The organism is Streptomyces paromomycinus (assembly GCF_003865155.1).
Classification (GTDB): Bacteria; Actinomycetota; Actinomycetes; order Streptomycetales; family Streptomycetaceae; genus Streptomyces; species Streptomyces chrestomyceticus.
In genome coordinates this window covers 573,084-630,754 of record NZ_BHZD01000001.1, presented here as the reverse complement: position 1 = coordinate 630,754, position 57,671 = coordinate 573,084, and the positions used below count along the sequence as shown (strand labels likewise).

40 protein-coding genes and 3 pseudogenes (2 of these 43 cut by a window edge) are annotated in these 57,671 nt (G+C 70.5%); 17 read left to right on the top strand and 26 right to left on the bottom strand.

Annotation, left to right across the window (positions count from 1 at the left end):
- The 4 genes from OEIGOIKO_RS02410 to OEIGOIKO_RS02395 form a co-directional block, all read left to right on the top strand.
- Nucleotides 1-155: the final stretch of a hypothetical protein gene (locus tag OEIGOIKO_RS02410; protein WP_125051373.1), read on the top strand. Its footprint begins 286 nt before the window's first position; only the last 155 of its 441 coding nucleotides appear in the window; its start codon lies beyond the left edge, outside the window; the stop codon is at nucleotides 153-155.
- Nucleotide 156: 1 nt separating this feature from the next.
- Nucleotides 157-1,029, top strand: coding sequence for a hypothetical protein (locus OEIGOIKO_RS02405; protein ID WP_125051371.1), 873 nt, complete (start codon nucleotides 157-159; stop codon nucleotides 1,027-1,029).
- 67 nt (nucleotides 1,030-1,096) lie between these two features.
- Nucleotides 1,097-3,100: an FtsK/SpoIIIE domain-containing protein gene (locus OEIGOIKO_RS02400; RefSeq protein ID WP_125051369.1), complete on the top strand. Its 2,004-nt coding sequence runs from the start codon at nucleotides 1,097-1,099 to the stop codon at nucleotides 3,098-3,100.
- Nucleotides 3,101-3,615: 515 nt separating this feature from the next.
- A complete protein-coding gene (locus OEIGOIKO_RS02395) occupies nucleotides 3,616-4,125 on the top strand; it encodes a hypothetical protein (protein WP_125051367.1) in 510 nt (169 codons plus the stop codon).
- A gap of 46 nt (nucleotides 4,126-4,171) precedes the next feature.
- Here the strand turns inward: OEIGOIKO_RS02395 and OEIGOIKO_RS02390 are convergent, their stop codons facing one another.
- Nucleotides 4,172-4,399 carry a hypothetical protein gene (locus OEIGOIKO_RS02390; RefSeq protein WP_125051365.1) on the bottom strand — a complete coding sequence of 76 codons (228 nt, stop codon included), beginning with the start codon at nucleotides 4,397-4,399 and terminating at the stop codon, nucleotides 4,172-4,174.
- 223 nt (nucleotides 4,400-4,622) lie between these two features.
- Between OEIGOIKO_RS02390 and OEIGOIKO_RS02385 the strand changes: the two genes are divergently transcribed.
- The 3 genes from OEIGOIKO_RS02385 to OEIGOIKO_RS02375 all read left to right on the top strand — a co-directional run bounded on the left by OEIGOIKO_RS02385 (nucleotide 4,623) and on the right by OEIGOIKO_RS02375 (nucleotide 6,364).
- Nucleotides 4,623-4,871 (top strand): hypothetical protein, encoded by a 249-nt coding sequence (locus OEIGOIKO_RS02385; RefSeq protein WP_125051363.1) that lies wholly within the window; start codon nucleotides 4,623-4,625, stop codon nucleotides 4,869-4,871.
- A 102-nt stretch (nucleotides 4,872-4,973) separates the two neighbouring features.
- The gene (locus OEIGOIKO_RS02380) at nucleotides 4,974-5,648 is read left to right on the top strand and encodes a hypothetical protein (RefSeq protein ID WP_125051361.1); all 675 of its coding nucleotides are present in this window, start codon (nucleotides 4,974-4,976) and stop codon (nucleotides 5,646-5,648) included.
- Nucleotides 5,648-6,364, top strand: a complete 717-nt coding sequence (locus OEIGOIKO_RS02375) for a hypothetical protein (protein ID WP_125051359.1) — start codon at nucleotides 5,648-5,650, stop codon at nucleotides 6,362-6,364. The genes OEIGOIKO_RS02380 and OEIGOIKO_RS02375 overlap by 1 nt, the downstream gene beginning before the upstream one ends.
- Nucleotides 6,365-6,513: 149 nt before the next feature.
- Here the strand turns inward: OEIGOIKO_RS02375 and OEIGOIKO_RS02370 are convergent, their stop codons facing one another.
- From OEIGOIKO_RS02370 to OEIGOIKO_RS02355, 4 genes are all read right to left on the bottom strand, one after another.
- Complete coding sequence (locus tag OEIGOIKO_RS02370; RefSeq protein WP_125051357.1) at nucleotides 6,514-6,939, bottom strand: hypothetical protein; 426 nt, start codon at nucleotides 6,937-6,939, stop codon at nucleotides 6,514-6,516.
- A gap of 279 nt (nucleotides 6,940-7,218) precedes the next feature.
- A complete protein-coding gene (locus OEIGOIKO_RS02365) occupies nucleotides 7,219-8,214 on the bottom strand; it encodes a CpaE-like family protein (protein WP_125051355.1) in 996 nt (331 codons plus the stop codon).
- Between the two features lie 81 nt (nucleotides 8,215-8,295).
- Complete coding sequence (locus OEIGOIKO_RS02360) at nucleotides 8,296-9,042, bottom strand: ArdC-like ssDNA-binding domain-containing protein (RefSeq protein ID WP_218039970.1); 747 nt, start codon at nucleotides 9,040-9,042, stop codon at nucleotides 8,296-8,298.
- Between the two features lie 863 nt (nucleotides 9,043-9,905).
- A complete protein-coding gene (locus OEIGOIKO_RS02355) occupies nucleotides 9,906-10,580 on the bottom strand; it encodes an HAD family hydrolase (protein WP_125051353.1) in 675 nt (224 codons plus the stop codon).
- Between the two features lie 114 nt (nucleotides 10,581-10,694).
- Between OEIGOIKO_RS02355 and OEIGOIKO_RS02350 the strand changes: the two genes are divergently transcribed.
- From OEIGOIKO_RS02350 to OEIGOIKO_RS02340, 3 genes are all read left to right on the top strand, one after another.
- Entirely contained in the window at nucleotides 10,695-11,894 is a 1,200-nt protein-coding gene (locus OEIGOIKO_RS02350) for a helix-turn-helix domain-containing protein (RefSeq protein ID WP_125051351.1), read from the top strand.
- Between the two features lie 71 nt (nucleotides 11,895-11,965).
- Nucleotides 11,966-12,406 carry a recombinase family protein gene (locus OEIGOIKO_RS02345; protein ID WP_246177151.1) on the top strand — a complete coding sequence of 147 codons (441 nt, stop codon included), beginning with the start codon at nucleotides 11,966-11,968 and terminating at the stop codon, nucleotides 12,404-12,406.
- Between the two features lie 270 nt (nucleotides 12,407-12,676).
- Entirely contained in the window at nucleotides 12,677-13,120 is a 444-nt protein-coding gene (locus OEIGOIKO_RS02340; RefSeq protein WP_125051349.1) for a hypothetical protein, read from the top strand.
- Nucleotides 13,121-13,396: 276 nt separating this feature from the next.
- Here OEIGOIKO_RS02340 and OEIGOIKO_RS02335 read toward each other — a convergent pair whose 3' ends face one another.
- From OEIGOIKO_RS02335 to OEIGOIKO_RS02320, 4 genes are all read right to left on the bottom strand, one after another.
- A complete protein-coding gene (locus tag OEIGOIKO_RS02335) occupies nucleotides 13,397-14,848 on the bottom strand; it encodes an FAD-dependent oxidoreductase (protein ID WP_246177150.1) in 1,452 nt (483 codons plus the stop codon).
- Entirely contained in the window at nucleotides 14,845-16,065 is a 1,221-nt protein-coding gene (locus tag OEIGOIKO_RS02330; RefSeq protein WP_125051345.1) for an MAB_1171c family putative transporter, read from the bottom strand. Before OEIGOIKO_RS02330 ends, OEIGOIKO_RS02335 begins: the two co-directional genes overlap by 4 nt.
- On the bottom strand, nucleotides 16,062-16,613 hold the full coding sequence (locus OEIGOIKO_RS02325; RefSeq protein ID WP_125051343.1) for a hypothetical protein: 552 nt from the start codon (nucleotides 16,611-16,613) through the stop codon (nucleotides 16,062-16,064). Before OEIGOIKO_RS02325 ends, OEIGOIKO_RS02330 begins: the two co-directional genes overlap by 4 nt.
- A 64-nt stretch (nucleotides 16,614-16,677) precedes the next feature.
- Nucleotides 16,678-17,139, bottom strand: coding sequence for a helix-turn-helix transcriptional regulator (locus OEIGOIKO_RS02320; protein WP_174857113.1), 462 nt, complete (start codon nucleotides 17,137-17,139; stop codon nucleotides 16,678-16,680).
- A 268-nt stretch (nucleotides 17,140-17,407) separates the two neighbouring features.
- Here OEIGOIKO_RS02320 and OEIGOIKO_RS02315 point away from each other — a divergent pair, with 268 nt between their 5' ends.
- The 3 genes from OEIGOIKO_RS02315 (at nucleotide 17,408) to OEIGOIKO_RS02305 (ending at nucleotide 20,615) form a co-directional block, all read left to right on the top strand.
- Nucleotides 17,408-17,833, top strand: coding sequence for a hypothetical protein (locus tag OEIGOIKO_RS02315; protein WP_125051341.1), 426 nt, complete (start codon nucleotides 17,408-17,410; stop codon nucleotides 17,831-17,833).
- 976 nt (nucleotides 17,834-18,809) lie between these two features.
- Nucleotides 18,810-20,162 carry an AfsR/SARP family transcriptional regulator gene (locus OEIGOIKO_RS41360; RefSeq protein ID WP_170251502.1) on the top strand — a complete coding sequence of 451 codons (1,353 nt, stop codon included), beginning with the start codon at nucleotides 18,810-18,812 and terminating at the stop codon, nucleotides 20,160-20,162.
- A 51-nt stretch (nucleotides 20,163-20,213) separates the two neighbouring features.
- Complete coding sequence (locus OEIGOIKO_RS02305) at nucleotides 20,214-20,615, top strand: hypothetical protein (RefSeq protein WP_125051337.1); 402 nt, start codon at nucleotides 20,214-20,216, stop codon at nucleotides 20,613-20,615.
- A 47-nt stretch (nucleotides 20,616-20,662) separates the two neighbouring features.
- Here OEIGOIKO_RS02305 and OEIGOIKO_RS02300 read toward each other — a convergent pair whose 3' ends face one another.
- From OEIGOIKO_RS02300 to OEIGOIKO_RS02265, 8 genes are all read right to left on the bottom strand, one after another.
- Nucleotides 20,663-21,628: a C40 family peptidase gene (locus OEIGOIKO_RS02300; RefSeq protein ID WP_125051335.1), complete on the bottom strand. Its 966-nt coding sequence runs from the start codon at nucleotides 21,626-21,628 to the stop codon at nucleotides 20,663-20,665.
- Between the two features lie 8 nt (nucleotides 21,629-21,636).
- Nucleotides 21,637-22,644 (bottom strand): replication-relaxation family protein, encoded by a 1,008-nt coding sequence (locus OEIGOIKO_RS02295; RefSeq protein ID WP_125051332.1) that lies wholly within the window; start codon nucleotides 22,642-22,644, stop codon nucleotides 21,637-21,639.
- Nucleotides 22,645-22,673: 29 nt separating this feature from the next.
- On the bottom strand, nucleotides 22,674-25,181 hold the full coding sequence (locus OEIGOIKO_RS41355) for a type IV secretory system conjugative DNA transfer family protein (protein WP_170251500.1): 2,508 nt from the start codon (nucleotides 25,179-25,181) through the stop codon (nucleotides 22,674-22,676).
- A 123-nt stretch (nucleotides 25,182-25,304) separates the two neighbouring features.
- Nucleotides 25,305-27,221 (bottom strand): VirB4 family type IV secretion system protein, encoded by a 1,917-nt coding sequence (locus tag OEIGOIKO_RS02285; RefSeq protein WP_218039969.1) that lies wholly within the window; start codon nucleotides 27,219-27,221, stop codon nucleotides 25,305-25,307.
- Nucleotides 27,215-28,396: a PrgI family protein gene (locus tag OEIGOIKO_RS02280; RefSeq protein WP_125051330.1), complete on the bottom strand. Its 1,182-nt coding sequence runs from the start codon at nucleotides 28,394-28,396 to the stop codon at nucleotides 27,215-27,217. The genes OEIGOIKO_RS02285 and OEIGOIKO_RS02280 overlap by 7 nt, the downstream gene beginning before the upstream one ends.
- A complete protein-coding gene (locus OEIGOIKO_RS02275) occupies nucleotides 28,393-29,907 on the bottom strand; it encodes a hypothetical protein (RefSeq protein ID WP_125051328.1) in 1,515 nt (504 codons plus the stop codon). The genes OEIGOIKO_RS02280 and OEIGOIKO_RS02275 overlap by 4 nt, the downstream gene beginning before the upstream one ends.
- Nucleotides 29,907-30,209 carry a pilin gene (locus OEIGOIKO_RS02270; RefSeq protein ID WP_125051326.1) on the bottom strand — a complete coding sequence of 101 codons (303 nt, stop codon included), beginning with the start codon at nucleotides 30,207-30,209 and terminating at the stop codon, nucleotides 29,907-29,909. The genes OEIGOIKO_RS02275 and OEIGOIKO_RS02270 overlap by 1 nt, the downstream gene beginning before the upstream one ends.
- Nucleotides 30,210-30,359: 150 nt before the next feature.
- On the bottom strand, nucleotides 30,360-31,259 hold the full coding sequence (locus OEIGOIKO_RS02265) for a hypothetical protein (RefSeq protein ID WP_125051324.1): 900 nt from the start codon (nucleotides 31,257-31,259) through the stop codon (nucleotides 30,360-30,362).
- Between the two features lie 700 nt (nucleotides 31,260-31,959).
- On the opposite strand from OEIGOIKO_RS02265, the pseudogene OEIGOIKO_RS02260 reads away from it, so the two are divergent.
- Nucleotides 31,960-32,762, top strand: a pseudogene (locus OEIGOIKO_RS02260) (winged helix-turn-helix domain-containing protein); the annotation flags it as partial.
- 241 nt (nucleotides 32,763-33,003) lie between these two features.
- On the opposite strand, the gene OEIGOIKO_RS02250 reads toward OEIGOIKO_RS02260, so the two are convergent.
- Nucleotides 33,004-33,336, bottom strand: a complete 333-nt coding sequence (locus tag OEIGOIKO_RS02250; protein ID WP_125051319.1) for a hypothetical protein — start codon at nucleotides 33,334-33,336, stop codon at nucleotides 33,004-33,006.
- A 41-nt stretch (nucleotides 33,337-33,377) separates the two neighbouring features.
- On the opposite strand from OEIGOIKO_RS02250, the gene ltrA reads away from it, so the two are divergent.
- The 3 genes and pseudogenes from ltrA to OEIGOIKO_RS43825 form a co-directional block, all read left to right on the top strand.
- On the top strand, nucleotides 33,378-34,808 hold the full coding sequence (gene ltrA / locus OEIGOIKO_RS02245) for a group II intron reverse transcriptase/maturase (RefSeq protein ID WP_125051317.1): 1,431 nt from the start codon (nucleotides 33,378-33,380) through the stop codon (nucleotides 34,806-34,808).
- Between the two features lie 133 nt (nucleotides 34,809-34,941).
- Nucleotides 34,942-35,220, top strand: a pseudogene (locus OEIGOIKO_RS02240) (transposase); the annotation flags it as partial.
- Between the two features lie 792 nt (nucleotides 35,221-36,012).
- Nucleotides 36,013-36,351 (top strand): annotated as a pseudogene (locus tag OEIGOIKO_RS43825) (STAS domain-containing protein); the annotation flags it as partial.
- A 78-nt stretch (nucleotides 36,352-36,429) separates the two neighbouring features.
- Here OEIGOIKO_RS43825 and OEIGOIKO_RS02225 read toward each other — a convergent pair.
- The 8 genes from OEIGOIKO_RS02225 to OEIGOIKO_RS02190 all read right to left on the bottom strand — a co-directional run.
- Nucleotides 36,430-36,828, bottom strand: coding sequence for a hypothetical protein (locus OEIGOIKO_RS02225; RefSeq protein WP_246177147.1), 399 nt, complete (start codon nucleotides 36,826-36,828; stop codon nucleotides 36,430-36,432).
- 118 nt (nucleotides 36,829-36,946) lie between these two features.
- A complete protein-coding gene (gene valS / locus OEIGOIKO_RS02220) occupies nucleotides 36,947-39,490 on the bottom strand; it encodes a valine--tRNA ligase (protein ID WP_246177146.1) in 2,544 nt (847 codons plus the stop codon).
- A 187-nt stretch (nucleotides 39,491-39,677) separates the two neighbouring features.
- The gene (locus OEIGOIKO_RS02215) at nucleotides 39,678-40,187 is read right to left on the bottom strand and encodes a flavin reductase family protein (protein ID WP_125051315.1); all 510 of its coding nucleotides are present in this window, start codon (nucleotides 40,185-40,187) and stop codon (nucleotides 39,678-39,680) included.
- A gap of 123 nt (nucleotides 40,188-40,310) precedes the next feature.
- Nucleotides 40,311-41,984, bottom strand: coding sequence for an NAD(P)/FAD-dependent oxidoreductase (locus OEIGOIKO_RS02210; protein WP_125051313.1), 1,674 nt, complete (start codon nucleotides 41,982-41,984; stop codon nucleotides 40,311-40,313).
- The gene (locus OEIGOIKO_RS02205; protein WP_125051311.1) at nucleotides 41,984-42,754 is read right to left on the bottom strand and encodes a class I SAM-dependent methyltransferase; all 771 of its coding nucleotides are present in this window, start codon (nucleotides 42,752-42,754) and stop codon (nucleotides 41,984-41,986) included. Before OEIGOIKO_RS02205 ends, OEIGOIKO_RS02210 begins: the two co-directional genes overlap by 1 nt.
- A 56-nt stretch (nucleotides 42,755-42,810) precedes the next feature.
- On the bottom strand, nucleotides 42,811-51,042 hold the full coding sequence (locus tag OEIGOIKO_RS02200) for a type I polyketide synthase (RefSeq protein WP_125051309.1): 8,232 nt from the start codon (nucleotides 51,040-51,042) through the stop codon (nucleotides 42,811-42,813).
- A complete protein-coding gene (locus OEIGOIKO_RS02195) occupies nucleotides 51,039-54,284 on the bottom strand; it encodes a non-ribosomal peptide synthetase (RefSeq protein ID WP_125051307.1) in 3,246 nt (1,081 codons plus the stop codon). Before OEIGOIKO_RS02195 ends, OEIGOIKO_RS02200 begins: the two co-directional genes overlap by 4 nt.
- 15 nt (nucleotides 54,285-54,299) lie before the next feature.
- On the bottom strand, nucleotides 54,300-57,671 hold the end of the coding sequence (locus OEIGOIKO_RS02190; RefSeq protein ID WP_125051305.1) for a non-ribosomal peptide synthetase. Its footprint extends 5,376 nt past the window's final position; the window shows 3,372 of its 8,748 coding nt (coding positions 5,377-8,748); its start codon lies beyond the right edge, outside the window — the gene reads right to left on this strand; the stop codon is at nucleotides 54,300-54,302.

Genomic DNA, 57,671 nt, shown 5'->3' with positions numbered 1-57,671 from the left:
AGAAGCACATCGGCACGCGCACCCTGGGCTGCGCGGTGGCCCTGCCGGTTGCCGGGGCCACGATCCCCGGCCCCGCCGGCGCGGTCGTGATGGGCCTCTGCGGGGCCCTGGCGAGCGTGGTCGGCGGCGGCGGACAGTGGATGTTCGGGGGCTGACATGATCCTGCTGCTGATCTTGATCATGGCGTTCTCCTTCGGCGCCGCGCAGGGGGCGCAGGCCGCGCGACGCGAGATGGGCGACCACTACCGCCAAAAGAAGGTTCAGAACGCCGACCGGAACGCGGCAGCGATCGGGGAAGCGGGCGGCGTGTCCCTGGGGGCCCTCGCTTCGACGACGGCGCATTCGCTGGGCCTGGCCGCCCGCGGCTTCAACAAGGGCTGGCGGCGCGGCTGGCCGAAGGGCCGGGAGTGGGTGCTCGACCGTACAAACCGGCGCAGTGTTCGGCCGTACGCAGACCGCGACGCCGGTCTCGTACGGCCGAAGAAGCCGTACGAGGTGACGACCGCATCCGCTCCGGACCCACTGCCGAAGAAAACCTCCGCGAAGACCGGTCCGGTCAGGTCTGGTTCCCGTGCGGATGACGACAACCTGCCCGTGAGGGCAACCGAGTCTGACAACAAGGGAGTACGCACCATGCCGATCACTACGACCACCGCGGAGGCCACCAACCACACCGCGCTGCTGACCGCGCTCGATGCCATCATCCACGAGGCCGCGGCGAACCACGACGACGCCTCGGCCGACCTGGCCCGCTCCAACCAGGAGGTCACCAACGTCGAAGCGCTGGCCGCCGGGCTGGCCAGCGAGGAGATCGCCCTGGACCCCGAGTCCGTGGGCCAGGTGCAGGCCCTGGTCGAACCGTTCCAGCAGCGGGCGATGGCAGCCGAGCAGCGGCTGGCCTCCTGCGAGGCGCTCAAGGCGCAGGCCGAACAGGCCAAGCAGATCGTCGTCGCCAAGCACCAGATGATGAAGGAAGCCCACGACTCGAACCCCGACGCCGCGCAGAAGGCGTATTACCAGGGCGATTGATGTCTTGCGGGCCGGCCGTTCCTGGCGGGCGGCCGCCGCTGGATGACGCTGCACGGAAGCCGATCGGATGCTGCTCACCGTCACGAAGGCACGGACCGACCGACACCAGGGCAAGGTGCTGGTGTCGCGCCGCAGCGTGTCCGCCACCGGGCTGTGCCGGGCGGGCCGTTCAACACGGGCGTTGGTGCGCCTCGGCATCAAGTACCGGAAGCGCCTGGCGCCTCTGTACGCGACGGCCGGCCTGACCGGCCTGGGCGGGGTCCTGGCAGTCAGCCGGGGTGGGGCGCCGACGGCCGCCGTGCTGTCCGCTGCCGGGGCCGCAGCACTCGCCTGGCGGCTCCGGCGCCGCGCCGCCCGTAAGCGGGCGGCCACGCCCCGCGTCCTGCTTTGGTACCTCGCCACGACTGGCGGCGCGGCGGCGCTGCTGATGACGATGGCACTGATAGGCCCGCTCACCCCGCCCGTGCCGGGGCTGACCCTGCTGTGGTTCCTCGCGGTCGCCGGTCCGTACTGGTGGCGTCGCCGGATCCGTCCCATCGCACCGCTCCAGGAGACCGAGCGGGCGCAGGTGTGGGCCGAGCGCATCGCCGCACCGGGGAAGGCGCTGCCCGGCTCGGTGCTGGCCGAGGTGCAGGATCTCGTCAACGGATACGGCTGGAAGGCCACGATCGAGCTGCCGGCCGGGGACCTGACCGCCGAGCAGGCCATCGGTGCCGCGGCGCGGGTGGCCAGCGCCTACCGGGTGCCGCTGGCATCCGTCGTCATCGAGCGGATGCCCGACGGTGCCGAGGACCACGCCGCGCTGACCGTCTACACCGTTAATCCGCTCCAGCGAGTCCATCCTTGGCCCGGCCCCCAGGTCCTGAACGAGACGACCGGAGTCGCGCAGATCGGGGTGTACGCCGATGGCACCCCAGTGCGGTACCGGTTCTGGCGCGCCGGCTCCGGCCCCGTCCATGACTTGATCTCCGGCGACACCGACAGCGGTAAGTCACGCCTGCTGGACGCGTTGCTGGCTACGGAGAAGCACGCGGCGCTGATCCACTCCTGGGTCATCGACCCGCAGGGTGGTCAGTCCCTGCCTGACTGGCAGGACGACGTCGGCTGGTTCGCCGACTCCGTCGAGGAAGGCCTTCTCCTGCTGATGGCCGCGGTGCGGGTCATGTACCAGCGCTCCGCTGTCCTCTCCCGGACCGAGTGGACCGACGAGTACGGCACCACGCGGCGCGGCTTCAAAGGCTTCACCCCAGGCTTGCTCGGCATGCCCTTGCTGTCGATCACCATCGACGAGGCGCACGCCGTGTTGCGTAACCCGATCGCGGTCCTGCTGTGCCAGGAGATCGCGAAGATGGGCCGCAAATGCGGGGTACGGCTGCGACTGGTCACGCAGATGCCGCTGCTCGACCAGCTGGGCAACTCGCACGTCCTGCGGGCGCAGGTCGCCGCCGGAAACGTGATCGTGTTGCGGACCTCGATGGCCATCTCCGGGCAGGTCGCCTTCCAGTCGGCGTTCCCCGTGTACCCCCACAAGCTGCCGCGCGAATGGGGCGACGGCTCCTCCACCTCGGGCTTGGGCTACGCCCTTGGCCCCTCGGCGCGCCCGTCGGTGATGCGAACTCTGTTCTTGGCCGACCCGCTGCGGTGGGCGCGGTCCGGGACCGAGACGTCGCTGGAGCAGTCGGCTGTCACCGCGGCCGGGAAACCGTTCGCAACCTGGCGTCGGCGGCGCGAAGAACGCTGGCAGATGCCTGTCGATGCGCCCGCCTTCGCCCTGGAGGACGGGGACGAGTCCGGTGGCCCGACCCTGCCGCAGACGCCCGCCGGCCAGGAGGCCGCGGCGCGGGCGGGCACCTGCAAGCAGGCCATCCTTGATCACCTCATCGGCCTGAACGGCGCCTTCGCGTACACCGGCGCGATCGCCCGGGCGCTGGACGTGCCGTTGCAGACCGCGTCGTCGGCCCTGGCCCGGTTGGCGGACGAGGGCGCTGTCACCAAGGTGGCGCGCGGTACGTGGGTCGTCGAGCACAGCGCGCACGATGAAGAGGAAGACGAGACGGTGTCCGCCGCCTGACGCCGGTAGGTGAACCACAAGGGCTTCGTCCGAGCAGACCTCGGGCCCGTCGTCTGACGGCTGCCTGTGGCCCCGGGGGCCCGGGACCGCGGGGAGCTGGCCAATCGGCCGCCCCACTCGTTCCCAGGAGATCGTTATGCGATGCGTTCACTCGCACATGCCGACCGACAGTCACCGTAGGCCCGCGCAGGACGCTGAACTGGCGCGGTTGCGCGAGCAATCCGCGGATCGGGAGGTCACCTGTCCGGCGGGCGCGTACACCGTCGAGGTGGAACTGGAGTGTCCTGCCAGCGCGGTCCCCGACGTGAAGGAGAGCGTCACCCGCCTTGGCGACCGGGCGGTGACGGTCGTCGCCCCTTGCGTGCTCCTGCGCTTCGGCGCCGTCCCCGGCCGCCTGGCCCGTCGGAACGACGTCAGTGCGCTGTCGACGACGATCGCCCCGCTGCCTGACCCTGTCACCGGTGCGGGGCCCGCCGTCACCGGGCCCCGCCCTCCACCTCTCCGGAGATCGCACCATGACCGATCCGACACCCCTCACTTCACAGCAGCGCACCACCGTCGAGCGACTTCTCGGTGAGGCGTTCCCCAACTCCGCGCCGTACGCTCCGACCGCGCCGCCAGCGCCGGTCCCGTCCGGCTACACGATCCGCCAGACGCACCGCATCGGCCCCGACGGTGGCACGGAGACGGTGTATGAGGTCGTCCCTCTCCCGGCGCCGTCACCGGCACTGCCGTCTTCCTCCCAGTCGCGCCCGAAACGGCGGTGTCTGCCCGACTGGCTGCTCACTCATCCCCGGTGCGTCGTCGCCGGAGCAGCTGTTGTCGCCGGCGGTATCGTCGGCATCGTCTGGGCGCCGCAGATCGTGGCAGGCGCCACCGCCGTCGGAGCAGTCCTTGCCGTCGGCTTCAAGCTCTTGGTGGCCCTTGCGGTGATCGGCGGCGTCGTGGCCGTGTGCACACCGCCGGGCCGTCGGCGCACGGGCACTTTTCGGGGCACCGTGCGCGGCACGTGGGAAGAGGACTGATCGACGTTCAGTTCCCACGGCTCCTGTACAGCGACGGGTCTGGCGCTTACGAGCCGCTCGGCGGCTCAGACCAGGGGCCGGCGGGCGGGCGTGCCGGGAGCTTCGCACCGGGGCGGCGCATGTACCAGCGTATGAACTCGCGCACGACGCGGGCGCGGGGGCTGCGGCCGGTGGGGTGGGCGGCCTTCGTCGCCGCCTCGAAGGGGATCCACTCGTCGTCGGGGACACGGATCTGGCGCGGCTTGTCGTAAGTGCCCTCGGTGTCGTCGGTCATGGGGGGAAGGTAGTGGATCGTAGCTACGAGCAGCAAGGTCATCTGCGTGTATCTGTAGCTACGAAATCTCCCCCGAGGAGATTGTCTTGTAGCTACGAAGGCGCTATATTTGTAGCTACAAAAACATGGCAGTCCGAATAGAGAAAATGCTTCGCTGCCAGGTACGTCACGAGGCGCACTACGACCTCACTCGCATCCCGCGTCCGGCCATGAGGGGGCTTCCATGTCCGATGAGGCGCTGTTCCGCTCCGCCGACCTGATCGAACCGGGTGACCTGGTGCTCTACCACGGGTCGATCCCCACTCACCACGGCCTGTGGATCGCCTTGCCGTGCCGGTGCGGCAACTGCGCGGCGTTCGACCAACTGGGCTTCCCCATGATCCGGTTTGCACTCGCTGACCCCTGGGGGGAACTGCCTGGGCCGCACCACGTGCGCCGAACTTCCCTCACCCGCTCCGCCGCTTGCGGCTGAGCCGTGACAGTACGCCGAACGCACTGTCAGGCCGCCCCCGCGCATCCTGGGCGGGCGCGGCCGACTCCGACGAACGTCAGCCCAGTCGTCAAGGAGATCGTCATGGGCTACGACATGTACATTGAACACCCGGCGGAGAACGAGGAAGCCGCCTACCAGGCCGCCAGCGCCGCCTTCCACGCCGCCGTGTGCGACCGCGACGCCCTGCGCCTGCTGAACGGCCATGCCAACTACACGGCCGCGCAGGGCCGGGTGGAGGAGACGTATGCCGCGATGGAAGCGGTGCACACGTCCTACTTCCGCCTGAACATCTGGGGCATGAGCGAGGCCTGTTCCGTCATGGAGGCCCTGGGCATGCTCACTCACCTGGCCCCGCCGCCCACACCCGACCCTCAGGACTACGGGACGACGGCGGACGAACTGTGGGACTACGGTCCGGATGACGAGGACGCCCCGGAGACGGTCCGTGCCTTCCACGCGGCCACCCAGGTGGTCGTGGACCTTCCGCGCAACACCCCACCGGCATCCCGGCCTACAAGTTCTCCAGCAACGACGGCTGGCTCGTCACCCCTGCTGAAATCGACGCGGCTCTGGGATGGTGGGCCGTTGCGCACCGGAAGGTCCAAAGGGAAATCACCACCCGGCTCGACTGGTGGCCCGAGTGGATTCGGTACCTCCGGCGCGCCCGCGACGGCGGCGGCTTCCGTGTCTGGTAGCCCGGCTCCGGCCGTCGCTCGGTCGCTCACGCGCTCCTACGCAGGTTTCGGCGGCACCTGATGGAAGCCACCTTCACTGAAGCGGCCTTTACCGTACTGCTCGCCTGTGAGCTCAGCGCGCCCCTCAGGGATGCGCTGGAGCGCGCGGTCTACAACCCGGCGCACCACACCTGGCAGGTGCGGGTGAGTGCTGCGCAAGAGCAGCAACTGGTCCTTCTGCTGCGGCGCGGTAGCGCTCGCCAGGCAGATCGGGAGGCAGTGTCCACAACGCCCGCGAACTCGTCACCGAGCGACCTGCTGCCCAGCCTCCCCGAGGACGAATTGAGGCGCGGCGGTGGCGCGTGGGTCAGCCAGCTCCCCGCCCCTTGGCGCTACGTCGGCGTCTGGGGCGGAAACGGCTGGGAGCTCGGGAGCTGGCCGTATCAGATCTTGGTGCACTGCGACCTGCCTCTGCGAGGGGTGTACGGCCTCGCCACCTACGTCGCGGGCGAAACGGCCGTGGAGGTATTCGCCAGCCGCGAGGAACGCGACGTTGCCACTGACCGGATCGCCGTCCGGTGGTGGACCGACAACGGTAACGGGCCCGAGGGCCTCACTTCCGATACGTACCCGGTCCCGGCCCTCTACCGTGGCCCGTACAGCCGCTGGCGTGCCGTGTCGTCGTACAACTCCGTCGTGGGGGAGCCGTGTACGGACCATGCGTCCGCGCTCCTCGACCAGGCTCGGGACGACGAGGACGTCAGCGGAGATGCCATGCGCTGGGTCCCCGACGGTTGATCCCACCGAGCGGTCCGGGGCTGGGTGCGCGCTCCGCCCGCCCCGGCCGCGCTGGCGCGCACCGGCTCGCTGCAGCGCGGCCGGGCCTCCCGCGTCCCGCGAGACCGCGACTTTGCTAGAGGCTCACGCTGACCGACGACCCAGGACATTCACCGCCGTCGCGGTCGGCCTGGCCCCGGCCGGCTGTTCCACCACTGCAGCAGCACGCCGAGTTCGTACGTCCCGTCGGCCGCAGGGCGCGGAAAGCCGGGTCTGTCCTGGTACTGGTAGACGCTCGCGCCGGGCTGACCGATGGCCCGGGCGAAGCCGTAGAGGGTGACACGGGTGTCCGGTGGAAGGTCGAGTGTCACGGGCGCCGGCCGCTTGTCGTCCTTGCGGGCTCGTACGTACGCCAGAGCGGGCGCGCGCCGATAGACCTTCACGCCCCGGCCGCGCGGAATGATCCGAACCGGTGCCGGTGCGCCTTCCTCGCCCATCCACCGGTACACGGTCACGACGTGGACCTGCGCTTCCTCGGCCAAGCCGATGAGGGTGATCTCGTCGGGGGCCAGGCGAACCGGCGGGTGACGGGGCACGGAGGAGCACTCCAGAGGCCAGCGGCTGATCGATGCACCGTATCAGCGCCGGGCCACCGGCTCTACGCTGGGAAAGGCCCCGGTTGCGGGGCGGGTTGCCGCGGCCGGCGGGCGGCGCCAGACCCGCGAGGGTTCGTCCGTCGGCCGTCTCGATCCTAGGAGGGGCGGCAGGGCGGCAGGGCGGCAGTGCCGCATCGTCCCAGACGTCCATTCCTGCGACGTGGCTCTGGCCCGGAGCAGTGCGCCGGGCCAGAGCCGTGAGAGTCGTCGGCCGAAGAGTCACCCCAAGCCGAACTGGTCGTCCACCAGCGCGTCGGCCAAGTCGGCCACGCTGCCCCGAACGACAATCTCACCGTCGCAATCGGCCCGTTCCGTGTCGATGCACCCCAACAACGAGGTGTGCAGCACGTTCGCCACCTTGTCCGGAGGCGGAGCCTCGTCTGTGCAACGCCGCACCACGATGGCGGTGCGGGAGGCGAAGCCGGTCACCCAGTCCAGGACCCGGGCAGCGCTGGCGATCCCGTGCTGGGTGTCCGGCACGACGATCAAAGTCAGGTCGCTGTGTTCCAGCAGTGCGGCGGCTGCGTCGGACGGCCCCCGGGGAGCGTCCACCACCACGATGTCCTGATCGGCTTGCAGGAAATGAAGCACCGGCAGGTAATCCTCGGGGTCGATCCCGCCGCACACCCCGACCGGTCGTGTGGCGCAGACCAGCGGGGCCGCCTCGTCGCCGGGGCCGTCGAAGGCGTCCGGGGCCTGATGGGTGGCCACCTCTTCCAGGAGGAGCTGAAGCGCGCGGCCGACCGGATCGGCGTCCATCAGCGCCACCCGGTGGTGGGCTCGACGGGCCGCCATGGCCACCGCAGTGGCGAAAAGAGTCCCGCCTGCGCCGCCGCAACCCGAGAGCACGGCGACGGTGCACGTGGGGTCGGACCCGCGTTCGGCGTACAGAACCCGGCGGCGCAGCGTCGCCTGGTCGTACGGCAAGACCATGACGGTGGAGGCGTCCAGGGAGTCGGACCGCTCCCACACCTGAGCGTCATCGGGGTCGTGGCCCACCACGATGACGCGGTCGCGGTGCGCGGGGTGCTGCTCGGCCAGAGCGGTTGCGCTCCGGTCACCGACCAGGACGAGGTAGGCGTCATGCCACTGCTGGTCGGTGAGGGATTGCGGAGTGGTGGCCAGGACGGGGACGGGGTCGGCGAGCCAGGTGATGTGGTCGCGCAGATCGTGGTCCTCGGTCACCAGAAGTACGGGTAAGGCTGCTGGGGTCATGATGTCTCCCCGGAGAACGGGTTGCCGGTGGTCCGGCCCACCCAGGGGCGCCAACCCGAAGGGACGGGCCGGAAGGGATGTTCAGAGACCGAGCGCCGTGGTGACGGCGTCGGCGACCGTGAGCACTCGGCCCGCGCTGTCCTGCGCGGCCTGAGGGGTGGAAGCCCACCCGGCGACGTACGGGACGGAGTAGGGCAGGGTGTCCAGTCCGGCGCACGCGCTGACGATGCAGGCGACGGACTCGGCCTCCACCTCCGCTGTAGGCCGGGACAGACTACGGGTGTCGTGGTCGAGGCGGATGTGCGCGAGTTCGTGCACCAGCGTCTTGGTGGCTTGAGCCGCTGCGACATCAGCACGCACCCGCACCGTGTGGCGAAGGAAGTCGGTGTGTCCGTAGGCGCCGTGGCAGTCACCGCGTTCCACGGTGAAACCGTCGTCGCTGATCACAGCGACGGTTGCCTGCCACAGCCAGGCCGGGGCGTCGCCGGTGAGCCGTTCCGGGGTGGCGCTGGCCGGTGCCGGAAGAGGCGCGCCGTCGGTCTGGGCCACGTCGAAGACCGGGACGAGGACGAATCGGGTCACGATCGCGGACTCGTCCTGTGCGTCCTCGGGGGTGTCCGGGTCGGGGCGCCTACGGGTCGACGGGGCCCAGATGCGCAGGGCGCGTTCGCCCTGGCAGACATGCCGTCCGACTTCCTGCCAGGCGCGGAAGGAACGCACGTCGGTGGCGCCGGGACGCTGGGCGAGGATCAGTAGCACGTTATTCAGGCTGTAGGACCTCAGCCAGCGGCGAGCGGTGATCAGCTGCTGCCATCCCGCTGAAGTCATCAGGGATTCCACCGCGCTTTGGAGCTGTTCATGAGCCTGTGTCAGCCGGGCGGACCGAATGTCATCGGTGAGCCGGGGACGCTTGGCGATTGCGGTCATGGTGTCCACTTCCTTGAATGTGGCCGCAGCTCCTTTCTGATAACTAGTAAATTACTAATATGGCAAGATCGAGTCAATGAATATTTCCGAACTGGGTGCGCGAGATTGATGATTTATTCGCGGCAATTGAAGGGTGGGTGGTCATTTTGGTTACTGCTCAGAGACGACCTGAGTTGACCGTGATCAGGTGAAAACGCCTAAAGGATGGGTCGCACCGTGGGACCGGAGCGGGAGGTGTGAAGGGTTGGTGGTGCGGATCCGCGCTCGGTTGTCGAGTTGGGGAAGGTGATGTGCGTCTGGCGGGTGCTGGCAAGGGTGCCGACTGGCTCCGTGAACGGCGTGCACATTGCCGCACTGACGTGGGCAGTGTTCAGTCTCGGCCGACAGCGGTAGGGGTACCCATGGGCGAGGCCAGCGCCTAGGGCAATGGCTGAGCATTCCTGTTTAGGCGGAAGCCCGCGCGGCAGGGGTACCCGAAGCGTCACCTATAGGATGGGCGGCCGGTCATGAGAAGGGACTGTGTCCTAAGAGTTTTGTCGGAGTCGGTGATTCTTCTTATTGAGTCCAAGAAGCATTGCGCGGCAAAATGTCACATCGATGATGTCTGTGCCCCGGACGTGCCGACGACACTGTGGGCCCACGACGCCCGTATGCGGTCCGGACGGTGCGTTCGGCTGCAAGCTGAATGGGGGCACGTTTTTAACTGTTACACCTGTAAGTTCGGTGCCGCGTCAGCGGTGAGCGGTGGCTCGGCGGCGGGCGGGTCAAACATCGACAATGAGTGTCTTCAGAACTCCCCGCGTCTCGGACAGATCGGCTAGCACCGCGTGCGCCCCGGCCTCGTACAGCTCATCGGAGCTGCTGCGCCCAGTAGCCACCCCGACGACGCGCACGCCGGCACTGAGGCCCGCCGCCACATCCGCCGGCGTATCCCCGACGAGGACTGTTACGTCTGCCTGGTGACCAACGCGCTTCAGAGCGATCGCCACCAGCTCCGCGCGTTCCTCGGCGTCCTCGCCGTACGCGCCGACCGGCAGGTCCAAGTGGTGATCGAGACCGAAGGTGGCGACCTTCACCTCCGCGGCTGCCCGCACGTTACCGGTCACCACGGTCTGGCGTAGACCGCGGGCGGCCAGCGCGTCGAGGGCCGAGGCAGCGCCGTCGAGCGCGTGACCGCGCTCGCGGAGGTCGGCCGCGCGCCGGACGTGCAGTTCGCCGAGTGTTTGAGCGAACCCGTCGAAGTCGGCACGGTTCGTGGTGAGTCCGTGCAGCTTGGCCGTCTCGCGGAAGATGACTTGCTCCGTCAGACCGTCGATCTTCGCCTGTTCCTTCATCTCCTGGCCCGTCACCTGACGGAAGGCCTCCGCCCACAGGGAGCGTCCGACGCCCCGCGTGCTCACGAGGGTGTGGTCGATGTCCCAGAGCACGAGCTGTGTCATCCGTGCACTCCTCTGTCCGCCATCTGCTTCACACGGTAGTCAATGCCCTACGCCGTGGGTGCTCAGGCCTCTACGCTGCAAGACGAAACAACTCGTGGTCGAAGGGAGCGGGGCATGGTCGCTCCGGACCTGCCCATCGGGGACAGGGTTCGCCACTACCGTAAGGGCCGCCAGCAAGACGTCGTCGCCGGCCTCGTCGGCATCACGCCCGACTACCTCTCGCAGATCGAGCGCGGACTCAAGATGCCGTCCCTGCACATCCTCTACGCCATTGCTCGGGAGCTTGGAGTGCCCATCGCAGCCCTACTCTCAGACCAGACCACGTCAACTCCGGCCCCACCGCCCACGGCGGAGGCCGGCGTGGTGCGTGCGCTCATGGGCTACGGACCCGCGCTGAGCACACCTGCCGTCGGTCCGCGCGAACTGCGGGAGCGGATCGAGGCGGCGTGGCGCAGCTGGCAGCAGTCGCCTACGCGGTTCACCGATGTCGCGAAGGTGCTGCCCGGTCTGATCGCCGAGGTCGAGCACTCGGTCCGCGCCCACCGATCGGGTACGGACGTGCAGCAACGGCGACAAGTGCTGCGAGCGGCAGCCGACTTGTACTTTCTGCTCCGGTCCTACCTGCGCCGAACCGGCCGCCTGGACCTGTCGCTCATGGCAGCCGATCGGGCCGTACGAGCTGCCGAGGACGCGGACGACCCACTGCGTGTCGCCGCGGCCCAGTGGAACCTGGGACACGTCCTGCTCGCTACAGATGAGCACGACGGCGCCGAGCACGTCGCCATGCACGGCATCGCGGCCCTGCACGCCGAGGTACCGGACGACGCGGAGCGCGCAGCGATGACGGGAGCGCTGCATCTCGTCTCGACCGTCGCTGCCTCTCGGCGTCGCGACTGGGACACGGCACGCGATCGCATCCGCAAGAAGGCGGCGCCGGCCGCCGCCGTGACCGGCGAGGGCAACTTCCTGTGGACCGTATTCGGACCGACGAATGTCGAACTCCACCGGGTCACTGTGGAGATGGAAGCCGGCAACATCAGTGAGGCCCTGTACCTGGCGGACCGGGTGGACACGAGCGCCGTGCAGTCGATCGAGCGTGAGTTCACCTTCGCGTTGGAGGTAGCGCGCTGCTACGACCTGCGGCGAGAGGACCCGGCGACTCTTCTGCACTTGCTGCAACTGGAGACGCTGGCCCCAGAGGACTTGGCGCGTACCCCTATGGCGCGCGGCCTGGTGCTCGGGCTCGTCCGGCGGGCTCGGGCGATGCACGCACGGCAGGCAGAAGGCCTCGCCCACCGACTCGGTCTCTTGTAGTAGCCGAGCCCGTGGTTCGCCCGAACTCTCAGTTCGGGTGGCCGGTTTTTCCTGCCCTTACGGTCCTGCACATGAGCACTGGTCCCATTCCCACATCCGCCCGCCCAACTGCGAACTTGTACGGAAACAGCGGCGGGGCGCGGCCGCTCGCGTTCATCTACGATCGGAACGCGACGCGGTCCCACGTCATCCTGGACATGCGGCTCGAAGGCTGCCTTACCTACGCCAGGCGTCACGACTGGCAGGTGGCGGACCAGTGGATCGACCGCGGCGATGACGCCTTGGGCCCCAGGCGGCCCCGGCTTACCGCTCTGCTGGAGATCATGCGTACGCAGGCCCGCATCCGGCCGGTGCTCTGCCTGGTGCACACGTGGGACCGTCTCGCTCACGACGGCGAACTGCGCATCGCGCTGCAGCAGCGCGTGGCCCAGGCCGGCGGCTACGTGGCGACGACGTTCGACGAGTCCGACGAACGGGCACACGCGGTGCTCGTCGGCCGCTCCGATGCCTGACCGATGGCGCCAGGCCGCGTACGTCATCATCGTCCCGGCGCTGGCCGGGGCACTGGCGTACGGCGTGGCGCGGCCGCCGGAGGCACTTGTGGCTGACACGTGCAGCAACCACTGTGGGGCAACCGAGGGCCTGGTGGAGGTCCAGGAGTTCGACCTGGTCGGCCTTGGCTGGACCTACCTCCTGTGCCGGTCCTGCGCGACGCAGCCGCCGTGGGCGTTCACAGAGGGCGAATGGGAACAGCTCGTTGCGACGTGCGGGAGGCGACCGACATGAGCGAGCAGTGGGCGGCTCCGCCCGGCAATGGTTCGACCGTGATGCCCATTGGCGATGCCTGGGACGTGGTCGAGGTCCCGGCCGCGACGGCCGAGTGGGCCTGTCAGCTACGGCATGTGGAGGCGCCAGCGATCGTGGACCCGCGAAATGACCGAGCCTGGTGGCTCATCCCCCGGGGCAGTGCCGACCCGGCCTCCTGGCTGTGGCAGCGGCTTCAGCCGGCGGTCGTGGTGCGTGACACCGGCTCGTTGATCGTGCCGCATGCGGGCCGCACGGAGGGGCTGCGGTGGGCGCGGCCGCGGTACTGGTCCGGCGTCTACCTGGCACAGCCGCAGCATCTGGCGGCGGTGCTCAACGTCCTCCGAAACGCCACCGATCTGTGCAGAGCCTCCGTGCCGCCTTTCCACGCTCGGGGCGGTACGGACGCGGGGCCCGGTTGACGGGTACGAGTCAGCTCCGGCCTTGCGGCGGCTGCTCGGCGTAGCTACGGCGCCGCCGAGCAGCCGTGCCCATACGCCCCGCCGCAGCGACCTCCCCCGTGGGTCGGGAGGGGCAGACGGGCCGGCCGTCACCTCCAGGGCGGTCGGCCCGTCGAAGTAAGTCTCGGCTGGTGCGTATCGTATCCAAGGGTCAACTGAGACAGTCGGCGTGCTGGTGCGTCGGGTGAAACGGGGCCTGGCCCCTGATCCCGAGTGGCATGTTGATCGTTGCTCTCCTCAGGTCCCGTCCCGGAGGTGCTGCTCTCCGCTTCCCGCAGTAGCGAGGAAGGACTGCTCCCACTGGGTCAGCGGCGGCTCGGTCAGCTGCTGGTGCCGAAAACCGATCAAGGTGGCCAGCAATGCCTTCGGCGTAAGGAGACGGACGGGGGAGTGGGCGAGGGTGAGCACACCGAAGAACGCTTCGGCGGCCGCAGGGTGGGCGGCCGCAGCCCTCATGAGCTGCGCCGCGCCGTGCTGGGCAAGATGATCGGTGACTGTGGGGCGGGGGCCGTCGGTGCCGACGAGGAGACGGTCCTGGCCCGTCGCCACCGACCAGGCCACGGTCACCGGGCGGGCGATCGCTCGTTGGGCTCGGCGCGTGGTTCCCGGGAGGACGCCGTGCCGGGCCAGATGGCGGTCCAACGCCACGGCACCGAGAGCCGCGACCGTCATGCCCTGCGCGTAGATGGGGTTGAAGGCAGCGGTGGCGTCCCCCAGGACAAGGAGCCCGTCGGGCCAGCGTTTCAGGTTCTCGTAAGCGCGGCGCCGGTTCGCGGTACTGCGGCTGACGTGAGCGGAGCCCAGCGGTTCCGCGTCGGCGATGAGGTCTCCGATCAGCCGGTGGCGAAGTTGGCGGGCGAAGGCGGTGAACCCGCCGCGTGCGGTGGGGGGCTCTCCGCCGCGGGTGCCGGCGAGGGTTACGAGCCATCGCCCGCCTTCGATCGGCAGAAGCGCGCCGGCCTGGCCGTAGTGATGTTCCCCGGGAGCTGCAGCGATGTTGACCACGGGGAAGTCCCTCGCCCCGTCTGGGGCCCGGAAGACGCGGGTGACGTATGTCAGGCCGGAGGCGACGGTGGTCTCCCGTACGGTGGGGAGGCCGCGGGTCGCCAGCCAGTGGGGCATGCGGGAGCTGCGTCCGGTGGCGTCCACCACGAGGTCGGCCGTCATGGTGAACGCCTGGCTGGTGTGTTCGTTCAGTAGTCGTACACCGGTGATGCGGTCGGCGCTGCCCGTAATGCCGGTGGCCGTGAGGCCCGGCCGGAGGGTGATCCTCGGGTGCTGTTGCAGGCGTTGCCGTATCACCCAGTCCAGCAGGTCTCGGCTGCAGCCGATCACGTATTGCGTCTCCGGCCACCGGCGCAGCCACCCCTGAGGGGTGAAGGAGAGCAACTCGTTGGGCATGCCTCTACGTTGAGCCCCTGCGTCGAGGAGGCGGCGCAGTGTTCCTGGCAGCAGGGCTTCGATCGCCTGTACCCCAGTGGACAGCAGGATATGGGTGTGCCGCGCCTGCGGGAGCCCGCGACGGGCCTGGGGGCGCGAAGGAAAGGCATCCCGCTCGATGAGGATCACCCGGTCCAGGTGCCGCGCCAGTGCCGCTGTGGCCAGCATCCCGGCCATGCCGCCCCCCAGCACCACGGCCTGCGAGGCCGGTGGCCCCACTGTGTTCTTTCGCTCGTACGTCGGTGTCACGTTGCTCGCACCCCTTCCTGGGAGGGGGCGATGCTCGCGGCCTGCTGTGCACGGCCGACGACGGGGGAGTGGGCGAAAGCGTGCGCGATCCGGCATAGCCAGGCCAGCTCGCTGGCGCCGTCCGCACCTCCGCGCTCCCCCTCGGCCTCGCCGGGGGACGGCGCGGGCCGGGTGCCGGAGGCCTTCGCGGCGGCCGCGGCCTTGAGCCGGGCAGCTTCGACAACCGCGGTCAGCTCGTCGTCCTCCAGGCCGCGAAGCCGGCCTTCACGGCAAGCCGCTTCCGTGACGTGAGCATCGGTGTAGGAGCGCAGAGCGAGACGGCCATCGTTGATTTCCGCTAGCCGCCGGGTCAGGCGCAGGTCGATGTCCCACCAAGGCGGGCGGGCCGGCGGGACAATCTGGGGCGTGGCGCGGCGGAGCGCGTCCCACAAGGGGTGCAGTTTCCGGTAGGCGCGATAGCGGTGCCAACGGTCCCAGAGACGAGTCAGGTTCTGGCCACAGGCGGGAAGCGCCACTCCGACAGCGGCGAGCAAGGGGGCGGCGAATGCGAAGGCGGGGGCGACCTTCGTGTTCAGCGCGTCCCAGTCCTCACCGGCCCAGCGGGCCGTGACAGCGGCCAGCCGGATCGCACAGAAGGCCACCTCGGTGGCAGCGCTGGCGGTCAGGACCCGCAGCCCTCGTCGCAGCCAGGGGCGACCGGCTACGGTGGCCCACCGCCAGCACGTCACCCCCACGCTGGCGGCCATCGCGGCCAGTGCCAGCAGGTACAGCACGATGCAGGCGGCGATGAGAGGGGTGGTGGCGTAATAGGTGTCAAAGTCCGTCAGCCGTTCCACGGGTGCGTCCCCGAGGGCGAAGAGCACGCACATCACAGGGATCAAAAGCGCGTAGACGGCGGCCCAGCGCCAGGCTGCCCGGCCCGCAGCCTCCGTGGGGGAGTGCCAGTAGCCGAGCATGAGCCGGGCCGAGGCTCCGACGGCGATCAGCAGCACGTACAGCACCAGCATGCCGAGGTTGGGTACATCGGAGAGGAGGTTGAGGTAGGTGATCGTTGCAGGGGCGCTGGAGGACACCGCTGCGCCGGCGAGGAAGAGCGCGGCGCAGACCGTCCACCGTGCGGGGTTCCCCGGGCGCCGGAATAGGGCGCGTACCTGGTAGAGCGCTGCCGTCCATACGAGCGCCGCAGTGATCCAGGCGGCGATGCTCTGGCCCGTCACCGGCTGCCTCCGTCGTGGTGATCCCTTCCCAGGGCTGACTCCAGGCGCTGGACGACGGCGGTGGCGGAGTCGGGCACGGTCCATGTCTGTTGGGGCAGCCAGCGGCTCACCTTGGTCATCAGCACACAGGCGAAGAAGTCGGCCTCCTGCTCAGCGGCGGCGCCGCAGTGGCTGCGGCGGGCGACGATCCGCGCGACCACATCGGGGCGGAGGGAGGGGAAGACCTGCTGCATCGCGGCGTCCTCTGGGGCATGGGTGGGGGCGTGGTCGGCCTCGATGTGCCAGAACTCATGGCACGTGATGAGGAGTTGGTGCCAGGGGCTGGTGTGTTGCTCGCACAGGACGAAGTGCGCGTCGTCCGTGGCGACCCACAGGCCGCTGACCGTGTCGGGAGGAAACGGGACGAGGAGGTGGCGGACATCCTTGCCCAGGCGCTGCCGCATCCGGCCGCACAAGGCGGTGATCAGTTCGTGCGGCTCCGATGGGACGGGGAGGTCGAGGTCGTGGACCAGGGCGTCACAGGTGCGGCGCATCGCCTTCAGCTCCATTGACCCGCCCTCCCCCTGCGCTGGGCTCGTCTCCCACACCAGGACATCCACTGCGGTATCCGCCTCATTCCTGGTCCGGTTCCGCGACGTGGGAGGAGTCCGGCTTCGACTGGGCACCGGTCGCCAGCACGTGCTCGACGATCTGTGTCACCGCGGCCAGTCCCTCGGGGGTCAGTTCCAGGGCGCGCAGGGCGAGCTGTCGGACCCCGAGGTTGTGGGCCACCTTGGCCAGCTCGATCTCCGCATCGGTGCGGGCGGCCGTCGCCGCGTCGAGGAAGTAGGCCGCAGGTACGCCGAAGAACAGGGCTAGAGATGTCAGGAGCTCGGTGGAAGGATTCTTCTTCGCCCCGGTTCGCAGGGCGGAGAGGTAGGCGCCGCTCACCCGGATATCCGGATCCTTGTTCTTGACCGCATGTGCGACCTCGTCGTTGGTGTACGTACGGCCGCGTGGGCCCTGTGGGCGGATGTCGCGGAACAGCCGGTTGAGGCTGTCGGCCAGGGGCGTGCGCGCCTGCGGATCGGGCATCGTTCCCACCTCGTCGCTGCCGAGATCAACCAGGGGAAAACCCTCAACTGGCTTCATTCAACCAGAGGTTGACAGGGCCGCCAAGGCTTCTACACTCGCTCCGTACCAGGAATCAACCGGTGGTTGATCGGCATCGGCTGCGACTCAACCGCGCGGCTGGCGAATCACCCGCGAGGACGTCTCGAATCCAGCCTCGGGGACGGTGTCACTGCCGTCACGGCGGGCTCTCCGGGCCCCGGGCCTTCACCTCTCAGACAGGGGAGCCTCCATGAGTCCTGTGCCGCTTGCTGCCGCGCGGTCCGCCGACGGGTCGGACTGGGTCCCGCATCACGGGACGCACCGGGTGACGAAGGTCGGGGTGTGGTGGGACATCGTCCGGGTCTCCGGGGAACTGGGCATCGCCGCGCTGCAAGCGCTCCGGCAGCGTACGGAGTGCCCTATCGGACCGGTCGCCGCCGACCCGGACGGATTCGGCGGCCCCCGGCTGTACTTCTTCGTCCCGCCGGGGACCGCCGACCACTGGGACGTCTTCGGGACCACCGCCCTCGGCCCGGCCTTCTACGTCGTCGTGCCCGATGCCGCGTGCGTCCAGCCGCCGGGACCGCACTGGGCCGTGTCGCCGGACGCAGGGCGCATTCTCACCTGCCCGCGCGCCCTGCGCGAGGCGGTCAAGGCAGCGATGCGGTTTCCCTGAGCGTGCATTCGGAGGTGGAACGATGAGACGGCACGCCGTTGGCTCCCGGCCGCTGCGCGGGTGGCGCCCGGTGGGCCGGATGAGCCGCATGATCTCCAGTGGGGTGCTGGCCACCGTGCTGCTGATCATGCCCTGGGGGGTGTGGCAGGCGCTGGCGGCCGCCTTGGTCAGTGTGGCGCTTCTGGCGACGCCCGGCCGCCTGGGCGGCCGGCAGCAGACGGTGGCCCTGCCTGTCCCGGTTACGGCGGGCGTGGTCCGTACTCTCGGCGAGCACACTGGCGAGCCCCCGGCCCGGCAGAGGCCTGGCGGCACGTCCGCCTCCGGTCGTTCCCCCACGGTGACGGTGCGCTCGCCGTGCCATGGCGAGCACGACAGTCTGTGGCGGATCGCCGCCCGGGAACTCGGGGACGGACGGCGCTGGCCGCAGATCTATGCCCGGAATGTGGGGCGTACCCAGCCGGACGGAGACACCCTGCGTCACTCTGACCTCATCCGGCCCGGGTGGGTTTTGCGACTGCCCCCGCGGCGGACGGCGCCTACCGTCCCGCCGTCCCGGCCGGCGCCGTCCCCGTCCACGCCTGGTCCGGCGTCTCCCGGTCCTACTGCTGCGGCCTCTACGCAGCCGCGGCCCGCTCCGAGCGGGGACGACGGGTTCCCGGGCGGGGCCGTGGTCGGCCTCATACTGGCAGCTCTGGCCGCCGCGTTGGGCGCGGTGCGCGCCCGTCGGCGTTCCCGAGCTCGTCACCGCAGACACACCCGTCACCGCGAGGGTGCTGTTGCCGGACCGGTGATACGTGCACTGCCCCTGGTCGGCGGGGACGTCTCGCCGCCGGCCGGACGAGCTCTCAAGGATCTCAGTACATCCGGTGTATCACCGGCCGACACTGGAGCCAGGGCTCCCGACGGCCGGGACACCGCCTGGCAGCTGGCACGGCGTGGCGGTCTGGGCTTGGTGGGGCCCGGTGCGCTCGCCGCCGTGCGCGCGCTGCTGCTGTACCGGATGGTCGAACCGCCGGCGGCAGCGCAGATCACGCTGGTGGTGCCGCAGGACGATGCCGCGCTTCTGTTCGGCACCGTTCGGTCCGCTCTCGTCCAGGTGCCCGGGGTGCACCTGGCTCCCAGCCTGGATGCCGCGCTGATGGTGATGGAAGCTGCCGCAAAGCACCCCAGGGTGTCGGGGACACCGCTTGTCCGACCGGAGGAACAGACAGAGGTGGTGCTGGTGGCTACACCGGCCCCGTACGCAGTGCCGCGGCTGCGCACGGCACTGGACCTTCCGGCAGCGTACGGGAGGGCGGTGCTGCTGCTGGGGTCCTGGGCTCGTGGCGGAACGATACGCGTGCAGCCGGACGGTACGGTGAGTGCCGCTTTCCCGGCCGCGGCGGAGCAGCTGAACGGCACACGGTTGTTCACCCGCCCGGAGCCGGAGGCCGCCACGCTGGTGGAGTCTCTGCGCGTCACGCACCCCGCCCCGTTGTGGCCGCAGGCTTCGCCCGCCTGCGTCGACGCGCCCGTATCGGATTCACTGCCGACCGAGGTGGCCCCGGCGGCCCGCATACCCGAGCAGGACGCGCTGGAACTGTGTGTGCTGGGCCGGATGAGCCTCGTCCACCGGCACCACGGACAGGAACGCGAGATCACCGACGTGACCACACCCAAGCAGCGGGAAGTACTGGCGTTCTTGGCCTTGCACCGTCAGGGGGCGAGCCGGGAGGCGATCGCTGCGGCACTGTGGCCCGAGACACGCTCCGGCCGTCCTTACAACGCCTTCCACGCCACGCTGAGTCAGCTGCGCCGCGCCCTGCGCCAAGCTCTGGAGGGCTCGCTCGATGGCGACGACATCGTCCTCCATCACGACGACCGTTACGTTCTGGACGCACGCCGGGTGCGGGTTGACCTGTGGGCCCTGCGTGACCAGTTGAACCATGCCGACGGCGCGGTTCCCGCCGACCGGGCAGACCTGGAAGAGGCGCTGGCCCGCTACCGCGGTGATCTCGCGCAGGAGGTGAGCGGTGAGTGGCCCGACGGTCCGCGCGAGGCGCTGCGGCGGGAGGTGCTGGACACTTACGGCCTCCTCATACAGGCCGCCCAGGCTCACGACCCCGCTCACGCTCTGGCACTGCTGGAACGGGCCCGGCCGCTCGACCCTTACAACGAGGCCCTCTACGAGGACATTGCCCGCACCCAGGCCCGCCTCGGCCGCCCCGAAGCCGTCCCGCGCACCCTGGCACTGCTGACCACCAACCTTGCCGAGATCGACGAAGAGCCCTCACCCGAGACGGTGGCACTGTGCACCGCCCTGGCGCGCCGTGCCGGGCCGAACCGATAGCAACGCGACCGCCGCAAACACGGTCGCCGCGCGTGTGAAGGAGAGCTGCTGATGTCGTACCCGTCCCAGCACAACCGCCCACGGACCTTGACCGGGTTCGTCTCCACCACGCAGAGACCGCAGTTGGTTCGGGACGCCCTGGACGCAGTTTCGGAACTGCGCTTCCTCCTCGGTACGAAGATCTACGACAAGGACCGCACCTACCGCCGCACCGTCTTCCACCGGGTGGTGCTGCGCGATGAACACAGCAATATCGCCTTCACATGCCGCCACGCCCTGCACCCGGGCACGCGGCTGCATCTGCACGGCACCTGGCGTGAGCGTTACGACGACAGCACTGGCGGCATGGTCGACGAGTTCGTGGTAGCCCGCCTGTACACCGAACTCCCTATGTCGGCCCGGCTGCCCGGCAGCTACGTGCCCATCGCGAAGGACGAGCAGGGCACGCTGTAGGCAGCCGCGATGCGTGGCGGAGCGGCGGCGCTGTTGGGTCTGTCGGTTCACCGCACGGTTCGTGCGGTAGGCCGCGTCCAGCCGAGGAGGTCGGTGCCGGCTTCGCGGAGGGTGGCGGTGCGGATGCGGGCGCCGGGGTGGGGAGCGTGGATGACGTAGCCGCCGCCGAGGGAGAGGGCGACGTGGTGGACGCGGCCGGGGGTGCCGTAGAAGACGAGGTCGCCCGGCAGCGGGTCGGTGCCTGCGGGAAGTTGGGGGCTGGCGTCGTACTGGGCCTGGGCGGTGCGGGGCAGGCGTACTCCCGCGGTGGCGTAGGCGGCCTGGGTCAGACCGGAGCAGTCGAAACCGGTGTCACCGTGGGAGGGGCCGTTGCCGCCCCACTGGTAGGGCAGGCCGAGTTGGCTTCGGGCATAGGTGACAGCGGCCAGTGCTGCCGGTGCCGGGTATCGCCCGGTGGGCGCGGGGGAGGGGCCGGTGGTGCGGTAGCGGGCGGCTTGGGCGAGGACGTCGGCGACGTACCAGGAGGCGTGGTTGTAGGTGTAGAGGGCGGCACGGAGGTTGCGGTTGCCGCGGGCGCCGTGGTCGCACAGGTAGGCCGCGGCGGCGTGGACCGCGTCGTGGACGTTGTACGGGGAGGGGGGACGGGCGCCACCCTCGGGGAGGCGGTGGCGGGAGGTGACCTCGGCGAAGGTGGTGGGCAGGAACTGCATCGGGCCTTGGGCGCCGGCCTGGTTGGCGCCGGAACGGACGCCGGGGAGGGCGGCGCGACCGTGGTCGGTCTCGACTTTGCCGATGGCGGCCAGAACGGACCAGTCCAGCCCGGGGCATGTGCGGGCGGCTGCGGTGTACTGAGCGAGGTAGGCGGGCGGGATGTCAGCCAGTGCTGAGGTACTGGGCCGGCTGCCCGTGGGCCCGGGGGAGCCGCCAAAGGCGGTGAACACGCCGGAGATGATCGAGGCGAGCAGTACCAGGAGCAGCAGGAGACCCGCGGCGACGATCCCGAGCGGAGCCATGACGGCGGTCACCTCCTGGACGGCACGGGCGGGGCAGGTGTGGGCGGTTGCAGAGTGCCGGGAAGGGCGCCACTGCCCGTAGGACCGGGCGGGAGCAGGTCGGGCCAGGCGGTCGACAGGCCTGCGAGGGGCAGGCGCTGCTCCACGTGGTAGGGGGCGACAGGCAGCCAGCGGGCGGCGACCGGGTCGGTGGCGTCGTCGGCGAGGGGGATGTCGTGGGCGGTGGTGGCGACCGGCAACGGCGTCGGAGCGGTACTGAGCGCCGGGGCCAGGGCATGGCGGGCGGCTTGTTCGCGGCGGAGGGTAGGGAAGACGAAGAGGGTCGGTGTGCGGATGCCGGTGGCCTGGGCCAGGTGCTGGTAGTCGGAGATTTTGGCGGTCAGGCGGGGCAGGGGTTCGGTGCCGGTGTCGTACTCCAGGAACCATTCCAGGTCGCTGTGCCGGCCGGTGCGGGTCCAGCGGCCGTAGGCGTCGGGGCGGACGAGGTCACCGAAGTGGCGGGCGCAGCGGGTCTCCGGCCACCAGGCCGTCAGCCGTCCGTCGTCTTCCGTGCGGCGGGCGTGGGCGATGAGGGTGGTGAAGAAGGTGTTGACGCCGAGGGTGTGGGCCAGGCGCAGTGAGTGGGCGATGCCGATCGCTCGGGTGTGCCGGTAGCCGAGCTGGGCGGGGTCCAGGCCGTCTTCACGAGCGAGGACGAGGGCGCCGGCGGTGTCGAGGACGTAATGCAAGGGAGCGGTGCCGACGGGGGTGAAGGGCTGGAAGCGGTCCAGGACGCGCCAGGTGTAGAGCCTGAGCAGGCGCAGGTTCGCCGCGCGCTCCGACGGCCAAGCCAGCTGTGCGACCTGGTGGGTGGTCAGCACCCGGTGTTCGTGCAGCATGCGGGCCAGCCAGCGGTCCCGCGGGGTCAGCCGGGCGGCGAGGTGGGCGAGGTGGGCGGGGCTGGTGGCGGCGCGCGGGGCGGGGCGCGGCGGACGGTGGCCGCGCAGCGCCCGCTGGGGGAGGGGAGCGGTGGGCATGGTGAGGTCGCCTCCGGCAGAGGAGAAGGTTACGGAGCACGGCGGGGGTCGGCCGGGACGACGTCTTGGTCTTTGGCCAGTACGACGGGGCGCGGACAGGGCGCGGGCCGCACCGTGCTGATACGGGCGTGGTCGGATCGGGGCGGGGGCAGGGGTTCGGTGCGCAGGGTGAAGGCGGGCGCTTCGGCGCCGTACAGCACGGGACGGACGACGGCCTGGAAGCGCCCGAGATGGGACAGGTCGTACTCGTTCAGGCGCGGGAGGGTGTGGCGGGCGAGGTGGTGGGCGTCCTCGGGGGAGACGTTGAAGAAGACTTTGGTGCGGGCGTTGGTACTGATGGCTTCTTCGAGGTCGTGGGGGAGCTGGCTGAGGTACTGGTGGGCGAGGGTGAGTGAGAGGTGGTAGCCGCGGGCCTCGGCGAGCAACATCTCCAGCGGGTAGGGCAGGTGAAGGAAGTGGTGTGCCTCGTCCAGGTAGAGGGCGGCGTCGGGGCGTTGGCCGGGTGGGTGGCGGGTGCGGCGGGTGGCGGCCTGCCAGGCGGCGGCCACGGTCAAGGAGCCGATCAGGTGCGCGGTGTCGGCGCCGAGGGTGCTCTGGGGAATGCGGACCAAGCAGATCCCGCCGTCCAGGACGGTGTCCATGGAGACGGTGGAGGGCCCGTCGGCCAGCACGGCCCGGACGAACGGGCGCAGTAGTAGGCCGCGGAGCTTGTTCAGCAGCGGGGCGGTGATCTGGGCACGGGCCGGGTCGGACAGCTGGCCGTACCAGGCCCAGAAGCCGCGCAGCACCGGGTCGCGCACCTGGGCGGTGGCCCGGCGGCGGAAGGCCGGGTCGGCCAGCAGGCGGGGCAGGTCGGTCAGCAGGGGGGTGCCGGGCTGGGCGTGGAGGGTCAGGAGGGCGGCGCGCAGGATGTCGTCGGTGCGCGGGCCCCAGGAGGCGGCGTAGATGCGGGCGAAGACGGAGACGACGTGGTCGACGCTGCGGGCGGCTTCACGGTGGTCGAGGGGGTTGAGGACGGGCGGTGGGGCCAGGCTGTCGGCGTCGAACAGGATGGTGGTGGCGGCGCGGTGGGCGGGCAGGCGAGGGAGGAGGTCGGTGACGAGGTCGCCTTTGGGGTCGATGACGAGCAGGCCGCGGCCGGCGTCGGCGTCGGACAGCGCCAGGCGGGCGATCAGTTCGGACTTGCCGGCGCCGGTGGCGCCCAGGATGTGAATGTGGTGGCGGGTGTCGGTGACGTGGAGGCCGACGGAACGGGGCGGCCCGGTATCGCTGACGCCGAGGAGCTTGATGCCCTCGCCGGTGGCGGGGGTGCCGGGTGGGGGCGGCACGGCTTTCGCGGGGGCCCGCTCCAGGCCGGGGGCGGCTACGTCCCAGGGCAAGTGGGCGACGGCCGCCAGCTCGGGGGTGGACAGGAGCTGCCCACGCGTCAAGCGCCGTTGCGTCAGACGCGGCAGCAAGCGGTGCGAGCGGATGCTGTGGTAGTGGTTGTGTTCGGTGAAGATCGCGAACGCTGCGGCGAGCGCACGGGCCTGGACGTGCAGGCGGGCCTGCACCTGGCGACGCTCTTCGGCTCCCACGGCGGCGGGGACGGACGCGGTGAGGATGTAGCGGAGGCAGGTTTCGTACAGGGGGCCGCGCAGCTTGGCGGTGATCGCCCGGTCCTGCACGGAGGCGGCCAGGGCCGTCTGGTGGTCCAGAGCTGCCCCGGCGGGGCGGGGGCGGGGGCGGGACGGCTGGGCGGGGGTGAGGGCATCCAGGAGGCGGCCGAGGGGGTGGGTGGCGTGACCGGCCTGCAGGTGCCGGGCGGCGCGACGGGTGCGGGCGACCCGGCGGCCGGTAGCCGGACGGGCCAGGACCTGGACCACGGCCTCCTCGCCATCGGACAGTCCGGTCGGTGCGCCGAGGAGGGCGCGCAGGGGATCGGTGGTGAAGTCGGTGCGCAGCGGCAGGGCGTCGCTGCGGGCCAGCCGCAGTTCGCCCCCGGCGGCGTAGCGGCGGTAGCCGGACGGGGCGGCGGTGGGGTGTGGCGGTGCGGCGGGCCTGGCGCGGGTACGGGCGCCGGGCCAGGCGGCCTCGACGGCCCGTTCCACCGTGTCCGGAGGAGTCGAGCCGGGCACCCACAGGCGGATGCGGACGGCGTCGCGGTCAAGAAGGTATTCCCAGGACAGGTGGGGGCCGGGGAGCAGGAGGTGATGACGGGCGGGCCGGAGCAGGCCCGTCAGGTGTGCCCACAGGGCTGATGCGCCGTCCGGGCTCGCGTCGGGCGGCGGCAGGACGGTGATGAGCTGCGCGCCCCGTGCGAGGCGCTGGTGGGCCTGGTGCTGCTGCCATGCTCGGCCGAGGCGCAGGAGGACGGCGCCTGCGGCCAGGCCGGTGGCGGCGGTTGGCGCCCAGGTGGTCATCGTGTTGCCGAGGTGGTTGAGCAGGGTGTGCCAGCTGCCCGCGGGGTCGCGCAGAAAGTCGTGCAGGGGGCCGCTGGCGGCGGGGCTGCGGGCCGAGGGCCAGACCCGTACGGTGATCAGGAAGCGGCGGAGCACGGGCGGTCCTGCCTTTCTGCAGTGAGTCCCCGTCGCCGGTGGCGGCCAAGGGCAACGCCCCGGGGCGGGTGGTGGCGTAACCACGGGGTACGCCGGCGCAGGCGTCGGCCAGCAGTGTGAGGCTCACGCGACACCGGACTTGGCCGGCGGGTCCGGGGTTTCGTCGAACAGGTCCATCTCGTGCTGACCGACAGAGGTATGCGCAACGGTGTCCACGGCCACCTCCGGCTCGTAGGTGGCGAGTTCGGCCGGGTCAGTGGTGATCAGGCGGTGTTCGGCGGGAGAGGCGGCGGCTTGGAAGGCGGTGCGGTGGGTGCCGGTGGACAGCAGGCCCTGGCCGCGATCAGCGGCGAGGAGGAAGGCCCGCTCGCCCTCGGACAGGTCGAAGACGGCGGTGACTTCGTCGATGGCCTGCGGTGCCTGGCGCAGCAGGATCTGGGTGGCGGCGTTGGTGACCACGGCCCGGCCCAGGTCGGTGGCCAGGACGTCGGCGGTGTCCTGGGTGGCCACGGTCAGGCCGGCCCAGTGCTTGCGGGCGGCCTTGGCCATGCGGAAGAGGAAGTCGGCGCCGGCCGGTTGCTGCATCAGCAGCCAGGCCTCGTCGGCCACCACATAGCGGGGGCGGCGGCGCGAGGGGTCGCTGACGTGCTGCCAGATCGCGTCGAGCACGAGGAGAGTGGCGATGGCCTGGAGCTCGTCTGGCAGGTCGCGCAGGCAGTAGACGACCAGGTGCCCGTCGGGGCGGGTGGTGGTCGGGCCCGCGAACAGGTCGGCGAAGGCGCCGCGGACGAAGGGGTGCAGATGGTCGGCCAGCTCCCGGGCCGTCGGCTGGGCACAGCCTTCCAGGGTGGAGGCGAGGTCGGCCAGCAGCGGGGGCGGGCGGGTCCAGGTGCGCGGGTCGGCGGTGATTCCGGTCCGCCGGTAGGTGGCGGCGAGCGCCTGGTCGAGTACGGCGCGCTGGGCCGGGGCGAGTGGGGTGCTCAGCAGGACGGCCAGCACGGTGTGCAGGAACAGGGACCGGCGGACCAGTGCGTCGCGTGGGGCGGTGGGTTGGCCGTGGGGGTCGGTGCGCAGCGGCAGGTCGAAGGGGTTGAGGCGGACGCCCTTGGTGCCCAGGCGCAGGCAGGTGCCGCCGACGGCCTCGGCGAGGCGGGTGTACTCGTCTTCGGGGTCGATGACGTGGGCGTCGATGCCGCGGTAGAGGGAGCGCAGCACTTCGAGTTTGACGAGGTAGGACTTGCCGGCGCCGGAGCGGCCGAGGACGACGGCGTTGTGGTTGTCCTGGGCGAAGCGGTCCCAGTGGACCAGGCCCTGAGTGGCGGTGTTGTAGCCGTACAGGACGCCGGCGGGGACAGCGGCCGAGGCGGGCGTGGGCGCGGGCAGGTCGGGGCTGGTGAAGGGGAAGGAGGCGGCCAGAGCGCTGGTGTCGAGGGTGCGGCGCAGGGTGATGCGATCCAGGCCGAAGGGCAGGCAGGTGAGCCAGCCCTGGAGGCTGCGGTAGGTGGTGGGCTTGGCGTCCAGCAGCAGGCTGGCCGCCAGCGCACGCACTGCGGCGACCTCCTGGGCCAGGTGCTGTGCGCTGGCGGCGCGGACGGTGAGGTAGAGGCCGAGGCGGAAAAGTTTGCCTTCGCCGCGGGCGACGCGGGCGGACAGGTCGTAGGCGTCCTCGGTGGCCGCCTCGATCTGCGGGTCGAGCAGTCGGCCCTTTTCCTGGGTGTGGCGGCGGCCGGATTCCAGGCGGGCGAGTTGGCGTTTGAGGCGGCGGGCGGCGGTGAACGGGTCAATCGGTTCGATGTGCAGGGCGACGTCCAGGCGGCCGGGGTAGGTGAGCAGGGGCTGCAGCCAGCCGGGCTGGACCTCGCGTGGGTAGCCGGTGACGGCGAAGGACGCGACCCACGCGTCACCGACCTCCAGGTGGCGCGGCGCGACGGTGAGGGCGTCGGGCAGGAAGGCCGCGGTGGCGTCGGCGGCGGGCGCCGTGGCGCGAGGGCCGGAGCATCGGCCGTATCGGGCCCGTGCTGCGCGGCGGTGCTTCACCACGAGGGCTCCTTTGGCAGGTCCGGGTGCCCGGTGTCGTTGTCCGGCGCAAAGGCGGCCTGCGAGTCGTCCCGCGCGGGGCAACCGTCGCTCCAGGCGGACGGGAGGGGGGCGAGCTCGGGTTCCGGGGGCGGTGCGGGGGCGGCGGTGATGATGTGGTGGGCGCCAGCGGTGTGTGGGGAGGGGGCGAGGAAGCTGTCAGGGGAGCAGGCAGCGGCGAGTACGGCGGTGATCTGGCCGGCGTCCAGTGGGCAGACGGCGATGCCGGCCAGGCCGAGCAGGGTGGTGGCGTCGGCCAGGCGCCGGGTCACGCGGACGCCGGCCGCGTGCCGCTCGGCCTCCGTGAGCGCCGGGGCGCGGCGCGGGGTGCGGCGGGCGGCGAGGGCGGCCGGGAAGCCGGGGCCGCCGAGACCGTCCACGGAACTGGCGGTGTTGCCGGGTTCGCGCAGCACGAGGAGCACTTGGCGGCGCAGCAGGTCCTGTTCGCGGGCGAGCTGGTCGAGGAAGTCGGCGTGGTCGTCGGCGGCGGCCTGCAGGGCCGGGTGGGGCAGGGCGGGGGCCTGGGCGCGCAGCTCGGCGACCGCGGCGGTCACGTCCAGGCGCTCGGCGCGCACCAGCACCTGCACGGGAGCGGTCAGGGAGTGCAGGTAGCGGCCGAAGGCGCCGATCAGCGCGTCCTGTTCGGCCGGGGTGCGCAGGGCGAAGTCGACGGTGGTGCACTCCGCCACCAGGGCCACCCCGTCGTGTCCGAGGTCCACCAGGCCGGTGTCGGCGATGTCGTGGGCGGGCAGGCGCAGTGGCACTGCGGCCGCTCCGGTCGTCGTCACGCTTTCGGGGTGGGAGGTGCTCGCGGCGGTGAGCCAGGCCGGGGCGGAGTGCAGGCCTTCGGGGGCGGCGAGGTGGCGGTGGGGGGCGAGGCGCTGGCGGACGGCAGCGAGCAGCAGGCGGTCCAGGGGCAGGCCGTCACGCCGGCCCAGCACCAGGACGGCGGTGGTGACCGCGACGGGCAGGGCCACGACGGCGAAGACGGCCAGGGGCAGGACGGTGCGGGTGGCTGACCACAGGGCGTACAGGGCCAGGCCGGTGCTGGTGAGGAGGAAAAGTTGGCGGGCGGTCAGGCCGTGCCAGAGGGTGTCCTCGCGGTCGACGTCGGCGGGGATGCGTACGGGCTGCGTCATCGTCGGTCACCTCTGTGCGGCCCGCCTCGGGGCGGGGGCGGGCTGGAGCGGCGTGGTGGGGTGAAGGCTGGGGGCGGCGGGGGTTCGCGGCGAGGGCGCGGGGCACGGTGCTCCTCGGGTACGGGCGGGCGGAAGACAGCCGGAGGTGCGGGACCGGAGGCCCGCACCGGGCCGGGAGGCTCGGGCGCGGGCTGGACGAACACGGGCCGGGCCGGCGGTCGGTGTGTCGTGCGCGCGGGAGGTGCGGGTGGGGGCTGCGTGGGAACCGGCGGGCGGAAGACCGGTGGGGCGGGGGCCGTGGGGCGCGTACGCGGTGGCGGGGCGGCCGTGCGGGGTATGGGCGGCTGGAAGACGGGGGAGCCGGGCGGAGTGCGTCGGATAGGCTGCCCCGGCCGTACCGGCTGTGCGGGGGCGGGGGAGCGGAACTGCGGCAGCGGCGGCGGGGTGGAGCGGTGGAACAGCGGGTGTGGAGCACCCGGTTGGGGGTGGAAGCCGGGCCCACTCCGGGGGACAGGCGGAACGGGCCCGGGGCCGCCCCCGCGGGGACCGGGCCGGCCGGCGACAGGGCCGGGGCCCGACGGTCCACCCCTGCCGCGCGAGCGGGCGGACGGGGCGGACGGGGACGCGGCGTGCAGGGCGTGGAAGGTCTTGGCGTACAGCAGGGAGCGGACCAGGCCGACGGCCAGGGGGCCTCGGTAGCCGGGCACGGCCGAGCGCAGGATCCAGAAGGGGAGTTTGATCAGGATGTACAGCAGGGCCAGGGCGACCAGGACATGGGCCAGACCGGTGGGGGTGGGGCCGAACAGGGCGTAGCCGTCGGGGGCGAGGAAGAGGCGCAGCGCGGTGATCAGCGCCAGCGACTGGGCCAGCTGCACGCCCAGCAGGCCGGCGAAGACCCGCCACCACCAGCGGGCGATGCCCTCGGTCTGCGGCAGCGCATGGCACATCAGCGCCAGCGGCGCCCCGGCGACCAGGATCAGGGTGAGGCTGATGCGCACTGCGTAGGAGACCAGCAAGATCACCAGCATGCCGATCACGAACACGCCGACGAACAGCACGAAGAAGCCTTTGTTGACGCCCTGGATCATGCGGGCCAGAGCCTGTCCGGCGCTGTCGGCGTCCAGGCCGGGCCCCAGCAGGGCCTGGGAGAGGGCGTTGGCCAGGGCGATGGCTTTGTCCGCGAGGAACAGGGAGGAGGCCGAGGCGAGGACGCCCGCCGCCAGGCGGGGCAGGATCTCCTTGAGGCGGGTGCGGGTCTGCAGGGACTCGTGGGCCATGACCACCAGTCCGGCGACGGTGACCAGGACGGTGTAGCAGGCCAGCGCCAGGGTCCAGGAGGTGGTCCACAGGCCGGTGATGCGCGGGATGCTGCCCAGGGTGGGCGTGGCCAGCAGGGTGGAGCCGAGGAGGTCGAGCAGGGGGTTGAGGGCCTGGTCGACCACGGCGCGGAAGAAGCGTTCCAGCACGGTGGTCAGGGACTGCAGGATCAGATCCGTCAGCCAGCCGCCCATCACGCCCCCACGATGCCCTTGAGGACCTGCACCACGATCGGCGCCAGCGCGGCCAGCGCGTAGCCGAGGCCGGCGTGCCGGAAGGCCGTCTTGGCCTTCGCCACCTCCCCGGGGTCCCCACCGGCCAGCAGGTACCGCACCCCGCCGACGGTCAGGAACACGGTGGCCAGGCCGGCCAGGATGCCCATCAGCCAGGTGCGGAGGTTGGTCAGCACCTGGCCCACCGTCGCCAGCGCCAGCCCCCACCGCACCGGCTCCCCGGCCGGCGCCGCCGCTATCAGGAGCACTACTACCACCCCCATGCTCACGAGCGCCCACCACCGCCGCCGCGGCATCGCGCGGCCGCGTTGCGCGCGACCAACTCCTTCGCGCCGCCGAGGCGACGGGTGCGGCCGGGAACCTGGCGCCATGGTGTTCTCCCGGAGCGGTGGCGGGCGGGGCTGAGAAGCCCCTCATCTCCTAAGGCCGGAAAAGACCGCCGACTTATGCACCGGCATCGAAGATTCTTTGGAATTCCCGCCGTTGCCGTAACGCGTGCGGCGGTACGCGACACCTGGGGCACACGGGTAGGCTCCGCGCCCCGGCTCCGGCCTCTGGCCGGCCCTTATGACGGGCGGCGGGGGCCTGTCGCACAGGTAGGCGGCCAGCCGGTGCTCGGCCCTGCGTCGCCGCGCGTACACGCTCTGCGCCGCAGCCTCATGTTCCCGCGCCCAGAGGAGGACGGGTGTGTGCTCCAGCCGGGTCGTGCCGATCAGCTCGGCCTCGGCGGGGGTGAGGACCGCGGCGCCCACCGCCCGGGCGAGCACCAGGTCCGGGTGGCCCCATCCTGGGTGGGGCGGTGCCGGGCCGAAGCGCGGCGCCACTGGTACGGGCGCCTCCAGGGCCTCGGTCAGGGCGGTGAACCCGGCCCGGCGCGCCGCCCACACCACCCGCAGCAGGACGTGGGGCCGGCCGAGGTCGACGGTGGCCAGGCCGGCGAAAAACCCGGCCAGTACCTCCGCCTCCGCGTCCTGCACCTCACCGGGGTAACGCGCCGCCACCCAGGCGGCCACCCGGACCAGGGCCGGCAACGCCATCCCGGCGCACGCCACCGTCCAGCACCCGCCCTCGGCCCGGGCGCGAGCCACCAGGTGCACCCACACCGCATCACGCACTGCTGCCGGGCACTGCGGCCGCAGCAGTAGGCCCCGTAGTTCACCCAGCCCCAGAACCCGGCCGGGCAGGCCGGCGAAGACGGCTCCGTCCACGCGGAGCAGGCCGTGGCCAGTGGACAGGCGGGCGAACTCCTCGCGCACCAGATCCAGCGGCAGACGCCGGTATCTCTGACCACACGTACGGCGGGCTGCGGCCATGGGAAGCCTCCTTCGGCACCGGCAGCAGAACGGCCACAGCACACGCCACCGACGCCAACAAACCGCCAGCGGACACCTAAAGCACGCTCAGGCAGCCCTGCACCAATGCCTAACCGGCGCATAACTCCCCAGGCCGAACAGCCGCGCGCTGCGCAGCTCCAGCTCATGCCGGGCCGACCGCCACCGCAGCCCACCAGCAGATTCTTCGTCTGCTGGTGGTACAAGGCGCATGGCGGCGCTGACCTGCAGCGATGGCTGCTGTGACCCCTGCTGGTCGGCCGCTGGTCCGTATATGGTCCGGATCTTGGCTTCAACAACCAGGGCTGGGAAGGGCTGCCACTATTCGGGACGGTCACCAGGCTTCGGTGCACCGCACGGGCAAGGTCACGTGTCGGCAGTGTTGGCTTCGCGACCGAAGTAGAGATCGGCGTCGTACTCATGGGCACCACTCGCCTGAACCGGCCTTTCCCGCGACCGTAGTGGAATCAGCCTCCGCGTGCGCAAGGCCGGGCTGTCGGTGGTCCATGTATCACGATGTCGGCGCTCAGGCAGGAGAGAGCGGCCCTCAGTGATATCGGCACCTGGTGCGGTCTGCCGTCCGGTGCTTTCGCCGACCGCTGGCTCCGGTGCGAGCTACTGAGGTTGTCTGCGCGTTGTCGTCGGTGCTGACGATCGGCGGTCGTTGCGGTACGCCGGAACCATGAGGTATCCGCAAGGCGGTGGTCTGAGTGCCGACCGGCGGGCGTTTCGCGAACACATCCGCATGGATGCGGGCGCGATGTTCGTCGCCGGGCAGGGCAACGACGTGATCGCGAAGCAGCTGCGGGTCAGCGTCCGCTCCGTGCAGCGGTGGCGGCGGACTTGGGAGCACGAGGGGCCACATGGCCTGCGCTCAACGGGGCCGGCCTCCCGCCCCGCGTTGCGGGAAGCCCTGTTTGCGGTCCTGGAACAGGAGTTGGCCAAGGGCCCGGTTGCACACGGCTGGCCCGACCAGACCTGGACCCTGGCCAGGATCAAGACGCTGACAGGGCGCCGGTTCCACAAGAGTTTCACCCTGTCCGGCATCGCAAAGATGCTGCGGCGCCACGGCTTCAGCCACCAGGTGCCCGCCCGGCGGGCCCTGGAACGCGACGAGGACAAGGTGACCGGCTGGGTGAAGGAGACCTGGCCGCAGGCAAAAGCGCCGCGGCGGCGCTCGGAGCCTGGATCTGCTTCGAGGACGAGGCCGGATGCTCACTGACGCCGCCTACCCGCCGCACCTGGGCCCGGCGCGGGCACACCCCGGTGATCCGCGTCCGCGGCCGCACCCAGCGCCGCTTCTCAGTCGCAGCCCTGGCCTGCTACAAGGCGGGCGAACGCTCCCGGCTGATCTTCCGGCCCAGCCTCCGTGGACGCCACGACAGCAGTGCCCGCAGAAGCCTCGCCTGGACCGGCTACCGGGGCCTGCTGACCGCCGCACACCATCAGCTCGGCGCACCGATGGTTGTGATCTGGGACAACCTCAAGTGCGCCACGAGGCGCTACGGAATCGCGTGGGGGTGAAAGGACTCCACCGCCGGTCGGTCGCAGCCGTCCGGTGAAGCTGGGGGCAGTCGCCACGTGGGAACGCAGGTGGCGGCGGGAAGCAGCCCCGACAACGTACGGGACGGGTCGGCACCGTCAGACGGCCCGGGTCCGGCAAGCAGCGAGGAGAAGGTGTACGAGAGGAACCGCCGTCTGACGCCCCGTAAGTGTCCCGCTCGGCTCAAATCTGACGGATACGGGCCGGGTTGCAGCGCGTGAACTGTCGCTCGTCTGGGTGGAGTTCAACTCCGAAGCCGGTTTTTAGGTCCGGTGGGGAGGCCATGCCGAAAGCCTGCGGCGTAGGCATGGCGAGGCTGTCGGGGTAGAGGTGGGCACCTCCCTCCTTGATCGATTTTGTAGTGAACGTGGGAACCGCCTGCGGTCGCCCTTCCCGCCGGACAGCCAGTTCGGAGGCAGGCAGGTCCGTTGCCGACTGATGGCCGTTGGGTGGGGCGGAGGTCTCGTAGTAGTCCGAGCGCGCGAGAGGCGCGTACATGGCGAAGGAGACCAGCAAGTCAGCAGTGGACGTACTGGAAGGTCAGGAGGCTGTCGCCGGTGAATACCGACGAACTTGACTCCGTTCTGTTCGGAGCGGAGCGCAGGGTACTGAAGATCCAGACCAAGCTGCACTGTTGGGCCCGTGATGACCCTCATCGCAGGTTCGATGATCTGTTCAACCTCGTTGCCGATCCCGCGTTTCTTCTGGTCGCGTGGGATCGGGTGCGGGGCAACAAGGGAGCCCGCACGGCTGGAGTGGACGGGCGCACGGCCCGTTCCATCGAGGCTGGGCAGGGCGTCGTGGACTTCCTCGACGGGCTGCGGTCGCAGGTCAAGGACCGCAGTTTCTGCCCGCTGCCGGTGCGGGAAAGGATGATCCCGAAGGCGGGCGGCAAATTGCGCCGCCTGGGGATCGCCACCATTGCCGACCGAGTGGTGCAGGCTTCCTTGAAGCTGGTGCTGGAGCCGATCTTCGAAGCGGATTTCTACCCGTGTTCCTACGGGTTCCGCCCGAATCGTCGTGCTCACGACGCCGTAGCTGAGGTGCGCTACTTCGCGTCCCGCTCCTACGAGTGGGTCGTCGAGGGAGACATCACGGCGTGCTTCGACGAGATCTCTCATCCGGCCCTGATGGACCGGGTGCGGGAACGAATCGGAGACAAGCGCGTCCTGGCGCTGGTGAAGGCGTTCCTCAAAGCAGGCATCCTCGGCGAGGACCGCATGCTGCGAGAGAACCGCGCCGGAACCCCGCAGGGTTCGATCCTTTCACCGCTGCTGAGCAACGTGGCCCTGACGGTCCTGGACGAGCACATCGCCCAAGGGCCCGGCGGACCCGCCTCTAGCCAGACGGAGAGAGCCAAGCGCCGTCGTCACCGCCTGCCCAACTACCGGCTCGTCCGCTACGCGGACGACTGGTGCTTGATGGTGTCGGGCACGAACGACGATGCCGAAGCTCTCCGGGAAGAGATCGCGGAAGTCCTGTCCGGGATGGGCCTGCGTCTGTCACCGGAGAAGACTCTGATCACCCACATCGACAAGGGCCTCGACTTTCTCGGCTGGCGCATCCAGCGCCACCGAAGGCGAGGCAGTACCCGGCACTACATCTACACCTATCCGTCCGGCAAGGCTGTCAAGGCCATGACCGGCAAGGTCAGGACGATGTGCCGGACAACGAACACGAGCCAGCCGCTCGATGCCCTGCTGCGTCAGCTCAACCCGGCGCTCAAGGGCTGGTGCGTCTACTTCCGGCCCGGCGTGTCCAGCGCGACCTTCGCTTACCTGAGCTACTACACGTGGCATCAGGTCGGGAGCTGGTTGCGCCGCAAGCACCGCCGGTCCACCTGGAAGGACCTCCGCCGCCGCTACTGCGACGTCGGATGGTGGCCGGCCTCGGAGGAAAGGCCACTGTTCAACCCGGCGAAGGTGACCACCACGCGTTACCGCTACCGAGGAACAGTCATCCCGACTCCATGGCCCGGCCTGGAATGAGGACAGCACACTTGTTCTGAACAGGACTTGTGGAGCGCCCGGTGCTCGGAAACGGGCACGCCGGGTGCGGGAAGCGGTCTGGGGAAACGGGCCGGTCGACAAGACCGGAACCGCGCCCCGGATCGACTTCACCGTCCACAAGGACGCTCGCCTGCGGACCTTCATCGACGCTCGCGACTGGATCACCTGCTACTACTTGCCGCCCTACGCTCCCGACCTCAACCCGGTCGAGGGGATCTGGTCGCTCCTGCGCAGGAATTGCCAGGCCAGCACCGCCTTCAGCGACCACGACCAACTACTGGCAGCCCTCCGCCGCGGCCTCCGCCAACTCCAGTACCGAAGCAACCTCATCGACAGCTGCCTCGCCGCAACCAGACTCGCACTCACGACAACGCGCAGACAACCTCAGTAGACGTCCTGCACCGCGACCGCCTCGCCCTGCGCATCCACGACGGCGCGTTCTCCGCGATGGACCTCACCGCCCGCCCCCCCCGCGCACCGGCGAGCTGCTGTCCACCGTGAAGTTCATGGTGCAGACCCTCGCCGCCGCCGGCGAACTCCAGCGCGACCTCCAACGCGAGCTGGCCTACGACGGCCTGCGCGCCGCCGAGGCCAAGGGCAACAAGGGCGGACGCCGCCCCGCCGTCGCGGCCGACAAGACTGACACCGTGCGCACCGCGTACCTGGAATGCCGCTCCAGCGCCGCCCTCGCCCGCGACCACCACGTCAGCCGCGGCGCCATCCGAACCGCCCTCGCCGACCTGTTGCCCGAATACACAGCCGTTGCCCCGGACGCCTTGACCCCGGAGCTGCCGGTCGTGCTCGACATGCCGAGCAAGGTCGCCGACTTCCTCCGCGGGAGCCGTCCTTCGCAGAATACTCACCAACTCCTGGCCGCAGGGCGCCTGCACGGGACAACCGGCAGAGGGGGCCGTGCCGTACGCAGGGGCACAGCGCGCCGAGGACCACGGCACCGGGCGGCAGCCGACGACCGAGGGACGAAGCCTTGCTCCCCTCACCGTCCCTTGTTCGAAGGGTGCGCTCTCAAAGCCGCATCGGCCGGTCAGATGTGTCCAGTTCGCGGGCGTACGAGAGCGGAAGGAGGCGCAAGAGGGCATTCCTTTGGTAGGGAAACCGTTTGCTCCGACGGTTGCCGTGCGGTCCGTAAGGTGGCGTCCCACCGTCGGCAGAACACCTGTCGCAGATGCCCTCTTCCGGCAAGGAGCTGGACCCTTTGAGCATTCGCTATCCCGCGCCGCAGGGGAACGTCCGCACGGTGCGGCCCTCCGGCGAGCTCGATCTGTCGACGGCCCTGGCGCTGTGCGACCTTTTTCGCGGAAACGATGCGGCACCCCCGGCCCGCCTCATCGCCGACCTCACTGCCGTGACCTTCATGGACACCAGCGCCCTCACCGAACTCGAAACCGCCCAGGCCCGCAGCGAGGCCGACGGCGGCTGGCTGCGCCTGGTCTACCACCAGCCCGCCATCGGCCGACTGCTCCGGCTGACCGGACTGACCCGGCGCTTTCCCCGCCACGCCACCGTCCAGGACGCCTGCACAGGCCGTCCGGCGCGGTACTCCCCACCTCGCGCGGGTCGGGCGGATCGGGCACCGCACGGTTCAGGGCTTGATTTGAGCTTTCATCGGGAAACGCCCGCCACGGGCTGCTCGGACGGCGGGGCTATCAGGCCGGGGCTTTTCGGCGGATCGTGCCGGGGATGCGCTGGATGCGCCCCAGCGGAGGTCGTACACATAGGAGCGGTCGTTTTTGAAGCTGCGCCAGATGGTGGCAGGGGGCTTGGTCTCGTCGCTGCCCACCCCCTGGCCGGCCAGGGGGTGGGCAGCGACGAGACCGCCGGCGATCTCGCAGTGCCAGCCGTCGTCCGGCGACCAGACACACCACACTATCCCGTCCGTACGACGGTAGGCGGGCCGGCCGTGGCGCTCGCCGGACTGCTCGAAGTGGTAGGGGAGCCCGTCGGAACGGCGAACGAAGGTGAAGGAGGCGAAGGTCGTCATGGCATCGGGACTATAGGGGACATGGGTCCCGGCCGAGCACATGGATGTTCAAGGAGTCCCCACGGCCCGTGGGCCGCGGACCCGCCGGAACCGCGCCCGCGGTTCCGGCGGATGTGTCCTACGCCTCGGCCAAGACGGCCTCGAAGCGCAGCCCGTCTTCGGCCAGTTCGAGGTTGAGCCCGCCGATGTTGCCCGCAGCCATCAGGTCCGCTGAAATGGCGGAGACTTCGTCCAGTTCGTCGGCGCTGCCGTGGACGCGGAGCTCGGCGACCGGAGAGCGCATGGGGCGCTTGGCGTCGCTCTTAGCCTTGCGGACCGCGCCGATGGCCTTCCCCGCCAGGGAGATCAGGGCGTCACCGCCGCCCGCGCCCTCGCCGGCGGGCCGCGGCCAGTCGCTGGTGTGCACGGAGTCCGTGTGCCACCACGACCACGCCTCCTCGGTGCAGTACGGCATGAAGGGGGCGAACAGCCGCAGCAGGGTCGACAGCGCCTGCCGCAAGGCGAGCCTGGCGGACTGTGTGGCGCCGCCGTCCTCGTCGTAGGCGCGCCGCTTGATCAGTTCCAGGTAGTCGTCGCAGAAGAACCAGAAGAACCGCTCGACGCGCTCGAGTGCCGTGGTGTACTCGAAGTCGGCCAGAGCCTGGGTCGCCTGCCGGATCACGTCGTCCAGGGCTGCCAGCATCGCCCGGTCCAGCGGCTCCGTGACCATGGCCCCGGCTTCCGGCTCGGGGAAGGACAGGACGAACTTGCCGGCGTTGAGCAGCTTGGTGGCGAGGCGGCGACCGACCTTCATCTGGCCCTGGTCGAACGCAGTGTCGGTGCCGGGCCGGCCGCTGGCCGCCCAATAGCGGACGCCGTCCGGGCTGAACTGCTCCAGCAGCCCCATGGGCGTGACGACGTTGCCCTTGGACTTACTCATCTTCTTGCGGTCGGGGTCGAGGATCCAGCCCGAGAGCGCGGCGTGCCGCCAGGGCAGGGTGTGCGCGTCCAGCTCGGCTCGCAACACAGTCGCAAACAGCCAGGTGCGGATGATGTCGTGGCCCTGGGGGCGCAGGTCCATCGGATACACCTGGGTGTACAGCTCGGTGTCCGCCTCCCAGCCGCAGGCGATCTGCGGGGTCAGCGACGATGTGGCCCAGGTATCCATGACGTCCGGGTCGCCGATGAAGCCACCGGGAGCGCCGCGCTGGCTTTCGGTGTAGCCGGGAGGCACATCCGACGACGGATCCACGGGAAGCGCGTCCTCGCTCGCCAGGATCGGCACGTCGTACCTCGGCTGCCCCCCGTCATCGAGCGGGTACCACACAGGGAAGGGCACGCCGAAGAACCGTTGGCGACTGATCAGCCAGTCGCTGTTCAGTCCGCGCACCCAGTCGTCGTAGCGCCCCTTCATGTAGGCGGGGTGCCATTGCAGCTCCTCGCCGCGGCGGAGCAGCACGTCCTGGTGAGGTAGAGAGCGGATGAACCACTGCCGGCTGGAGACGATCTCCAGCGGCTTGTCGCCCTTTTCGTAGAACTTGACCGGGCGGACGGTCTTGCACGGCTCGCCCTGGAGGTCGCCGGACTCCCGCAGCATGGTCACGACGCGCTCGCGCGCGGTGTGAGCCGTTGCCCCCACCAGTTCGGCGTGGGCCTTGCGCCCGTCGGGACCATCCAGTCCTGTGGGTGGATCCGGCAGGATGCGGCCGTCCCGGCCGATTACAGTGCGGGTCGGCAGCCTGAGCTCGCGCCACCACTGGACGTCCGTGAGGTCACCGAAGGTGCAGCACATGACGATGCCCGTGCCGCGCTCGGGCTGTGCGGCCGGGTGCGCCAGCACGGGGACGTCCACGCCGAAGACCGGCGAGGTGACCGTGGTGCCGAACAACGGCTGGTAACGCTCGTCGTCCGGGTGCGCGATCAACGCGACGCAGGCTGGCAGCAGCTCGGGACGGGTGGTCTCGATGACCACTCGCTGGTCGTCCGGGCCGTGGAAGGCGACGCGGTGCCGGGCCCCGGCGACCTCGCGATCCTCCAGTTCGGCCTGGGCCACCGCGGTGCGGAAGCCCACGTCCCAGAGGGTGGGGGCCTCCGCCTGGTAGGCCCCGCCCGACGCCAGGAGCCGCAGGAAGGCCCGCTGGGAGACCTGCTGGGCGTGGCGGCCGATCGTCGTGTACGTCCGCGACCAGTCCACAGACAGCCCCAGCCGCCGCCACAGCTCTTCGAACGCCTTCTCGTCCTGGGCGGTGAGCTGCTCGCACAGCTCGACGAAGTTGCGCCGCGACACGTCCAGAACGGGCCGCTCGCCCTTCTTCATCACAGGGTCGGGCGCCGGGAGGCCGGGGGTGTATGGCAGCGACGGATCGCAGCGCACCCCGAAGAAGTTCTGCACCCGCCGTTCCGTGGGCAGTCCGTTGTCGTCCCAGCCCATCGGATAGAAGACGTGCTTTCCCCGCATGCGCTGGTATCGGGCGATGATGTCGGTGTGGGTATAGGAGAATACGTGTCCTACGTGCAGCGATCCGCTCACGGTAGGGGGTGGGGTGTCGACGGAGAACACCTCGGCGCGCGTCCCGGGGGCCTGGAACCGGTAAATCCCCGATTCTTCCCACCGATCCGCCCACCTGGCGTCCAGTCCGTCCAGCTGCGGACGTTCGGGCACGTTCGGCCTGGTTTCAGCCACGTGCTTACCACCTCATCTACACGACACGGACCACCGGACGGTAACAGCACCCCAGCAGAGCTGAGTTACCTCTCGTCGGCGCATAACATCCCGTAGGATAGCCTAGTTGAGCTTCAAACCGATCGTTTCGCGTCACGTACGGCGCCGGGAAAACCGGCCGCTTCGCGCGGGTCATCGATGCAGAGGGTCATCGGCGGAGTACGTTGAACTGACCCGCGTGATAAAGCAGCGGCGCCTTCCCCTCCTTCACGGAGGCGTCGAGCACCTGTGCGAGGAAAAGGCTGTGGTCGCCGGCAGGGACCTCTGTCACCACGTCGCAGACCAGGAAAGCGAGGGCGCCGTCGAGTTCGGGAAGGCCGTACGGGCCTTCGCGCCAGGCCGTGGGGGCAGCGAAGCGGTCGGCTGTCCTGCGGGCGAAGACGGCCGCCAGCTCTTCCTGGTCGTCGGCGAGCAGGTGGATGCCGACCCGGGGTGCCGCTCTGAAGGCTGACCAGGACGAGGAGCGGACGCTCAAGCCGAAACCGACCAGCGGTGGCTCGGCGGACACCGACGTGAGTGAGGTGGCCGTGAAGCCGACGGGACGGCGGTCCGGGGAGGATGCCCTGGTGGTGATGACGGCGACCCCCGCCGCGTGATGGCGGAACACCTCGCGGAACCGCTGTGCGCTGATGCTCGTACTGTCCGCGGTGTCGGTCACGGTCTCCTCCTTGTCCGCGTATGTGCCTTCGTCCCCCTCCGATGCAGCGGCCGGGTCGCTGGAGCGAAGCGGGGGCTGTTTCCCGTCCCGCCCGCTTCCCGGCCGGTCACCGGGCCGGCCAGGTCATCCCAGGACGCCCTTGAGCATCTCCTCCAGTGGCTGGTGCCCGTCCCAGTCCGGGTTGAACACGCGCTGGAACCTCTCCTCGTCCCAGTCCCCGCCCGCCATCTCGACAAGCCGCCGGACCAGCGTGCGGCAGAAGATCTGATAGCTGCGCTCGTCCGCCGGTCCCTCCAGCGTCCAGTCCCGTGGCTCGTACACCTTTGCCATCAGGGTCTCGTCCTGGTCGAACTCGGCGGAGTCGAGATAGGTGTCCGCGTTGCGGGCAGAGAACTGTCCGTCGCGGTCGATCAGTTCGATGAATTCCTCGGTGAGACGGTCAGCCCACTTCAGCAGACGGGACAGTTTTCCGCCCATGACCGTGGCGTCACAGGAGCAGTCCGTGCCGTGGGTGCGGGAGAACTTGAGCAGAATGCGGTGGTCCTCCAGCGCGTCCGGGACGATGCGGTTGTAGTAGACGCGGTTGCGCAGTGCCACCCAGGCCGCCCAGGCGTCGAAGGAGCCTCGGAAGACATAGTGGCCCGTCGTGTTGAGCAGCTTCTCGTAACGGCTGCGCACGCGGATGTCGTAGTGGTGGACGTAGGCCGGGAGGTCGGATTTCTTCCCGGCGTGGTCGGCCTTAATGAACTCGCCGATGAGCTTGTTGTTCTCCGTGAAGAGCCAGGAAGAGGTGGCGAACATGGGGTCGAGTACGGTGCCCGCGTTGCCGGTCAGGAACCACCGCTGCTCGGAGAATTGCTGGGTTGCCAGGCGGGCGAGCTGGCTCCGTGTGCCGAAGGAGCGCACCACGGGTTCCGGCCCAAGGATGTCCCGCAGCGCGCGATGCTCGCACAGGAAGGCCAGCAGTTCCTCGCCCGTTCCGACGGACGGTTCGGTGTGGCGCCGGTCGAAGACCACACCGATGCTGCACTGCGATTCGGACAGCGGCAGCAGCCATATCCAGTACCCGCGATACATGAAATACGTCATCGAGGACGCGCGGCCCCAGTGGGGAACGCGCTGCCGCCAAGCGTCATCCCCCAGCTCGTCCAGGGACCGGTAGCCCTCGAAGCGCCCCCAGCTCGCCGCGATGGGGTTGCGGTCCTCCTCGGGGACGAGGTCGAGCATGCGAGCGACGGGTGACGCCTCGCCGGCGGCGTCCACGAGCCAGGTGCAGTGGATGACGCCCGCGGAGGTCCGCACGGTGTGCCCGTGCTCACCGTCCAGGGTGATGGCCTCGGCTGGTGACTCGTCCGGGCCGCAGTTCAGCACGGTGGTGCCCAGCAGGACCCGGACCCCGGCGGCGCGGTTCATCTCGCACAGGTCGCGTTCCACGACCGGCCGGTCGATCAGATAGGTGGGGATCGGGTGGGGGCGCCGACCCCCGATCTCGGACATCCGCTCGATCGGTAGGTCCCTCTCGGGCGAATCGAAGAAGAAACGCGTGCCGGAACACACATGGTGGTGCTTGCGCAGGTACGGGCCCATCTTCAGGACGCGGTTGGCGTAGTTGGTGAACTCCTCGCCCGACGACTCGTCCAGGCCCGGCGGGAACTCGGTGACCTTGTCGATCACGATGATGTCGAGATCGGCGTGCTTCAGGCGCAGTTGGCGCGCGAGCGTGCCGCCGGCCAGCCCGGCACCAATGATCAGGACGTCGCAGGCGAGGTCGCCGCTCGAGTCCGCGTTAACGTTCATCACTTGTCTCCGTTCGTGGGCTGTGCCGCGGGCACGGACTGTGCCGTGTCGGTGGGGTGTTCTTTGTGCGGGGTCCGCGCCAATGCCGTGGCGCCGGTGGCAGCGGTCGTGACGGTCGGCTTGCGGGCCTGGAAGACCGCTACCGATCCCACGCGCTCGATGCCGACCTCCTGGAAGCGGCCGCGCAGGGCGTCTTCGAGGCCCCGCAGCGTGTCCGACGCGTTGTGGAAGTGGCCGCGTTCGTTGTAGGACCGCTGCAGCCACCGGGCGATCGCGTTGTGCCGGCCGTCCGCCACCACCGTCGCGCCGAACAGCACACCGTCCTGCTTCAGCAGCGGCGCGAGGTGGTCGAAGACGACGCTCTTCTCCGCGATGGTGCCGGGCAGGCAGTGAAGCAGGTAGGTCATACCGATGGAGTCGAACTTATCCGTGACGCCGGTGATCGGCTCCAGCACGTTCCGCCGATACGTCACCGGACGGTGTGCGCGGGCCGCGTCCGCGGAGTAGGCAAGGCTGTTTTCGTTGACGTCCATCAGCGCCAGTCGCGGGCTGTCGCTCGGGTAGCGGCAGTTCGCCACGTAGTAGCCGGTGCCCACCCCGACGTCCAGGTGGTTGGCCGACACATGCATGTTGTACGACCGCAGCAGCCGGGGCGTCGAGCAGCGCCAGCCGAGGCGGTTGCTGAAGCCGAGGACGAAGAACCGGTAGTAGGTGAGCCCCCATCGCGTGTACGCCGACTGCCCTTCGTGGACTTCCTTGGTCAATTCCATAGCGCTCCTCTTTCTCGACGTACGCGAAGAATGGGTGATGACAGGGGGTTCGGGATTCAGGGGAGTTGGTCCGCGACGATCCGGGCGAGCGGCGCAACGTGCTCCGGCGCCAGCATCGTCACGTGGTTCCCGGGGACGCGGTGCGTCGTCAGACCACCGCGTGCCAACGGCACCCAGGCCGAGTCCGGACGCTCCGGATCGATCACCTCCCGGCGTTCCTCGGCCAGGAAGTAGAGGATCGAACCGGGGTAGGGGCGGGGCCGGTAGGCATGAAGAGCCTCCTCGTTGGCCCGGTAGACGTCGCTGACCCGGCGGACATAGGCAATGGTCGTATCCTCCGCGACCTCCGGTACGAATGCCGAGAGGTCCGCCTCCGGTTGGCCCGTGGGGGGCATCTGTCCGGGGCCTGGCGTGTCGAACAGGGTCAGCAGGCGCACGTCCTCACCAGCGGCCGTCAGCCGCTGGGCCATCTCCAGCGCGACCAGGCCGCCGAAGGAGGAGCCCCCCAGGGCGTAGGGGCCGGTCGGCCGCGTCGCGCGTAGCTCCAACAGGTACCGGACGGCCATCTCCTCGACGGTGCGCAGCGGTGCGGTGCCCGCGGCCAGGCCTGCGGACTCGAAGCCGTAGACGGGCCGCTCCGAGGGTAGGCGGTGGGCCAGTTCCCGGTAGAGGTAGACGCTGCCGCCGACGGGGTGTAGGAGGAAGAGCGGTGTCCTGCTGTCGTCACCACGGTTGAGGAGGACTAGGGAACGGGGGCCGTCCACCGCTGCCGGCCGGCCGGGGGCCGGCGCGGCGTCGACCAGTTCGGCGAGCCGTGCCGCGGTCGGCGCGTCCAGCACGGCGTGGCCGGGAAGGTCCACTCCGAAGTCCGCACCGGCCCGGGCGACGACTTGCAGGGCGAGCAGCGAGCTTCCCCCCAACTCGAAGAAGTCGTCGTGGATGCCGACCGGGCTCACCCCCAACGCCGCTTCGAGCGCCGAGACGATGCGCGTCTCGGTCTCCGAGCGGGGCGTCGCGTACGCGGTGCTCAGGTCCGGGCGTGGGTACGCCTTCGTGGTCCGCGGCTGCGCAGGTGGTGCCGTCGTGGACCGGGGCGCCGGCTGGGGGTCGGCCGAGGCGGTGGGGCGTCCGGGCGCCTCGATCCAGTAGCGCCGGGTGTCGAAGGCGTACGTGGGGAGGGGGACACGGCGGGGAGCACGGCCCTTATGCAGCGCCGGCCAGTTCACCCGGGCGCCGTTCACCCACAGCCGGGCCAGCGCCTCCCGGGCGGCCTGGGCATCGTCGCGCACATCCTTCCGGTGCCGCATCGAGGCGATCAGTACGCGCTCCCGGGCCTGCGGCTGCTCTCCGACGAGTGCGCCGGCCGCGGTGCCGGGGCCGACCTCCAGCAGCAGTGCCTCCGGCTCGTCCGCCAGCAGCCGGGCCGCGCCGTCGGAGAACCGCACGGTGGCCCGTACGTGCTCTGCCCAGTAGGCGGGACTGGTCGCCTGCTCCGCCGTGATCCACTCGCCGGTGATGTTCGAGAGGAACGGAACGGCCGGTGGCTTGCTCTCGACGCGGACGAGGCGCTCCTCGAATTCCGCCAGCATCGGTGCCATCAGCGGCGAGTGGAACGCGTGCGAGGTCGCCAGCCGACGGTGCCGCACGCCGCGCTCGGCCAGCACACCTGCCGCACGGTCGATCGCTTCCTCTGGGCCCGAAAGCGCCGCCTGGTGCGGTGAGTTCACCGCCGCTACCACACACCCCTCGGCGTCGGCGAGTCTCGCGGCCTCTTTCTCGTTGAGGGGCACGGCCAGCATCGAGCCCCGTTGTTGACGTTGCATCAGCTCCCCGCGTGCGCAGACCAGTCGCACCGCGTCCGGCAGCGACCACACTCCCGCCACAGTCGCCGCCACGTACTCGCCCAGGCTGTGCCCGAGCATCGCGCAGGGCTCCACGCCCCAGGCACGCCATTGCTTCGCCATCGCCACTTGCATGGCGAACAGCGCCGGCTGCTGCAACCGCGTCTGCGCCAGTCGCGTCGCGGACTCGTCCTCGGGCTCCTCGTACAGCAGGGTGCACAGGTCCTCGCCCAGCTCTTCCTTCGCCACCTCCGCGCATTGCTCGACGACCTCGCGAAAAACGTTCTCGCGCTCATACAATTTCCGGCCCATCCCCGGGTATTGGGATCCCTGCCCGGCGAAGACGTACGCCACCGGGGCGTTGGTGCCCGCCACCCCGGTCAGCAGACCGTCCCCGTCGGCGAAGACCTGAGCGCCTTCGGTGGCGGTGCGTACCACGGCTGCGGCCCGGTGTTCGTACTGCCCTCGTCCCGTCTGCAGGGTGAACGCCACGTCGGGCAGTAGCTGTTCGGGAGCACGGTCCAGGTGACCTGCCAGGCGCGTCCGCTGACCAGACAGCGCCGCCGCCGACTTCGCGGAGGTGATCAGCGCCTGCCAGCCGTCCTCGTCCGGTCCGGACGACTCTGTGTCCGGCACCGGTGGCTGTTCCACGATCACATGCGCGTTGGTGCCGCCCATCCCGAAAGAGCTGACCCCAGCCCGCCGCGGCTCTTCCCCCGGCGTCCCCGGCCACTGCCGGGCCTCGGCGTTCACGAAGAACGGCCCGGACGCGAAGTCGATCTCCGGGTTCGGCTTCCGAAAGTGCAGGCTCGGCGGGATCACTCCGCGCTCGACGCTCAGCACCGCCTTGATGAACCCCGCGATCCCTGCCGCGCTATCCAGGTGCCCCACATTGGACTTCACTGACCCCAGCGCGCAGAACCCGCGGCGCGACGTGGACGCGGCGAACGCCTCCGCCAACGCTGCGACCTCAATCGGATCCCCCAGCCGGGTACCGGTACCGTGTGCCTCCACATAGCCGATGGAATCGGCCGGGACGCCCGCCAGCCGCTGCGCTTCGGCGATCACGTCCGCCTGGCCGCGTACGCTCGGCGCGGTGAAACCCACCTTGTCCGCGCCGTCGTTGTTGACCGCCGACCCGCGGATCACCGCGCGGACCCTGTCCCCGTCCCGCAACGCGTCCGACAGACGCTTCAGCACCACCATGCCGGCGCCGCTGGAGAACACGGTCCCGCGCGCGTCTGCGTCGAAGGGGCGGCAGTGCCCGTCGGGGGAGAGGATGCCGCCCTCCTGGTGCCAGTAACCGCTGCGTTCCGGTGCGCGTACCTTCGCGCCGCCGGCGAGAGCCATGTCGCACTCGCCCGAGCTCAGCGTGCGGCAGGCGTGTGCGATGGCGACGAGCGAGGTCGAGCACGCCGTGCTGACGCTGACGCTCGGGCCGCGCAGGTTGAGCCGGTAGGAGATCATCGAGCTGGCGAAATCCTTGTCGTTGCCCAGCCCCACGAGCGTCGGGTCGATCCGCTCCCCGCTGCGGTGTGGGACGAGGTTGTTGAGCAGGTAGCTGCTCATCGAGACCCCGGTGTAGACAGCGACCTGGCCCGGTTGCTCGTGCGGCGCGTACCCGGAGTCCTCCAGCGCCTCGTGCGCGCACATGAGCAGCAGCCGCTGCTGCGGGTCCATGAGCTCCGCCTCGCGCGGGGTGAACCCGAAGAACGCGGGGTCGAAGAGGTCGACGCCGTCCGGGGTGCCGGCCACCGGTACGTAGCGGCTGCCGATGCCTGCCGCGGACTCGGGGGGCTCGGCGGTGGGGACGAGCGACTCAACGCCGTTGACGAGGTTATCCCAGAAATCCTCGACGGTCCGTGCCCCGGGGAACCGGGCGGACATGCCGATGACGGCGACGGCGTCGTCGTCCGCCGTGCCGCGGACCGCCGTTACCGGGGCCCCGGCGCGCTGCGGCGCGGCCGGGGCGGGTGCGAGATGCCCCGCGAGCCGGGCGATCGTCGGGTAGCTGAACAGGTCCGCCACGGAGAGGGAGGCGTGCAGCCGTTCCTTGATCTGCCGTCCAGCTTCGATGAGGAGGAGGGAGTCCCCGCCCAATTCGAAGAAGTTGGCGTGAGTGTCGATCTGCGCCCGCCCGAAGAGGTTCCGCCAGATGTCGATGAGGGTGTTCTCGATATCCGTGCGCGACTGGGCCTCGGGCGCGGCGGCCGCTTCCGCCGCCTGCTCTGGCTGCCGGTTCCGATGGCGCTTCGTACCGCGCTCTAGACGGCCGGGCAGGCTCTCGGTGGAGACGACGACGCGCGGGTGGCCGCCGAAGAGCGCCGGCTCGATGGCAGCGAGCGCGTCCGCCGCGGTGAAGCCGGACGGCTCGTGGTGGGCGTGGGCCTCTAGCACCGCAGTGGGGAGCCGCTCGGCCGAGGCCATGCCCACGCCCCGCCAGGTGTCCCAGGCGATGGCCACTGCGTGCTCTGGGGCATCGGCGGACTCCGCCCACGCGTCGAGGAACGCGTTCGCCGCACAGTAGTCGACCTGGCCGAGGCTGCCCAGCAGCGCGCCGGTGGAGGAGAAGACGGCAAAGAACTCCAGTGAACGGTCGCGGAAGACGGACGTCAGGGCGAGCGTCCCGTCGACCTTGGGGGCCAGCACCCGTCGCATCGCCTCGGCCTGCTGGAACTGGGCGAGCCCGCCGCCCGCCACGCCGGCCGCGTGAATGACGCCCTCGATCGGCCCGAATTGGCTCTCCGCTCGTGTGACGGCCTCGCCGAGAGCCACGGGGTCGGCCACGTCGAATGCCTCGACGTGCACCTCGGCGCCGGCGGCCTCCAGTTCGCGGACCGCCCCTACTCGGTGCCGCACCTCGGCATCGGCGGCAGGGTCGTCTTCAAGAGCTGCCCACTGCTCGCGCGGGGGAAGCGGGGTCCGGGCGGTGAGCACCAGACGTGCCGCGTAGGTGCGCGCCAGCCAGGCCGCCACCGCGCGACCGATGCCGCCCAGGCCGCCGGTGATCAGATAGACCCCCTGTGGCCGCAGGCTCCTGCCGGGCTGGTGCGTGCCTTCCTGCGCGCGGTCCGGCACTTTCGGCGACGCCGTGCTCTCGACGCGCTCGGCATGGCGGATTCCGCCCCGGTACGCGACGAAGGCATCGGGCAGGGAGGCGGCCAACTCGTCGACGGCCGGGCGGACGTCGGCTTCGGCGTCCTCGAAGTCGAGGGCGGCGGCGGTCAGTGACGGATATTCCAACGGCAGGGTCTTGACCGGGCCGAGGACCAGGGCGCGGGTGGGCGGCGTCGCCGTACGGTCGTCCTGCTCCCGTCCGTCCACGCGGGCGAGATCGCGGGTGATCACGGCGAGACGCGTGGGGTGGTCCGACCGGTGCAGGCCGAGGGCGCGGGCGAGGTGGACGGGTGCGTCGAGGGCGACCACCCGGGCCTGGTCGACGTCGGCCGCGGTGTCGATGGCCCAGAGATACAGGATGTTCCAGACGCCCGCTGCTTCGGACGTCTCCTGGGCGTCAGGGGGTGTTTGCAGGGCGCCGACTAGCGTGTCGAAGTCCTCAGGAGCCTCCGGCCGGATGCGGAACGCGTCCCGCTCGGTCCGGGCGTATGAGCTGCCGGCCGCCACCGAGACGACGTGCGCGCCGAGTTCCCGCAGGCGGGCGGTCCAGCGGGCGCCGATGCCGCTCTCGTCGGTGAAGACGAGCCAGCGCTCACCGACCAGGGCCGTGGCCTGGGCGGGCAGCGGTGCCGGCCGGAAGACCGGCCGGAAGAGACGGGCGGTGCGGGCCGCGGCGCCTTCCGGCTTCCGCTCGATCCAGTGCCGTTGGGTGTCGAAGGCGTACGTCGGCAAGGGCACACGACGCGGGGTACGGCCGTGGTACAGGGCCGTCCAGTCGACCGCGGCGCCGTTCACCCATAGCCGGGCCAGTGCCTCCCGAGTCGCTTGCCCATCGCTTCGGGCGTCCATCGCGTGCCGCATCGAGGCGACCACGACGCGTTCTCGGGCGTGCTCCTGGGCACCGACGAGCGCGCTGGCGGCCGTGCCGGGGCCGACCTCCAACAGCAGCGCCTCCGGCTCGTCCGCCAGCAGCCGGGCCGCGCCGTCGGAGAACCGCACGGCGGCGCGCACATGCCCCGCCCAGTACGCAGGACTGACCGCCTGCTCCGCAGTGATCCACTCGCCCGTGACGTTCGACAGGAACGGAATCCGCGGCGCCGTCATCTCCACACCGGCGAGGCGCGCTTCGAACTCGGCCAGCATCGGCTCCATCAGCGGCGAGTGGAACGCGTGCGATGTCACCAGCCGACGGTGCCGCACGCCCCGCTCGGCCAGCACACTCGCCGCACGGTCGATCGCTTCCTGCGTGCCGGACAACACCACCTGACCGGGCGAGTTCACCGCCGCGACCACGCACCCTTCGGCCACGGCGAGCCGCTTGGCCTCCTCTTCACCCAGCGACACGACCAGCATGCCTCCGCGCGCCTGACGTTGCATCAGCTCGCCGCGTGCGCTGACCAGTCGCACCGCGTCCGGCAGCGACCACACCCCCGCCACCGTAGCCGCCACGTACTCGCCAAGGCTGTGCCCGAGCATCGCGCAGGGCTCCACGCCCCAGGCACGCCACTGCTCGGCCATCGCCACCTGCACGGCGAACAACGCCGGCTGCTGCACGCGGGTTTCCCGCAGTCGTTCCGCCGCCTCAGCAGTATCCCCGTAGACCAGGGAGCCGAGGTCCTCACCCAGTTCGTCCGCCGCGACCCGCGCGCACTGCCCGAAGACCTCCCTGAACACCTCTTCGCGTTCATGGAGTTCCTGCCCCATTCCCGGGAACTGCGACCCCTGGCCGGCGAACAGGAAGGCCACCGGAACGTCGGCGCCCGCCACCCCGGTCAGCACGCCGTGTCCCGGGCCGAAGGCCGTCGCTCCGTCCCCGGCGGTACGGACCACGGCCGCGGCCCGGTGCTCAAACTGTCCCCGCCCCGTCTGCAAGGTGAACGCCGCGTCCGAAAGCGGCTGTGCGGGTTCCCGCCGCAGGTGCTCGGCCAGCCGCGCCCGTTGCCCCGACAGTGCCTTCGCCGACTTCCCCGAGGTGACCAGAACCTCCCAGCCGTGCTCCGCGGGAGGCTCTGTATCCGCGTCCACCGCGGGCGGCTGCTCCACGATCACATGCACATTGGTCCCGCCCATGCCGAACGAGCTGACTCCGGCCCGCCGCGGGCCCCCGCCCGGTGCCTCCGGCCACTCCCGTACCTCCGCATTCACGAAGAACGGTCCTGAGGAGAAATCGATCTCCGGATTCGGCTTCCGGAAATACGGGCTCGGCGGAATCAGCCCCCGCTCGACGCTCAGCACCGCCTTGATGAACCCCGCGATCCCCGCCGCGCTGTCCAAATGCCCGACACTGGACTTCACCGACCCCAGCGCGCAGAACCCGCGGCGCGACGTGGACGCGGCGAACGCTTCCGTCAGCGCCGCGACCTCGATCGGATCCCCCAGCCGGGTACCGGTACCGTGTGCCTCCACATAGCCGATCGAATCGGCGGAGACGCCCGCCAACTGCTGGGCCTCGTAGACCACGTTCGCCTGGCCCCGGACGCTCGGCGCGGTGAAACCCACCTTGTCCGCGCCGTCGTTGTTGACCGCGGAACCACGGATCACCGCACGGATCGCGTCCCCGTCCTGCACCGCGTCCGACAGGCGCTTCAGTACGACGAGTCCGACGCCGCTGCCGCCCACGGTCCCCTGCGCGTCGGCGTCGAAGGGCCGACAGTGTCCGTCCGGGGAGAAGATGCCGCCTTCCTGGTACGTGTATCCGCCGCGCTGAAGGACGTTGATCGTCGCCCCGCCGGCGAGCGCCACATCACACTCGAAGTCGTACAGGCTCCGGCACGCCTGGTGGACCGAGACTAGCGAGGTCGAGCACGCCGTGCCGATAGTCATACTCGGCCCGGTCAGGCCGAGGCGGTGAGAGACCTGGGTGGCGGCGAAGTCCTTGTCGTTGAACAGCGAAATCTGCCGGGCGAAGGAGGCCAGCAGGTCGGTACGGGGCAGCAGGTGGTGGAGGAAGTATCCGCTGCGGCCGATGCCGAGGAACACGCCGATTGCGTCCTTGCAGCGGGCCGGATCGCAGCCCGCGTCCTCCAGGGCCTCCACGGCCACTTCGAGAAGGAACCGCTGCTGCGGATCCATCAGCTCCGCCTCGCGGGGCGTGAAGCCGAAATAGCCCGCGTCGAACTCCTCGATGCCGACCAGGATTCCGCCAGCGCGGACGAGACCCGGATCGGCGAGCACCGTGGCATCGCCGTGTGCGGCGACGACATCGTCGTCATCGAGGGCGGAGACGGACTCGGTCCCGGCCAGGAGGTTCCGCCAGAATTCCTCGGGGTCGGCGGCGCCGGGAGCCCGAAGTCCCAGGCCGACGACGGCTATGGCGCGCTCGTCGCTCATCGCTTTCCCCCGTCCCGCGCCGCGCGGCGCCTGTCGAGTCGGCTCTGTACGGAGCCGAATGCCGGTGTTTTCTCTGCTTGAGTGAGGTGCCGGGCGAGGGCGGAGATGGTGGGGTGCTGGTAGAGGTCGGTCATGACGACCTTGCCTGGGAAGGCGACCTTCACCCGGCCGAAGACCCGGGCGAGCAGCAAGGAGTCGCCGCCGAGGTCGAAGAAGCCCTCATCCGTACCCGGCCGTTCGACGCCCAGGATCTCCGACCAGATCGCCGCAATCGTCTTCTCGGCCCCGGTCCTCGGCGCGCGGTGGGGGCGCCGTGCCCGCGCCGGTTCGGGGGAGGGGAGAGCCGTCCAGTCGACCTTGCCGTTGGGGGTGAGCGGAACAGTGGGCAGGGCGACGAAGGCCGCGGGGACCATATAGTCGGGAAGCGTCGCCTGCAGCGTCCGTGCCGCCTCGCCGCCGTCGAAGGCCGCGGCGCCCTCGGCCACGACGTAGGCGACCAGGCGCCTGGCACCGGGCTGGTCCTCGTGGACGACCACGACGGCCTCGCGTGTGCCGGGAAGCCTGCGGAGCGCAGCTTCGATCTCACCCAGCTCGATGCGGAACCCGCGCAGCTTCACCTGGCGGTCGTTGCGGCCGAGGTACTCCAACTCACCGTGCGGGTGCCAGCGCGCCAGGTCTCCGGTGCGAAACAGCCGCCCGCCGGGCCGTGACCCGTACGGATCGGGGACGAAGCGCTCAGCGGTCAGCGACGGCCGGGCGTGGTAGCCCTGGGCGACGCCCTCACCCCCGAGGTAGAGCTCGCCCGCGATACCGACGGGCACGGGGTTCATGTGGTCGTCGAGGACATACGCCCGGGAGCCAGCGACGGCCCGCCCGATGAGCGGTTTGTCACCGTGTTCGGGGACAATGGCGAACGTCGAGTACACCGTGTCCTCGGACGGACCGTACAGGTCGTAGACCTTGCGGATGCCGTCGCGCGCGTAGAGCCGGTCCGCCAGGTCGCGCGGGAGCGGCTCCCCGGCGAGGTTGACCACCCGCACCCCGGAAGGCAGCTCACCCACGCGCAGCAGGGTGTCGATCGCGGAGGGGACGGTGTTCACCAGGGTCACGCTCTCCCGGGCCGGCAGCGACGGCAGCAGGAGGGCGTTGCCGGCGAGGATAACGGTGGCGCCCACCGACAGCGGCAGGAAGAGTTCGAACACCGAAAGGTCGAAACAGATCGAGGTGGAGGCGAGCGTGCCCGCGAGTTCCTCGCGCGAGAAGACGCCCTGCGCCCAGGTCAGCAGGGCGACGACGTTCCCGTGAGTGATCCGTACGCCCTTGGGTCGGCCCGTCGACCCTGAGGTGTAGATCACCAGGGCGACGGACTGTTCGTGGACCGGCGTGCCGGCCGGAGCGCTCGGAACACCCGCCTCCTGGGGGTTGCCGTCCGCGTCCACCAGCAGCAGGCGGGCCGAGGAGCGGGCCAGCACCTCGCGCGTCGTCTCCTGCGCGAGCACGACCACCGGCTCGGCGTCGCCGAGGATCTGCTCGATGCGCGAGAGCGGATACGCCGGGTCGAGCGGTACGTAGGCGGCGCCCGCCTTCAGCGTGGCCAGCAGCGTCGCGGGCAGGTCGGCTTCGCGGTCCAGGCAGACGCCCACGAACGCGCCGGGGGTTACGCCGGCCCGGCGCAGCCGTGCCGCGAGGTGCTCGGCGCGGGCGTCCAGCTCCCGGTACGTCAGCCGATCCTCGCCGACGATCAGCGCCGTCGCGTCGGGTGTCCTCACCGCCTGGGCCTCGAACAGCTGGTGCACGCCGCGTGGCGGGGTCCGTTCGGCGGGGATGTCACCCGTGTCGGCGGGCTCCTGGCTGCCTTCGGTGCCCCCGTCGGTGTTCCAGTCGACGAGCACGCGCCGTCGCTCGTCCTCCGTGAGGACCGGCAGATCGCGGATCCTGCCGGGTGCGTCGGCGAGAACGGTGAGGATCACCTCGTAGTGGTCGAGCATCCGCGCGACGGTGTCCGGGGCGAACCGGTCCTCGTCGTAGGCGATCTGCACCGTCATCGGGTCACCGGGGGCGACGGTGAGGGTGAGGGGGAAGCTCGTCTGCTCCGCCATGTGGACGTTCTCGACCTCGAACGTTCCGGGGTTCGAACTGAGTTCGGTGCCGAGTGGGAAGTTCTCGAACGCCACCAGCGACTCGAAGAGCGGAACGTCACCCGGCAGCTGGGCCCAGCGCCGGATCCGGGAGAGGGGGGCATAGCCGAACTCCTCGCGCTCGACCTGCGCGGACTGGAGAGCCCGCAGCCAGTCCGCGACCGGTGCCCCGTCGTCGACTTGGACCGGTGCGGGCAGGGTGTTCAGGAACGGGCCGACCATGGCCTCCGCGCCCGGGAGGGACGGCGGCCGCCCGGACGCGATCATCCCGAACATGACGTGCGGTTCGCCTCCGTAACGGCGTAACAGGATCGCCCAGGCGCCTTGGGCGTACGTGCTCAGGGTGAGGCGTTCGCGTCTGGCCGCGGCCTGGAGGGCGGCAGTGGTTCGGGTCGGGAGGGCGACACGTCGCTTGGCGACGGTGCGGGGCGCCGGGTAGCCGACCACCGGAGGACGCCCGACCCCCAGCGGGGTGGGCCCCTGGACGCCGGCGAGCGCGCCGCGCCAGTACTTCTCGGCCTCGGCCTCGTCTTGGTCGCGCAGCCACGCTATGTACTCGCGGTACTGGGTGGCCGGGCCGGGCGGCATCGTCCCGCCCTCGACGCGGCACCGGTAGCCGTTGAGGACCTCGGCCATGACGACCGGCATGGACCAGCCGTCGGACACCGCGTGGTGGCGCGTCCACAGAAACCGGTGGCACCGGTCGGCGAGCCGGATCAGGACGCACCGCATCAGCGGTGCGCGCGCGGGGTCGAAGTCGGTGGCGCGGTCGTCCGCCAGCAGGGATTCGAAACGGTCCCGCTGCTCCGGGGCCGGGAGGGCCGACCAGTCCTCCTCGCGCCACGGGAGGTCCACGTCGCGCCGCACGACCTGGAGGGGCTGGTCGCGGTCGATGTGCGCGAAGAGGGTGCGGTGTACGGCATGCCGCGTGATCACGTCGTCCCAGGCGGCGCGCAGCGCCCCGGTGTCGAGGCGCCCGCGGATGTCGAAGGACAGCTGCAGTACGTAGACGCCGCTGCCCGGCGCGAGCTGGGAGTTGAGCAGCATCGCCTGCTGGAGCGGAGAGGCCGGGTAGATGGCCTCGATGTCGCGGGTGGTGTTCATCGTGTCCCTCGGTTCCTAGCCCTCAAGTTCCTCGAAGAGGTCGTCCAGCTCCTGTTGCGTGAGGTCGATGTCCGGGAAGTCGGACGGGTCGAGCCGCACCTGCCCCGTCCGGCAGTCGTCGAGAGCCTGCCGGACGGCCGCGGTGAACCGGGCCGCGAGGGCCTCGATCGTCCGCGCGTCGTGCACGGCCTCGCCGTAGGTGAACTCGACGCGCAGGCGCCCGTCCGCGACAATGGCGTTGATGTTCAGCAGGTGCCTGCGGTGCTGTGCCGGGCCGTGCGAGGCGCCGACCGGGTCGCCCGAGAGCGTGAAGAGCGCCTGGGGCGCGTGCGAGGCGTCGGCCTGTCCCAGGTAGTTGAAGACGATCTCGGCTCGGCAGCCGTCGCCCAGGCGGGCGCGCACTGCTCCGTCGGAGCTGAGGTAGCGCAGCAGTCCGTAACCGATGCCGTGCCGGGGGACGCTTCTGACCTGCTCCTTCACGGCGGGCAGGGCATCGGCCCCGCCGGTTGGCGGCACGTCCAGGCGCAGCGGGTACATCGCCGTGAACCAGCCGATGGTGCGCGAGATGTCCACGTCGTCGAAGAGCTCCTCGCGACCGTGTCCCTCGACGTCGACGAGCAGGGAGCCGGGGCCGGTCCACGGGGCGCAGGCCGTGGCCAGGGCGCTCAGCAGCACCTCGTGCACGTCGGCCCGGTGGGTGGCGTGCACGTCCCGCACCAGCGTCGTGGTCTCCTCGCGGGTCAGCTCCGCGAGGACGGTGCGCGCGCCCGCCTCGGTGTTGTCGCCGTCGTGGTCCCGCGGCAGGGGTACGACCGGGGGCTCGGTCTGCCTTGCCCAGTAGTCGAGTTCGGCCCGGGTCGGCCCGGCGTCGGCGTGCTGGGTGATCCGGCTGATCCATTCTTTGTACGAGGTGGTCTTCGGCGGAAGGCCGACGTCATGGCCGGCACGCAGGGCCTCGTAGGCGCGCTGGAGGTCTTCCATGAGGACGCGCCAGGAGACGCCGTCCACGGCGGTGTGGTGGATGACGGTGTAGAGCTGGTCCGCCCGCTGCCCGCCGTAGTCGAGGTAGACCATGCGCAGTAGCGGCCCGTCCGTGAGGTCGAGAGACCGCTGGGCGCGGTCCTGCACGGTCGCGACGGCCTTGGCCCAGTTGGACGGCTCCCAGTCGGTCAGGTCGAGGTGTTCGACGGGGGCGCCCCGCTCTTCGGGTGGGCTGGTCCGCTGCCGGCGCCCGTTCGGGCCGTCGGTGAATCGGTTGCGCAGGGCGTCGTGGTGGCGTACGACGGCGTCGCGGGCGCGGGCCAGCAGGTCGAGGTCGAGCGCTCCGGCGGTGACGTCGACGAGCACGGCCTGGTTGTAATGGTGCGCGTCGGCGAGCTGCTGCTCGAAGAACCAGTGCTGGATGGGGGCCAGGCCCGCTTCGCCGAGCACCAGCCCCTGCTCAGCGGTCGGCCCGGTGGCCTCCTTGGCGACCGCGGCGAGTCCGGCGAGTGTCTGGTGCCGGAAGAGGTCGCGAGCGGACAAGGACATTCCGGCCTGCTTGGCACGCGAGACCATCTGGATGGCGATGATCGAGTCGCCGCCGAGGGCGAAGAAGTTGTCGTCGACGCCGACGCGCTCCAACCGCAGAAGTTCGCCCCAGATCTCCGCGAGCCGCTGCTCGGTCCGGGACCGCGGCGCCACGTAGGACTCGGCGCGCGCGCCCTCGGTGCCGGAGGCGGGGAGGGCCTTGCGGTCCACCTTGCCGCTGGCCAGCAGCGGCATCGCGGTGAGCTCGACGAAGAGCGCGGGGACCATGTAGCGCGGCAGTCGCGCCTCCAGGTGGCCGCGCACCCGAGCCACGTCGAATTCCCGTTCCGGAACGACATGGGCCACCAGGCGCATACCGCCGTGCCCGTCGTCGTCCGCGACGACCGCGCACATTGCCACGCCCGGAGCGCCGGCGAGCACCGCTTCCACTTCGCCCAGCTCCACCCGGAAGCCGTGTACCTTGACCTGATGGTCGCGGCGGCCGATGAACTCCAGGGTGCCGTCGGACCGATACCGCACGATGTCGCCCGTGCGGTACATGCGCCCAGGCCCGTCCGGCCCGTCCGGTGCGTACGGGTCAGTGACGAACCGCTCGGCGGTGAGCTCGGGCCGGTGCAGGTAGCCACTCGCCACGCCTTCCCCCCCAAGGCACAGTTCGCCGGGGACACCGACCGGCACGGGGCGCAGACGCTCGTCCAGGACGTAGGCCCGGGTGTTGGGCAGCGGGCGGCCGATCGAGTGGCCGGGGCCGGTCACCGTGTGGCTGGTGGACCAGATCGTCGCCTCGGTCGGACCGTAGACGTTCAGCACCTGGCCTCCGACGGCTGCGGACAACGTGCCGGCCAGCGCGGGCGGCAGGGCCTCGCCGCCGATCAGCATCCACCGGAGATCGCGCAGCGCGGCGCGTGCCTCGTCGTCGGCGGCCAGCAGCGCCGCGAGAGAGGGGGTGCACTGGAGGTGGGTGACACCGTGCGCGGCGATGAGACCAGCGAGGTCCTCCCGGCCCACTCCCTCCGCCGTAGTATTGGTCAACTGCCTTAGCGCATCGAGGTGTTCGAGGCTCGCCAGTGCCTCGTCCGTTCCCACGCCGAAGTCGATCAGGCAGGCGATCTCGTCCACCCCGCTCTCCCGCAGCCGGTCGACGAGGACGGCACACTGTTCGGGGGTGCCGAAGAGGCCGCTGGTGGCGTAGTAGCGATCGAAGGCGTGGTCGAGAAGTGAGTCGAGGTCGCTCTCATCGAAGTCCTCCAGTTCCAGGCCGCGGGAGCGCGCGACGGGCCGGACCAGCTCAGTCGACTCGCGCAGGTAGTTCTTGAACGGTTCGCGGACCGTCCGCCGGACGTGGTCCTCAGCGTCGGAGACGAAGGTATGCAGCATCAGCGTGACATGGCCTTCGCCGGGGTGCCCGGCATCCCGCCAGGCGGTGCGGTAGACCTCGACGGACACGGCGAGTTCCTCGGCCGACTGCCCGAGGAGGTGGGTGAGCAGGTTGGCGCCGAGGGCACCGGCCCGGCGGAAGGTGTCCGGGTTTCCCGCCGCGGTGATCCACACCGGCAGTTCGGGCTGTACCGGGCGTGGCAGGGTGCGCACTTCGATGTCCTGGCCGGTACCCGAGGCCATGCGGACCGCTTCGCCGCGCCACAGCCTACGGACGACGTCGAGATCGCGGAACATGACGTCCTTGCGGTCGGCGAACTTCTCCGGCGCGAGCGCGAAATCGTGCGGCTGCCAGCCCGAGGCGAGGGAAAGCCCGACCCGCCCGCCGGAGAGATTGTCGATCATTGCCCAGTCCTCGGCGACCCGGACGGGGTGATGCAGTGGCAGGACGAGGCTGCCGGTGCGAATGTCAATGCGGCG

Excerpts from the sequence above, each read along its gene's own strand:
- OEIGOIKO_RS02345 (WP_246177151.1), top strand. The coding sequence starts at position 11,966 with ATGAGCACTGGTCCCATTCCCACATCCGCCCGCCCAACTGCGAACTTG.
- OEIGOIKO_RS02200 (WP_125051309.1), bottom strand. The coding sequence starts at position 51,042 with ATGAGCGACGAGCGCGCCATAGCCGTCGTCGGCCTGGGACTTCGGGCT.
- OEIGOIKO_RS02360 (WP_218039970.1), bottom strand. The coding sequence starts at position 9,042 with ATGACTTCAGCGGGATGGCAGCAGCTGATCACCGCTCGCCGCTGGCTG.
- OEIGOIKO_RS02320 (WP_174857113.1), bottom strand. The coding sequence starts at position 17,139 with ATGCCCGATCCGCAGGCGCGCACGCCCCTGGCCGACAGCCTCAACCGG.
- OEIGOIKO_RS02365 (WP_125051355.1), bottom strand. The coding sequence starts at position 8,214 with ATGACCCCAGCAGCCTTACCCGTACTTCTGGTGACCGAGGACCACGAT.
- OEIGOIKO_RS02390 (WP_125051365.1), bottom strand. The coding sequence starts at position 4,399 with ATGACCGACGACACCGAGGGCACTTACGACAAGCCGCGCCAGATCCGT.
- OEIGOIKO_RS02210 (WP_125051313.1), bottom strand. The coding sequence starts at position 41,984 with ATGAACGTTAACGCGGACTCGAGCGGCGACCTCGCCTGCGACGTCCTG.
- OEIGOIKO_RS02280 (WP_125051330.1), bottom strand. The coding sequence starts at position 28,396 with ATGACGCAGCCCGTACGCATCCCCGCCGACGTCGACCGCGAGGACACC.
- OEIGOIKO_RS02265 (WP_125051324.1), bottom strand. The coding sequence starts at position 31,259 with ATGGCCGCAGCCCGCCGTACGTGTGGTCAGAGATACCGGCGTCTGCCG.
- OEIGOIKO_RS02300 (WP_125051335.1), bottom strand. The coding sequence starts at position 21,628 with ATGGCTCCGCTCGGGATCGTCGCCGCGGGTCTCCTGCTGCTCCTGGTA.
- OEIGOIKO_RS02315 (WP_125051341.1), top strand. The coding sequence starts at position 17,408 with ATGAGTCCTGTGCCGCTTGCTGCCGCGCGGTCCGCCGACGGGTCGGAC.
- OEIGOIKO_RS02275 (WP_125051328.1), bottom strand. The coding sequence starts at position 29,907 with ATGGGCGGCTGGCTGACGGATCTGATCCTGCAGTCCCTGACCACCGTG.
- OEIGOIKO_RS02225 (WP_246177147.1), bottom strand. The coding sequence starts at position 36,828 with ATGACGACCTTCGCCTCCTTCACCTTCGTTCGCCGTTCCGACGGGCTC.
- OEIGOIKO_RS02385 (WP_125051363.1), top strand. The coding sequence starts at position 4,623 with ATGTCCGATGAGGCGCTGTTCCGCTCCGCCGACCTGATCGAACCGGGT.
- OEIGOIKO_RS02375 (WP_125051359.1), top strand. The coding sequence starts at position 5,648 with ATGGAAGCCACCTTCACTGAAGCGGCCTTTACCGTACTGCTCGCCTGT.
- OEIGOIKO_RS02325 (WP_125051343.1), bottom strand. The coding sequence starts at position 16,613 with ATGGAGCTGAAGGCGATGCGCCGCACCTGTGACGCCCTGGTCCACGAC.
- OEIGOIKO_RS02380 (WP_125051361.1), top strand. The coding sequence starts at position 4,974 with ATGGGCTACGACATGTACATTGAACACCCGGCGGAGAACGAGGAAGCC.
- OEIGOIKO_RS02205 (WP_125051311.1), bottom strand. The coding sequence starts at position 42,754 with ATGGAATTGACCAAGGAAGTCCACGAAGGGCAGTCGGCGTACACGCGA.
- OEIGOIKO_RS02305 (WP_125051337.1), top strand. The coding sequence starts at position 20,214 with ATGTCGTACCCGTCCCAGCACAACCGCCCACGGACCTTGACCGGGTTC.
- OEIGOIKO_RS02400 (WP_125051369.1), top strand. The coding sequence starts at position 1,097 with ATGCTGCTCACCGTCACGAAGGCACGGACCGACCGACACCAGGGCAAG.
- OEIGOIKO_RS02340 (WP_125051349.1), top strand. The coding sequence starts at position 12,677 with ATGAGCGAGCAGTGGGCGGCTCCGCCCGGCAATGGTTCGACCGTGATG.
- OEIGOIKO_RS02355 (WP_125051353.1), bottom strand. The coding sequence starts at position 10,580 with ATGACACAGCTCGTGCTCTGGGACATCGACCACACCCTCGTGAGCACG.
- OEIGOIKO_RS02295 (WP_125051332.1), bottom strand. The coding sequence starts at position 22,644 with ATGCCCACCGCTCCCCTCCCCCAGCGGGCGCTGCGCGGCCACCGTCCG.
- OEIGOIKO_RS02405 (WP_125051371.1), top strand. The coding sequence starts at position 157 with ATGATCCTGCTGCTGATCTTGATCATGGCGTTCTCCTTCGGCGCCGCG.
- OEIGOIKO_RS02195 (WP_125051307.1), bottom strand. The coding sequence starts at position 54,284 with ATGAACACCACCCGCGACATCGAGGCCATCTACCCGGCCTCTCCGCTC.
- OEIGOIKO_RS02270 (WP_125051326.1), bottom strand. The coding sequence starts at position 30,209 with ATGGGGGTGGTAGTAGTGCTCCTGATAGCGGCGGCGCCGGCCGGGGAG.
- OEIGOIKO_RS02350 (WP_125051351.1), top strand. The coding sequence starts at position 10,695 with ATGGTCGCTCCGGACCTGCCCATCGGGGACAGGGTTCGCCACTACCGT.
- OEIGOIKO_RS02395 (WP_125051367.1), top strand. The coding sequence starts at position 3,616 with ATGACCGATCCGACACCCCTCACTTCACAGCAGCGCACCACCGTCGAG.